At 72.5% G+C, this 40,644-nt stretch carries 34 protein-coding genes and 1 pseudogene (1 of these 35 cut by a window edge); 26 read left to right on the forward strand and 9 right to left on the reverse strand.

The genetic code is table 11. From position 1 onward, the window contains the following. From KVF89_RS02160 to KVF89_RS02195, 9 genes and pseudogenes are all read left to right on the forward strand, one after another. On the forward strand, positions 1-665 hold the 3' portion of the coding sequence (locus tag KVF89_RS02160; RefSeq protein WP_257422945.1) for an ABC transporter permease. The gene continues 247 nt to the left of window position 1, outside the view; 665 of the gene's 912 nt are visible here — the last part of the coding sequence; its start codon lies off the left edge, out of view; it ends in the stop codon at positions 663-665. 5 nt (positions 666-670) lie between these two features. Beyond that, positions 671-1,003, forward strand: a pseudogene (locus tag KVF89_RS30555) (ATP-binding cassette domain-containing protein); the annotation flags it as partial. Between the two features lie 44 nt (positions 1,004-1,047). Further along, a complete protein-coding gene (locus tag KVF89_RS02165; protein ID WP_372497839.1) occupies positions 1,048-1,647 on the forward strand; it encodes an oligopeptide/dipeptide ABC transporter ATP-binding protein in 600 nt (199 codons plus the stop codon). Continuing rightward, positions 1,644-2,708 (forward strand): ABC transporter ATP-binding protein, encoded by a 1,065-nt coding sequence (locus KVF89_RS02170; RefSeq protein WP_257422947.1) that lies wholly within the window; start codon positions 1,644-1,646, stop codon positions 2,706-2,708. Before KVF89_RS02165 ends, KVF89_RS02170 begins: the two co-directional genes overlap by 4 nt. Beyond that, entirely contained in the window at positions 2,705-4,243 is a 1,539-nt protein-coding gene (locus KVF89_RS02175; protein WP_257422948.1) for an aldehyde dehydrogenase, read from the forward strand. The genes KVF89_RS02170 and KVF89_RS02175 overlap by 4 nt, the downstream gene beginning before the upstream one ends. A gap of 95 nt (positions 4,244-4,338) precedes the next feature. Then, positions 4,339-5,511, forward strand: a complete 1,173-nt coding sequence (locus tag KVF89_RS02180; RefSeq protein ID WP_257422950.1) for an NAD(P)/FAD-dependent oxidoreductase — start codon at positions 4,339-4,341, stop codon at positions 5,509-5,511. A 69-nt stretch (positions 5,512-5,580) separates the two neighbouring features. Beyond that, positions 5,581-7,140 carry a N,N-dimethylformamidase beta subunit family domain-containing protein gene (locus tag KVF89_RS02185; RefSeq protein WP_257422951.1) on the forward strand — a complete coding sequence of 520 codons (1,560 nt, stop codon included), beginning with the start codon at positions 5,581-5,583 and terminating at the stop codon, positions 7,138-7,140. Next, a complete protein-coding gene (locus KVF89_RS02190; protein WP_257422953.1) occupies positions 7,133-7,888 on the forward strand; it encodes an aldolase/citrate lyase family protein in 756 nt (251 codons plus the stop codon). Before KVF89_RS02185 ends, KVF89_RS02190 begins: the two co-directional genes overlap by 8 nt. Further along, on the forward strand, positions 7,885-11,361 hold the full coding sequence (locus KVF89_RS02195) for an indolepyruvate ferredoxin oxidoreductase family protein (RefSeq protein ID WP_257422956.1): 3,477 nt from the start codon (positions 7,885-7,887) through the stop codon (positions 11,359-11,361). The genes KVF89_RS02190 and KVF89_RS02195 overlap by 4 nt, the downstream gene beginning before the upstream one ends. A gap of 43 nt (positions 11,362-11,404) precedes the next feature. Here the strand turns inward: KVF89_RS02195 and KVF89_RS02200 are convergent, their stop codons facing one another. Further along, a complete protein-coding gene (locus KVF89_RS02200) occupies positions 11,405-12,298 on the reverse strand; it encodes a cation diffusion facilitator family transporter (protein WP_257422958.1) in 894 nt (297 codons plus the stop codon). Beyond that, positions 12,298-12,675: an ArsR/SmtB family transcription factor gene (locus KVF89_RS02205; protein ID WP_257422960.1), complete on the reverse strand. Its 378-nt coding sequence runs from the start codon at positions 12,673-12,675 to the stop codon at positions 12,298-12,300. The genes KVF89_RS02200 and KVF89_RS02205 overlap by 1 nt, the downstream gene beginning before the upstream one ends. Positions 12,676-12,793: 118 nt before the next feature. On the opposite strand from KVF89_RS02205, the gene KVF89_RS02210 reads away from it, so the two are divergent. Then, the gene (locus KVF89_RS02210; RefSeq protein ID WP_257422961.1) at positions 12,794-14,371 is read left to right on the forward strand and encodes a PucR family transcriptional regulator; all 1,578 of its coding nucleotides are present in this window, start codon (positions 12,794-12,796) and stop codon (positions 14,369-14,371) included. Positions 14,372-14,386: 15 nt separating this feature from the next. Here KVF89_RS02210 and KVF89_RS02215 read toward each other — a convergent pair whose 3' ends face one another. The 4 genes from KVF89_RS02215 to KVF89_RS02230 form a co-directional block, all read right to left on the reverse strand. After that, the gene (locus KVF89_RS02215; RefSeq protein WP_257422963.1) at positions 14,387-15,631 is read right to left on the reverse strand and encodes an NAD(P)/FAD-dependent oxidoreductase; all 1,245 of its coding nucleotides are present in this window, start codon (positions 15,629-15,631) and stop codon (positions 14,387-14,389) included. A gap of 151 nt (positions 15,632-15,782) precedes the next feature. Beyond that, positions 15,783-16,364: a hypothetical protein gene (locus tag KVF89_RS02220; protein WP_257422964.1), complete on the reverse strand. Its 582-nt coding sequence runs from the start codon at positions 16,362-16,364 to the stop codon at positions 15,783-15,785. Positions 16,365-16,504: 140 nt separating this feature from the next. After that, positions 16,505-20,017: an indolepyruvate ferredoxin oxidoreductase family protein gene (locus KVF89_RS02225; protein ID WP_257422965.1), complete on the reverse strand. Its 3,513-nt coding sequence runs from the start codon at positions 20,015-20,017 to the stop codon at positions 16,505-16,507. After that, a complete protein-coding gene (locus tag KVF89_RS02230) occupies positions 20,014-21,105 on the reverse strand; it encodes a Glu/Leu/Phe/Val dehydrogenase dimerization domain-containing protein (RefSeq protein ID WP_257422967.1) in 1,092 nt (363 codons plus the stop codon). The genes KVF89_RS02225 and KVF89_RS02230 overlap by 4 nt, the downstream gene beginning before the upstream one ends. A 131-nt stretch (positions 21,106-21,236) precedes the next feature. On the opposite strand from KVF89_RS02230, the gene KVF89_RS02235 reads away from it, so the two are divergent. After that, positions 21,237-21,722: an Lrp/AsnC family transcriptional regulator gene (locus KVF89_RS02235; RefSeq protein WP_257422969.1), complete on the forward strand. Its 486-nt coding sequence runs from the start codon at positions 21,237-21,239 to the stop codon at positions 21,720-21,722. A gap of 78 nt (positions 21,723-21,800) precedes the next feature. On the opposite strand, the gene KVF89_RS02240 is transcribed toward KVF89_RS02235, so the two are convergent. From KVF89_RS02240 to KVF89_RS02250, 3 genes are read right to left on the reverse strand one after another with little or no spacing between them, the layout of a single operon-like run. Further along, positions 21,801-22,283 (reverse strand): nuclear transport factor 2 family protein, encoded by a 483-nt coding sequence (locus KVF89_RS02240; RefSeq protein WP_257422970.1) that lies wholly within the window; start codon positions 22,281-22,283, stop codon positions 21,801-21,803. Positions 22,284-22,292: 9 nt separating this feature from the next. Then, positions 22,293-23,336, reverse strand: a complete 1,044-nt coding sequence (locus tag KVF89_RS02245) for a TIGR03617 family F420-dependent LLM class oxidoreductase (RefSeq protein WP_257422973.1) — start codon at positions 23,334-23,336, stop codon at positions 22,293-22,295. Continuing rightward, positions 23,333-24,517 (reverse strand): acyl-CoA dehydrogenase family protein, encoded by a 1,185-nt coding sequence (locus KVF89_RS02250; RefSeq protein WP_257422975.1) that lies wholly within the window; start codon positions 24,515-24,517, stop codon positions 23,333-23,335. The genes KVF89_RS02245 and KVF89_RS02250 overlap by 4 nt, the downstream gene beginning before the upstream one ends. 129 nt (positions 24,518-24,646) lie before the next feature. On the opposite strand from KVF89_RS02250, the gene KVF89_RS02255 reads away from it, so the two are divergent. The 15 genes from KVF89_RS02255 (at position 24,647) to KVF89_RS02325 (ending at position 40,539) form a co-directional block, all read left to right on the forward strand. Continuing rightward, entirely contained in the window at positions 24,647-26,029 is a 1,383-nt protein-coding gene (locus KVF89_RS02255; RefSeq protein WP_257422977.1) for a hypothetical protein, read from the forward strand. Continuing rightward, positions 26,029-27,216, forward strand: a complete 1,188-nt coding sequence (locus KVF89_RS02260; RefSeq protein ID WP_257422978.1) for an acetyl-CoA acetyltransferase — start codon at positions 26,029-26,031, stop codon at positions 27,214-27,216. Before KVF89_RS02255 ends, KVF89_RS02260 begins: the two co-directional genes overlap by 1 nt. 90 nt (positions 27,217-27,306) lie before the next feature. Continuing rightward, on the forward strand, positions 27,307-27,912 hold the full coding sequence (locus KVF89_RS02265) for a TetR/AcrR family transcriptional regulator (RefSeq protein WP_257422980.1): 606 nt from the start codon (positions 27,307-27,309) through the stop codon (positions 27,910-27,912). Positions 27,913-28,005: 93 nt separating this feature from the next. After that, positions 28,006-29,100, forward strand: a complete 1,095-nt coding sequence (locus KVF89_RS02270; protein ID WP_257422981.1) for an acyl-CoA dehydrogenase family protein — start codon at positions 28,006-28,008, stop codon at positions 29,098-29,100. Beyond that, positions 29,100-30,011 (forward strand): hydroxymethylglutaryl-CoA lyase, encoded by a 912-nt coding sequence (locus KVF89_RS02275; protein WP_257422983.1) that lies wholly within the window; start codon positions 29,100-29,102, stop codon positions 30,009-30,011. The genes KVF89_RS02270 and KVF89_RS02275 overlap by 1 nt, the downstream gene beginning before the upstream one ends. Before the next feature lie 50 nt (positions 30,012-30,061). Next, positions 30,062-30,937: a MaoC family dehydratase gene (locus KVF89_RS02280; protein WP_257422985.1), complete on the forward strand. Its 876-nt coding sequence runs from the start codon at positions 30,062-30,064 to the stop codon at positions 30,935-30,937. Between the two features lie 131 nt (positions 30,938-31,068). Then, positions 31,069-32,241, forward strand: coding sequence for an ABC transporter substrate-binding protein (locus KVF89_RS02285; RefSeq protein WP_257422986.1), 1,173 nt, complete (start codon positions 31,069-31,071; stop codon positions 32,239-32,241). 28 nt (positions 32,242-32,269) lie between these two features. Continuing rightward, the gene (locus KVF89_RS02290) at positions 32,270-33,070 is read left to right on the forward strand and encodes an LLM class flavin-dependent oxidoreductase (RefSeq protein ID WP_257422988.1); all 801 of its coding nucleotides are present in this window, start codon (positions 32,270-32,272) and stop codon (positions 33,068-33,070) included. A 57-nt stretch (positions 33,071-33,127) separates the two neighbouring features. Next, positions 33,128-34,021 (forward strand): LLM class flavin-dependent oxidoreductase, encoded by an 894-nt coding sequence (locus KVF89_RS02295; protein ID WP_257422990.1) that lies wholly within the window; start codon positions 33,128-33,130, stop codon positions 34,019-34,021. Then, positions 34,018-35,223 carry an acyl-CoA dehydrogenase family protein gene (locus KVF89_RS02300; protein WP_257422992.1) on the forward strand — a complete coding sequence of 402 codons (1,206 nt, stop codon included), beginning with the start codon at positions 34,018-34,020 and terminating at the stop codon, positions 35,221-35,223. Before KVF89_RS02295 ends, KVF89_RS02300 begins: the two co-directional genes overlap by 4 nt. Continuing rightward, entirely contained in the window at positions 35,220-36,251 is a 1,032-nt protein-coding gene (locus KVF89_RS02305) for an acyl-CoA dehydrogenase family protein (RefSeq protein WP_257422994.1), read from the forward strand. The genes KVF89_RS02300 and KVF89_RS02305 overlap by 4 nt, the downstream gene beginning before the upstream one ends. Continuing rightward, positions 36,248-37,786, forward strand: coding sequence for an AMP-binding protein (locus KVF89_RS02310; RefSeq protein WP_257422996.1), 1,539 nt, complete (start codon positions 36,248-36,250; stop codon positions 37,784-37,786). Before KVF89_RS02305 ends, KVF89_RS02310 begins: the two co-directional genes overlap by 4 nt. A gap of 4 nt (positions 37,787-37,790) precedes the next feature. Then, the gene (locus KVF89_RS02315; RefSeq protein WP_257422997.1) at positions 37,791-38,186 is read left to right on the forward strand and encodes a Zn-ribbon domain-containing OB-fold protein; all 396 of its coding nucleotides are present in this window, start codon (positions 37,791-37,793) and stop codon (positions 38,184-38,186) included. Beyond that, positions 38,183-39,352: a thiolase C-terminal domain-containing protein gene (locus KVF89_RS02320; protein ID WP_257422999.1), complete on the forward strand. Its 1,170-nt coding sequence runs from the start codon at positions 38,183-38,185 to the stop codon at positions 39,350-39,352. Before KVF89_RS02315 ends, KVF89_RS02320 begins: the two co-directional genes overlap by 4 nt. A 26-nt stretch (positions 39,353-39,378) precedes the next feature. Continuing rightward, the gene (locus KVF89_RS02325; protein WP_257423000.1) at positions 39,379-40,539 is read left to right on the forward strand and encodes an ABC transporter substrate-binding protein; all 1,161 of its coding nucleotides are present in this window, start codon (positions 39,379-39,381) and stop codon (positions 40,537-40,539) included. Positions 40,540-40,644: the final 105 nt, after the last annotated feature.

Here is a 40,644-nt window from a genome sequence, read left to right on the forward strand (position 1 = left end):
TCTCCTTGTTGGTCGGTGTCCTGGCCGGTGTCATGACGGTCGTGCTCGGTGGGATCGCCGGGCTGGTCAGCGGGTACTTCGGAGGGTGGTTCGAGACCCTGCTGATGCGGACCACGGACTTCTTCCTGGTCATCCCGGTGTTGCCGGTGATGATCGTGGTCGCCGCGCTCTACGGCACCCGCCTGGTCAACACCATCGTGATCATCGGCCTGCTGTCGTGGCCGGGCACCGCGCGGGTGGTGCGGTCGCAGGCCAAGACCGTGCGCCAGCGGCTCTATGTGCGCCGGGCGCGGGCCATGGGTGCCAGTCACGGACGCACTCTGATCCAGCACGTGCTGCCGCAGGTGGTGCCGCTGCTGGGCGCGAGCACGGCACTGGCGATCGGCCACGCGATCTTCTTCGAGGCGGCGCTGCGCTTCCTCGGTCTCGCCGACCGCAGCACGACCTCGTGGGGCCAGATGATCGCCGACTCCTTCGAACGGGGTGCGATCACCGCCGAGGCGTGGTGGGTGCTCCTGCCCCCCGGCCTGGCCATCGGCCTGGTCCTGCTCAGCACGACCGTCATCGGACGGCAGCTCGAGCAGCGGACCAACCCGCGGCTGTCGGTCTCCCACCTCGGGTTGCGGTCGTTCCGCCGGCCCACGCCCGTCCAGGAGGCGCAGTGAACGACATGACGCCGTGTCTCGACGTGCGCGGGCTCGACGTGCTGCTGCGTTCCGAGGGCCGTGACCTCCACCTGGTGCGCGACGTGTCGTTCACGGTGCAGAACGGCGAACGATTCGGGCTGATCGGCGAGTCCGGTTGCGGGAAGACCACCACGTTGATGGCGCTGATGGGGCTGCTCTCCGACAACGCAACGGTGGGCGGCGAGGTGCGGATCGACGGTACCGAGATCCTCGGGGGCGGCGAGAAGCACGTCCGCCGGCATCGCTGGCGCGACATCGCGGTCGTCTTCCAGAGCGCCATGAACTCGCTGAACCCGGTCCTGACCGTCGGGCGACAGATCGCCGAGGCCGCCTCCCGGAGCACCACGGCGCCCCAGGCTCCCTGCGCGAGCGGGTGTCGCGGGTCCTCGAAGTCGTGGGGCTCCGTGCCGAGGTCGCTCAGCGCTACCCGCATGAACTGTCCGGCGGCATGCGGCAGCGGGTGGCGATCGCCATGGCCGTCGCCTGTGAGCCGCGGGTCCTGCTGGCCGATGAGCCCACGACCGCCCTCGACGTCATCGTCCAGGCGCAGGTGCTGACCGCGCTGGAGAGGGCGTGCGCCGAGACCGGAGCGGCACTGGTCCTCGTCTCCCACGACATGGGAGTCATCGGTGAGGTCTGCGACCGGGCTGCCGTGATGTACGGCGGGCAGGTCATCGAGACGGGCACGATCGGGGCCCTGCTGCACGACCCGGCGCATCCCTACACCCGCCTGCTCGTCGACGCGAGCCCGAAGCTCGCGGATCCGAGCCGCGAGCTGGTCTCGATCCCGGGGGCGCCGCCTCGTCCCGGCATCGACTTCCCCGGATGCAGCTTCGCGGAGCGGTGCCCGAGCAGGTTCGCCCCCTGCGCCGACGACCTCCCGGCGCTCGTGCGCCTGGGGTCCGGACATCACCAGGCCAGATGCCATCTCTACAACGACCCGGCCGAGGAGGACCAGTGAGCGAGGAGTCACCCGCCCTGGTGATCGACCACCTGGACGTGCGGTACGGAGCCCGGCGGGCCGTCGACGACGTCTCGATCACGGTGCGCGGTGGGGAGCTCGTGGCGGTGGTCGGTGAGTCCGGCTGCGGAAAGAGCTCGACCGCGATGGCAGCCGTGGGCCTCCTGAAGCCGGCGGCCGGCTCCGTCCGAGTGACCGGCACCGACCTCGTGAGTGCGCGGGGCCGCGGGCGACGCGAGCTGTTGCGGTCGATACAGCTGATCTGCCAGGACCCCTACGAGGCGCTCGACCCGCGGTTCACCGTCGAGGACGTCGTCGCGGAGCCATTGTTGGTGCACCGCGTCACCACGAGCGCTGCCAAGCGCCGTGCGCTGGTCGTCGGTGCACTGGAGCGGGCCGGCGTTCCCGCGGCGGAGGGCTACCTCGGCCGTTACCCCCACCAGCTCTCGGGAGGCCAGCTGCAACGCATCGCCATCGCCTCGGCGATCGTGCTCGAGCCCCGCGTGCTGATCGCGGACGAGCCGGTGTCGATGCTCGACGTGTCCCTACGCGCCGGGGTCCTCAAGCTGTTCGCGGACCTGCGGGACTCCGGAATCGCCATCCTGATGATCACTCACGACCTCGTGACCGCCGCGCAGTACGCCGACCGAGTGGTGGTCATGTACGCCGGCCGGGTCGTCGAGGAGGGCCGCCCCGACGTCGTCCTCTCCTCGCCACGGCACCCCTACACCCAGGCGCTGCTGGCTGCCGTCCCCGACCCGGAGCGGTCGCGGAGCTCCCCGCGCCCCGAGCTTCCCGGGGAGCCGCCGGACCTGGCGGCGTTGCCTCCCGGATGCCGGTTCCAACCGCGCTGCCCGGTGTCGCTGGACGAATGCGCCCTGGTCGACCCGGAACTGCACGCGCAGCCGAGCATCTCGCCGACCCACGCCATCCATCTCGTCGCGTGCGTCCGTGCGTTCCCCGGCGCCGACGACGTCCCTACCCGCGCCCCTGAGGCCGCGGCCGTCCAGAGCCGCGGCGCCCCGTCCGAGCTCTCCTCCCACGACGGACCTGCGTCGTGACGGCGCTTCCGGCGGCACCCCTCCCGCAGCGGCGCGCGCACGAGGGCGGGCCGCTGCCCCGCTACGAGCACTTCGTCGCCGGCTCGTGGATGCCGCCGGGGGGTGGTCGCTATCTGGAGAGCACCGACCCCACCTCCGCTCAGCCGTGGTACGAGTTCGCCCGAGGGGACGAGGACGACGCGCGACTCGCGGTCGGGGCAGCGTACGAGGCCTTCCACGACTCCAGCTGGCGCGACCTGCCGCAGAGCCGCCGCAGCTCCTTGCTGCGGCGGCTGGCCGGCTTGGTTCACGAGCATGTCGAGGATCTGGCGCTCACCGAGACGCTCGACAACGGCAAGCTGCTGTCGGAGATGCGCGGTCAGCTCGCCAGCCTTCCGGCGCATCTCCACTACTACGCCGGCCTCGCCGAGCAGCTGTGCGGGGAGACGGTGCCGGGCCCGCATCCGGCGATCCTGAACTACACCCTGCGCGAACCGCTCGGCGTCGTGGTGGCCATCACGCCGTGGAACTCCCCCCTGCTGCTGACCACGAGCAAGATCGGTCCCGCCCTGGCGGCCGGCAACACCGTCGTGGTCAAGCCCTCGGAGCACACGTCGGCCTCGGTGCTGCGGCTCGCGCCCCTGTTCGAGGAGGCGGGATTCCCGCCTGGTGTGTTCAACGTGGTCACCGGGCTCGGCCGCGAGGTGGGCCAGGCCCTCGTGGAGGACTCGCGGGTCGCGAAGGTCAGCTTCACCGGCAGTACGCACACCGGTTCGGAGCTGGCCGCGAGCTGCGGCGCCCGGTTCGTGCGGACCACACTGGAGCTGGGCGGCAAGTCACCGCATCTGGTGTTCCCTGGCGCCGACCTGGACCAGGCGGCGGTGGGCATCGTCGCCGGTGTGTTCGCTGCCGCCGGCCAGAGCTGTGTGGCCGGCAGCCGGGTCCTGGTCCCGCGGTCGCTGCACGACGAGCTGGCCGAGCGGGTCGTCGAGCGGGCGCGCAGCATCCGGATCGGCGACCCGCTCGAGCCGGCCACCCAGCTCGGCCAGCTCGCCACCGCGCAGCAGTTGGCGCGGGTCGAGGAGTATGTCGCTCTCGGGGTGGCCGAGGGTGCGCGCGTCCTCACCGGAGGGGACCGGCGCTCGATCGCCGGGCTGGCGGGCTACTTCATGGAGCCGACGGTGTTCGTCGGCGGGGACAATCGCATGCGGTTGTGCCAGGAGGAGATCTTCGGGCCCGTGGTCACGTTCATCTCCGTCGACTCCGAGGACGAGGCGATCGACCTGGCGAACCACACGCGGTACGGGCTGGCGGCGGGGGTGTGGACCGCCGACCTGTCCAGGGCCCACCGGGTGGCGGCGCGCCTCGACGCCGGCACGGTGTGGATCAACACCTACCGATGCACCTCGCCCATGTCGCCGCGCTCGGGGTTCAAGGACAGCGGGATCGGCATCGAGCACAGCGCGCACTCGATGGCGGAGTACACCCGGCTCAAGAGCGTCTGGGTCGAGACCCGCGAGGGGTTCGCCGACGACCCGTTCGTCCTGCGGACATGACTGGACGCGCCACGCAGCATATGAGTAATATCTTGGTATCGCCCATGTAGAACACCACTAGTACTCTACCTACCGACCACCCAAGGAGCAGCCTCGTGTCGTTGAACCAGAACCCAGATGTCGTCGTGGTGGGAGCGGGAGCGGTGGGCACGTCGTGCGCCTACCACCTCGCGGCAGCCGGGCTGAAGGTGCTCGTGGTCGAGCAGGACCGCGTCGCGGCCGGTTCCTCGACCTGTGCCACCGGCGCGATGTACTCCATCTCGGCCGACTTCAACGACGCCGACTACCTGCGCTGGGGCGTGCGGGGGCACCACTCGACGAAGGCCATCGTGCCGGTCCTCGAAGACCTCTCGGGAGTCAGGACCGGCTACCAGTGCCGCCCCGCCATGCGGCTGGCGGTCGACGACGAGGAGGAGCGTCAGGTCCGCGCGGACCTCGAGTGGCAGGCCGAGGTCATGAACACTCGCTGGCTGGACCCCGACGATGTCCGGGCGATCGAGCCGGCCATCACCCCTGAGGTCCGCGGCGCGGCATTCGAGCCCGAGGCGCTGCAGGTCCCGGCCGACCGGCTCTCGCATGCGTTCATGCGCTCTGCTGAGCGCTTCGGTGCGGCACTCTTCCCTTCGACGATCACCGGCCTCGAGCGCCGTGGCGACCGGGTGGTCGGGGTGACCCACAAGCAGGGAACGATCGCATGCGACAACGTCGTGCTCGCCATGGGCGCCTCGGCCGCGCTCGCCTCGAAGTGGCTCGGCTACGCGGTGCCCGTGCGTCCGCTGCGCGGCGAGCGACTGATGCTGCGCTGGCCGTCCCAGCCGCTGCAGGCCATCCTGTCCACCCCTCGCCGCGGCCATCTGATCAGCAGGCTCGACGGCTACCTCAGCGTCGGCAGCACGGGCGGCCGGGACTTCGACGACCGGGAGAACTGGATCGTCGGCCAGGACGAGGCGGTGGCGGATCCGCACCCCGAGCCGAGTCCGGAAGCTCGTGAAGAGCTCCTGCGGCGGGCCACCGAGGTGCTGCCCACGGTCAAGTACGCCACTGTCGGGCAGCACATCACCGGCATCCGGCCCCTGTCGCGCGACACCCGACCGCTCATCGGCGCGGTGCCCGGCATCGAGGGCGCCTACCTCGCCACCGGTCACACCCACCGAGGCATCCACCTCGCGGCCGCCACCGGCGAGCTGGTGCGCGACCTGCTCGTGCACGGCCGCTCGCTGCAGCCGAGCTGCGACCCGGCCCTGTTCGACCCGGCCCGCTTTCTCTGACCGGGCCGCGGCCGGTCGGCCGCGCACCGTACGGAGGATCCAGAGGCGCGAAGAAGGAGATCACAGGAGATGAAGTCCCCGGACAACATGCTGCGGGCGGCCGTCGAGGGCTACGTCAGTGGCGGACGGAGCTTCGTGGCCGGCGAGACCGTGAAGGTGCACTGCAGCTCGGAGCGACCGGCGTTCGACGTCCAGATCGCGCGTCGCGGAGCGAACCGGCACGTCGTGTGGGCGGCGAGCGGCCTCCCCGGGCGGCACCACGACGTGCCGGACGACGTCGGCGCCCGGGGTTGCGGCTGGCCGCCCTCGTTCGAGGTGGAGGTGTCACCTGACTGGGCCCCCGGCTACTACGAGGTGCGGTTCAACTGGCCCGACAAGTCGCTGGACGAGCTCGACCAGCCGGCGTTCTTCGTGGTCCGCAGTGCGGAGCCGGCTGGTTCCCGGCCGGCCACGCTGATGCTGATCACCGACACGACGTACAACGCCTACAACGACTGGAACCACAGCCTCAGCCTCTACACCGGTGGCGTGCGCGTCTCTTGGGAGCGACCGTTCGCACCGGGGTTCCTCAGCCGTCCACCGGACATCAAGCTCCGTGCCGCGACCGCGATGGGTGTCTACGACCCCGACTTCCGCGACCAGCGGGAGACGGTCGACGCGTACCGCCTCTCCGGCTGGTGCTACGGGTCGGGGTTCCACCAGTGGGAGCGGCCGTTCGTCTCCTGGGCCGAGCGGGAGGGGTTCGAGCTCGACTTCGCGGTGAGCTCGGACCTCGAGCTCCGGCCGGAGATCCTCGAGGGCCGTCGGCTGGTGGTCAGCGTCGGGCATGACGAGTACTGGTCGGCCGGGATGCGCGACTCGATCGAGCGCTACATCGCCGAGGGCGGCAATGCCGCCTTCCTGACCGGCAACGCGGTGTTCTGGCAGGTCCGTCTCGAGGACGGTGGGCGGGCGATGACCTGCTACAAGTACGCCGCGCCGAACGATGATCCGGAGCGGGGGACCCCGTTGCAGAGCGGGATGTGGTCTGACCACGTCGTCGGCCGCCCGGAGAACCACCTGACGGGGGTCAGCTTCACCCGGGGCGGCTACGTACGAGCCGGGCAGGCAACGCCCCGCGGTCCGGGGGGCTACCTCGTCTGGCGACCTGATCACTGGGTGTTCGAGGGCACCGACCTGAGGTACGGCGACCTGCTCGGTGCCAAGCACGGCGTGGTCGGCTACGAGGCCGACGGGTGTGAGCTCACCTACGGCGAGGACGGGCTGCCCGCCGCCACGCACGCGGACGGCACCCCGGACTCGTTCGAGGTGCTGGCGACCTCACCGGCTCGCCTGTGGGCCAAGGCCGACCTGCCGCCGACGACCGAGGGGGTCGACGGGGGGATGTCCGACCTGGGCTACACGCAGTGGCGGGTGCTCGGCATCGAGCCGGACCGCCTCGAGCGCGACCTCGATCCGGCCGCGGAGAGGCTGGGCCACGGCAACGCCGTGATGGGGGTCTACACCCGAGGAGGCACGGTGTTCACCAGCGGCTGCACCGACTGGGTACACGGCTTGGAGGGCCGGGATCCGCTGGTCACCCGGATCACCCACAACCTGCTCACGCGTCTCGGTGGCGACGGTGCGTAGCGCCCCGGACGGGCACCGCCAGCTGGGCCTCCTCACCTCGTCGGTGGACCCGGTGCTCGTCGACTCGGTCACCCAGGCCGGGATGGACTTCCTCTGGCTCGACGCCGAGTACACCGGCCTCACGCCGAACCAGGTCGGCGACGTGGTTCGCCGACTCGCCAACAGCGGGACTCGAACGATGGTGCGGGTGCCGAACCTCGACCCGGGGACCCTGCTCACCTTCGCCAACACGGGCGTCGACGAGCTCGTGCTGCCCAGGGTCCGCACGCTCGAGGACATCGAGCAGGCCCGTGCCTGGCTGACCTACCCGCCGGCCGGGATACGACCGCGCCAGGTCGTGCCGGCCACCGACTGGGGGACGTCGTACGACAGGCAGCCGGACGTCAGCATCATCGTGGAGACGATGGAGGCGGTGCGCTGCCTGGACCGGATCGCCCAGGCGGGCTGCGTCGCCACCTACTGGCTCGGGCCGAAGGACCTCAGCGACGACCACGAGCACGAAGGCGGTGCCCGCGGCGCCTTCGACGACGTGCTGAACGCGCTGCTGGACACGCTGCGTGACGCCGACCTCCAGTTCGGCTGGGGGGTGCCCGACCCATCCGACGTCGCCTCGGTCTGGCAGGCGGGGGCGAGTCGCTGTGCCCTGTACTGGGACGTCCACCTGGCCCGACACCTGACGCGCTCCACCGGCACCGGGATCGTGCGGAGCCCTGCGCCGGTCGCGGGCGTCGACCCGGTGACCCGGTGACGCTCGACGAACGACGTCGGCTCACGCTGAGCGATCGGTACGAGAAGGAGGCCGGCGAGGTCTATCTCTCCGGGCTCCAGGCGCTGGTCCGCATCCCGCTCGACCAGCATCGGCTCGACGCTGCCCAGGGGCGGAGCGTTCGCACGCTGATCTCGGGCTACGAGGGCTCCCCGCTCGCGGGCTACGACCTCGAGATCGCTCGGCGGTCCGCACTCCTGGAGGCGGCCGGTGTCGTCTTCCGGCCGTCGGTCAACGAGGAGCTCGCGGCCAACGCGGTGCAGGGATCGCAGCTCGCCTCCGCCTCTCCGGACAGGAGCGCCGACGGCGTCGTGGGAATCTGGTACGGCAAGGCGCCCGGGCTCGACAGGGCAACCGACGCACTGCGTCACGGGAACCTCGGTGGAGCCGACCCGCGCGGCGGCGTCCTGGTCCTGGTGGGCGACGACTCCATCGCGAAGTCGTCCACCGTGCCCAGTGCATCGGAGGTGGCCATGGCGGAGATCGGGCTGCCCGTCCTAGCACCCGCAGACCCACAGGACGTCCTGGACCTGGGCCTGCACGGCATCGCGCTGTCGAGGTTCTGCGGCCTCTGGACCGGGCTCAAGCTCGCCACCAACGTCGTGGACGGTGCGGCGTCCGCCCGAGTGTCACCCGGACGCGTTGTGCCGGTGACCCCCAGCAGGGAGATCGCCGGGGCGGAGTTCGCCCACGAGGTCTCTGCCCACTTCCTCCAGCCGCAGCTGGGCCGCCTCGAGCAGACCCTGATGAACGAGCGGGTGGAGCTTGCTCGTCGCTACGCGGCGGCGAACGGGCTGAACGTGATCTCCGGTGACGGAGACGCGCGGGTGGGCGTCATCGCTGGAGGGGCCACCTACCTCGACGTGTGTCAGGCGCTGACGCTCCTGGGACTCGACCCTGCGCGGCTCGAAGGAACCGGGGTGCGGCTGCTGAAGCTCGGCATGATCTCGCCACTCGAGCCCGGGATCATCGAGGAGTTCTGCCGCGACCTCGACGAGGTGGTCGTCGTGGAGGAGAAGCGGTCCTTCATCGAGGCGGCCGTCAAGGACCAGCTCTACGGCTCGGTCGGCGCTCCGTCCGTCAGCGGCCGCCGCACCCCCGACGGGCGGGAGCTCTTCCGGTCCTACGGCGACCTGCCTCCCGACCTCATCGCCGAGCGCCTTGGCCCTCGGCTTCCCGGCGGTCCCGGCCGCCTGTCGGTGGCCGGCGAGCCCACCCGTCGGCTGCTCCCGATGGTCAGCCGCACGCCGTACTTCTGCTCGGGGTGCCCGCACAACCGCTCGACCGAGGTTCCGGACGGCTCGCTCGTCGGGGCCGGTATCGGCTGCTCGGCCCTGGCGGCCCTGATGCCGGCGGAACGTGTGGGCAACGTCATCGGCTTCACCCAGATGGGCGGCGAGGGCGGCTCCTGGATCGGGATGGCGCCCTTCGTCAAGCAGCAGCACCTGATCCAGAACGTCGGCGACGGGACCTTCCACCACTCCGCGAGTCTGGCGGTCCGCGCAGCGGTCGCCTCCGGGGTCCGAATGACCTACAAGATCCTCTACAACGACGCGGTCGCCATGACCGGCGGGCAGGAGGCGGTCGGCAAGATGACGGTCTCCGCACTGGTCCGCTCACTGGCGGCCGAGGGAGTGTCGCGGACGGTCATCACGACGGACGCACCGAAGAAGTACCGCAGGGTTCGGCTGCCGCGCGGCGTGACCGTCGCACACAGGGACCGGCTGACCGCCGTACAGGAGGAGCTTGCCCAGGTCGACGGCGTCACGGTGATCGTGCACGACCAGGAGTGCGCCACCGAGCTGCGGCGCAAGCGCAAGCGGAACCTGGCCCCTGACAGTGAGCTGCGGGTGATGATCAACGAGCGGGTGTGCGAAGGGTGCGGCGACTGCGGGGTCAAGTCGAACTGCCTGTCGGTGCAGCCGGTCGACACCGAGTTCGGTCGGAAGACCCGCATCCACCAGGCCTCCTGCAACGGCGACGTCTCCTGCCTCGACGGCGACTGTCCGTCGTTCATCGCGATCAAGCCCGGCAAGCGCAGCACAGCACGCGCTCGTCGGGGGGCGGATGTCCCGGTCGACGCTCTGCCGGACCCTCGGCTGCGGGTGCCGGTCGACCGCTTCAATCTGCGCATCACCGGCGTGGGCGGCACCGGTGTCGTCACCATCGCGCAGGTGATCGCCACTGCCGCGTCCATCGAGGGCAGGTATGTGCGCAGCCTCGACCAGCTGGGCATGGCCCAGAAGGGCGGTGCGGTCGTCTCCGATGTTCGGATGGGACTCACCGCCTTCCAGGGCGCCAACAAGGTCGACCCCGGCGAGTGCGACCTCTACCTCGGGTGCGACCTGCTGGTCGCGGCGAGCGACGCCAACCTGGCTGTGCTTTCGCCGGAGCGGTCGATCGCGGTCGTGTCGACGTCCAATGTGCCCACCGGCCAGATGGTGACGGACCCGTCGGTGACGTACCCGGAGGTCGGCTCCACGGTCGAGCGGGTGCTGGGCGGCTCGCGGCGCGAGCACGCCGTGACCGTCGATGCTCGCGAGGCGGTGCTGGCGCTGCTCGGTGACGACCAGTACGCCAACGTGTTCCTGGTGGGTGCTGCCGTGCAGGCAGGTGCGCTCCCGATCGCCCCGGCGATCCTCGAGGAGGCGCTGGCGTTGAACGACGTCGCCGTCGACCGCAACCTGCAGGCGTTCCGATGGGGACGGTGGTACGTCGCCGACCCGAACGTCGTGCGCCGCGCGATGGCGTCCGCTGGACCTCGTCCAGTTGACGGTCAGGCAGCCGTGCCGTCGACCGACCCCGATGAGGACGACGTGGCGCGCCTGGTCGCCGCGCGCGTCGGCGACCTCACCGCCTACCAGGATGAGGACTACGCCGCGCGCTACGCCCGCGAGGTCGGCATCGTCGCCCGTGCCGAGCGGGAGGCGCTCGGATCGATCGGCGGGCTCTCGTACTCGTACGCCCGCCACCTCTACAAGCTGATGGCCTACAAGGACGAGTACGAGGTGGCGCGACTCTCGCTCGACCCGGCGGTCGACCAGGCGGTCCGCGACGCCTTCGGCGAGGACGCGAGGTACTGGTACCGCCTCCACCCGCCGATCCTCCGGGCCCTCGGGATGAAGCGGAAGATCGCGGTGGGCCCGTGGTTCCGGGTGGTCTTCCGGGGCCTGTATGCCTTGCGGTGGCTGCGGGGGACGGCCTTCGACCCGTTCGGCCGCGGTGAGGTACGCGCGGTCGAACGCGCGTTGGCCGGCGAGTACCGCGACCTGGTGGAGCGGTCCGTGGAGCGACTCGAGCCGGCCACGGCGAAGACGGTCCAGGCCCTGGTGGACCTCCCGGACGCCGTCCGCGGCTACGAGCAGATCAAGCTGGACAGCATCCGGGGCTTCCGGGCCGCCGCGGCCGCCCTCGAGCGACAGCTGTCCGAACAGGCCGACCAGGTGGGGCGGTGACCACGACCGGCGACAGTGCGGCCGGCGACGCCGCGGCCCGGCGTCACCACGAGAGCTCGTTGCAGGCGGTGGCGTCCGACTCGACCTGGAGCGTGGCGTGGTCGACGCCGTACTTCTCCCGCAGGGTCGCCTGCGCGGCGACGAGGACGTCGCGGGACGCGCCGGGCGCGGCGACCAGATGGGCGGTGGCGACGTTCATGCCGGAGGTGAGCGCCCACAGGTGCAGGTCATGGACCTCCGCGACGCCGTCGACGGCGACGAGGGTCGCCTCGACCTCGGCGGGATCCATCCCGGCGGGCGCGTGCTGGCCGAGCACGCTGAGGACCTCGCGGCCGAGCATCAGGGCACGGACGACCACGAAGGCCGCGATGGCCAGGGCGATGCCGGTGTCCCACCAGGCGCTGCCGGTGAGGGCGATCATGAGGCCGGCGGCGATCACACCGACCGAGCCGACGGTGTCGGCGACGACCTCCAGGTAGGCGCCCTTGACATTGATGCTCTCGCCGGCGCCGCCGCGCAGGAGGCCGAGGGCCACCAGGTTGATGAGGAGGCCGATGGCGCCGACCAGCATCACCGCGCCCGACTCGAGCTCGACCGTCTCGCCGATGCGCTTGATGCCCTCGATGGCGACATAGGCGCCGGCGCCGAGCATGAGCAGGACGGTCAGGCCGGAGGCGAAGACCTCAGCCCGGTAGGAGCCGAAGGTCTTGCGTCCGGTGCGGTCGGTCATCGTGGCGATGCGGGTCGCGGCGAGCGCGGCGCCCAGGGCGACGACGTCCGCCGCCATGTGTCCGGCATCCGAGAGGAGGGCCAGGGATCCCGACCAGAGGCCGACGGCGAGCTCGACGCCGAAGAACGAGCCGACGAGACCGAAGGCGAGCGCCAGGCGCCAGCGGTGGCGCCCGCCCGCGTGCCCGTGACCGTGTCCGGCGCCCATCAGCCGGCCATCCTCGTGTTGGGGCACAGGACGACCGCGTCGCCCGTGGCCGACAGCAGCGTCTCGGCCGCGGCGAACACCCCGACCACCGCGGCGGGCTGGGTGAGCGTGAAGACGGATGCGCGCCCGACCGGTCGCGATGTCACCAGACCGCAGTCGCGCAGGCAGGCGAGGTGCTTGGAGACCGTCGACTGGGCCAGACCCAGGTGCGAGGTCAGCTCGGCCACGTTGTGCTCGCCCAGCAGCAGGTGGCGCAGGATCGCCACCCGGGACGGGTCGCCCATCGCCCGGAACAGACAGGCCGCCGCGACCGCCGCGGCCTGTTCGTCGACCTCGACGTCCTCGAGAGAGGGGTTCGTCCCGGAATTCATCGCCATGCGACGATGATAGCGACAGTTGGTCGGGGTAGGTCAAGTCCGGGCAGTGAGGGTGCCCGCACCGGCCCGCCATCGACCCGTGGCGGCGGCGGGTCCGCGTCTCGGGCACACTCGCTCCATGATGACCGCCGAGCAGATCGGGGCAGCCCTGACGCCGAGCTTCCTGACCACGGTCGTGGTCGGCGAGGCGCGGCAGGTGAGCGGCCTGGAGCTGGTCGAGGCCGGGACGCGGGAGGCCGTGCTCCCCGGTGACCTGACCGTGGCCGTCGGCGTGCGGGACGAGGCGGACCTGCTGGTCGTCGTCGACGCCGTCCGCGCCTGTGCCGGTCTCGTCGCCCGGCGCGCGCTGGCCGTCTCCCCGGCGGTGGCCGCGGCCTGTCGGGAGCGCGGACTGACGCTGCTGGCGCTCGCCGACGACACGGCGCTGTCGGCGGCCGTGACGGTGCTGCGCGACGTCGTCGCCCAGACGGGCCGCGACGCCGACGGATGGTCGTCCGGCAGCGTGTACACCGACCTGTTCGCGCTCGCCGACGTCCTCGCCGCGCTGCTCGACGCGCCGGTCACCATCGAGGACGCCCGGTCCCGGGTGCTGGCGTACTCGAGCGGCCAGCACGGCATCGACGACGCGCGGACCTCCACGATCATCGGCCGACAGGTCCCGCGCGAGGTTCGCGACCACTTCCGGTCGCTGGGGGTGTTCCGGCGGATCGCCCACTCCGACGAGCCGGTGTTCGTGCCCGCGGGCGGCGCGGAGGTGAAGCCACGGCTGGTGATCCCGGTCCGTGCCGGCGGCGAGTGGCTCGGCTCGGTGTGGGCGGTCGTGGCCGCCGAGCCCGCGGCGGACGCCGTAGCCCGCGCCCGGACGGCGGCGGAGGTGCTCGCCCTCCACTTCCTGCGTCTGCGGACGCGCGGGGAGCTGCACCGGCGTCTCGAGAGCGAGCAGGTGCGCGCGGTCCTCCGCGGCGAGGCGGCGACCCTGCCAGGAGGGAGTGACGGTCCCTGGCGAGCCGTCGCGCTGGCCGGGCCCCGCAGCGACCTGGAGCCGGAGGAGCGGGTCACGGTCTGGACGGCACTCGCCCAGCGCCACGGATGGCGCGCGCCGCTCCTGTGTGACGTGGACGGCGTCGTCTGTGCCGTGGTGCGGGACCGACCTGCCGCCGGACCCGGCAGCTGGACCTGGCTGCGCGACCTGGTGGAGGCCGAGGCGCGGGCCGACCCGACCCTGGCGGCGGCAGCGGGCGGCGCGGTCGACACCACCGAACGACTCGTCGTCTCGGCCGCGCAGGCCGTCGAGGTGGCCGGGCTGCGCCGTACCGCCGGACGACCGGTGCCCGCCGTCTCCACTGTCGACGAGGCGTGGCCGGCGCTCGTGCTCGCCCGTGCGGTGCGCGGCGCCGGAGCCGCCGCGCCGGTCTCGCCGATCGCGGCGCTCGTCGAGCAGGACCGCGAGCACGACAGCGAGCTCGTCGCGACGCTCTGCGCCGTGATCGACCACTGGGGAGAGCCGCAGCGCGCGGCGCGCGCGCTCGGCGTGCACCCCAACACCGTCCGGAACCGGTTGGCCCGGCTGACCCGGGCGGTGCCCGTCGATCTCGAGGAACCGGTGACCCGGTTGGCGCTGCGGCTCGAGGCCCTCCACCCGGACCTCATCGATCCCGCCGGTCCCGCCGGTCCCGTCGATCGCGGCGCCGGCTGAGCCCTGGGTAGGGAATCAGCGCAGCGGGTCGACGGCGCGCAGCGCCTCGGGCGTGCGCCCGGTGACGATCTGCTCGGCGAGCAGCTTCCCGGTGACGGGACCGAGCGTGATCCCCCACATGCCGTGGCCGCCCGCGACGAACACCCGGGGGTCGCGGGTCGCGCCGATCAGCGGCAGGCCGTCGGCCGTGCAGGGGCGGGCGCCGACCCACTCGTCCTTGCGCTCCTCGAGATGCGCGCCGACGAGGAGGCCGTCCGCCGCCCGCACCAGGGCCTGGATCCGGCGAGGATCCAGTGGCGCGTCGACGTCGCGGAACTCCATCATCCCGGCGATGCGCAGGCGCCCGTCGAGCGGCGTACAGGCCAGCCGCTGGGCCGGGAGGTAGACCGGTCCGCGCGGCAGCTGGTCGACCTCGACCGTGAAGCTGTAGCCCCGACCGGCCTGGACGATGCTGCGGACGCCGAAGGGACGGGCCAGCCGGCCGAGCCGGGCGCCGGTCGCGACCACCACGGCGTCGTACGTGCCATCGCCCACCCGCACGTCGGTGGCGCCGGAGGCGAGCGCCGTGACGTCGTGCCCGCCTCGGATCTCGCCACCCCGGCCGCGGACCGCGTCGGCGAGCGCGTGCACGTAGGCGGCCGGGTCGATGAACCGCTCACCGGTGAACCGGACGGCGGCATTGATCTCGCCGGAGAGCATCGGCTCCTCGCGTCGCGCCGCGGCACCGTCCAGCACGTCGAAGTCGACCTGCTGGCCGCAGTCGCGGATGTGGCGGATCTCCTCCAGGAGCAGCTCCCGCTCGGCCGGGGTGCGGTACGCCGCGAGGAACGGCTCGGCGGGCCGGGTGCTCGCCTCGACGCCCCCGGCCTCCAGCTCCGCGAACGCGGCGAGCGCCTGGTTGTTGAGCGGGATCAGGGCGCGCATCGCCCGCTGCCAGCGCGCGGGCGTGCAGTTGCGGGTGAACCGTGCCAGGAAGCGCAGCAGCCGCAGGTCGGCGGTCGGCGGCACATAGACGGGGGACGACGGGCTGAGGACCGCGCGGACGCCGAACTTCAGCACCGCCGGCTCCGGCAGGGGCACCGCGATGCTCGGGGTCAGCCAGCCGGCGTTGCCCCAGCTCGACCCGGCGGCCACGCCGTCACGGTCGAGCACCGTCACCTCGACACCCTGCTCCTGCAGGTGCCAGGCCGTCGCCAGGCCGACCATGCCGGCACCCACGACCGCGACCCGGCGCGGCGTCCGATTCCCTGAGCTGCTCATGCCGGACAGCCTGCCGGGGCCGGGCCACCCCGGCGCTGTCGTCTTCCCACAGCGGGCGGTCGCGGCGCTGGCCCCGGAGCACAGCGACGGATCAGGCCACCCGGCCGGGAGGGGCGGGGTGGCCTGACGTGGTGAGCATGCCGCGCACCGCTCAGCGCAGGAGGGGAAGCCTGCGGACGATCTCCGTGCGGGCCCAGAGCCGGCCGACGCCCCAGGTGTCTCCGGCGAGGGTGAGGGCGAGGACCAGCAGGGTCACCGCGCCGAGGAGGTGCTCGTCGAGGACCGGGTTGTTGGCGAGCGGCCAGGAGGCGACCCACATCAGCAGGTAGAGCGCGGCGCCGGTGATCGCGGCGAGGCGGATGCCGGCGCCGAGGGTCAGGGCGAGACCGATGCCGAGCAGGCCGAGCATGAAGAGCCAGTCCGCCCAGGCCGCGCCCGCGATCGAGGTGAAGGTCCCGTGGAACGGGTTGTCCGGCGAGACGCCGAAGTTGAGGAAGCCGAAGGTCGGGCTGCCTCCGTTGATCCAGGCGTCCGGGCCGAAGCGGTCGACGGCGCCGGTCTCGGCGTTGGTCCCCGTGGCATAGCCGAGGGCCAGCAGCTTGTCGAGGAAGGCCCACAGGAAGGTGAGGCCGAAGCCGACGCGCAGCACGGCGAGGGCGCGGCGCGCCGCGGAGTGCGTGACGACGTCCTGTTCGAGGAGGACGGCATCGTGGGTGGTCGAGGTGGCGGACATCGGATCCTCCTGGCTGGACGGTTGGTCGATGCCTTCAGGATCGTCCCGCCGTCCGGCGGCCGCCATGGTCGAAAGTCCCGGGAGGGCAGGGCCGCTGTTCCTGTCCCTGCCCTCCCGGGCGCGTTCGGTGCGCGCGGGGCTCAGCTCACCGTCGCCGGCGGGGTGACGCCGAGCTCGCGCAGGGCGGCGACGTACTGCTCGACGTTGCGCAGCTTGACGCTCTCGTAGCCGCGGACCAGGTCGGGGAGCTCGGCGAGCCGCACCGCGCGGTCGTACGACGCGAGGTCGAGCGTCGCGGCGAGGTCGGTGACCATCGTGCGGTAGTGGTCGCGGAGGTCGCGCTCCACCCGGCGCAGGTGGGCGTAGCCGAACACGTCGGCACGGGTGCCGCGCAGCGACTTCATCCGGGCCAGGGCACGCAGGGTGCCGTGCGACCGCGGCCCGAAGGAGAGCTTCTTCGTGCGGCCCATCGCCCGCAGCACGGGCGGGTGCAGCTTGAACGAGACGGTGCCGCCGGGGAAGGCGTCGCCCGTCGAGGCGAGGAACGCCGGGTCGGTGAGGAGCCGGGCGACCTCGTACTCGTCCTTGTACGCCGTCAGCTTGAACAGGTGCCGCGCGACGGCCTCGCTGAACCTGGTCTCGGTCGTGACGGCGCGCTCGGCTGCCGCGACCTCCGCGACGATGGCGACATAGGAGTCCGCCAGCCGCTCGTCCTGGTAGCCGACGAGGTCGGTGGCGCGCCGGGCGACCAGGCGCAGCACCTCGCCCTCGAGGCCGGAGCCGGCGACCGAGGCGGGCACCGGGATCTCGGGGACCGGTGTCGGCGGGGCGGCGACCGTGCCGGCGGCACCGAAGGCGGCGGGGTCGGTCACCGCGACCCGGCCCCAGCGGAACGCGGCGACGTTGGCCGCGACCGCGGTGCCGTTGATCTCGATGGCCTCCTCGATCGCGGCGGCGGGCAACCGGAGCGCGCCGGTCTGGTACGCCGCACCGACGAGCAGGAAGTTCGCGGCGACCGTGTTGCCGAAGATCCGGTCCGCGGCCTCGAGCGCGTCGAAGTCGAAGAGCTCCACGCTGGCGGTGCGGACCCGCTCCAGCAGGCCGGCCTCGTCGGGGTGCTGGACCCTCGGGTCGTGGACCATCGCGCCGGTCGCGGTGCGGCTGGTCGAGACGACGGCCCGGGTCGCGGCGGCGCTGCCGTAGGCCAGGTTGCGGTCCTCGGCCAGGGTGAGCAGGTCGAAGCCGAGGAAGCAGTCGGCGGACCCCGGCGTCAGCCGGTTGGCCGGCTCGAGGTCGCCGTCGGCGAACCGCAGGTGGCCGGTGACCGGCCCCGCCTTCTGGCTCAGCCCGGTCTGGTCGAGCGACTCGACGGCGTACCCGGCCCGGAGGGCGGCGGTCGCGAGCACCTGGTTGACGGTCACGATGCCGGTGCCGCCGATGCCGGTCATGAAGACGTTCTGGGTCGTGGTCGCCCGGTCCTCCGCCGAGCTGGCCGCCACGGTCGGCGGAGTCGGGTAGCCCTTGCGGGCGGGCTTGCCCGCCGTGCGTGCGCGACGGCGCGAGCCCTTGGCCGGGGCCGTCTCCACGGTCACGAACGACGGGCAGTCGCCGTCGAGGCAGCTGTAGTCGGTGTTGCACGACGTCTGCTCGATCCGGGTCTTGCGGCCGTACTCCGTGTCGACCGGCTGCACCGAGAGGCAGTTGCTCTTCACGCCGCAGTCGCCGCAGCCCTCGCAGACGGCCTCGTTGATCACCACGCGCTGCGTGCGTGCGGGGAGGCCACCGCGCTTGCGCTGGCGGCGCGCGTCGGCGGCGCAGTGCTGGTCGTAGATCAGCACGGTCACGCCGGGGACCTCGCGCAGCATCCGCTGCGCCTCGTCGAGGCGGTCGCGGTCCCAGAGCAGGGTGCCGGGGGCGAGGTCGCGCCGGCGGTGCCGGCTCGGGTCCTCGGCGCACACGACGATCTTGGCGGCGCCCTCGGTGTGCAGCTTGTGGGTCAGCTGCGGGACCGACAGCGCGCCCTCGGCGTCCTGGGCACCGGTCATGGCGACGACGTCGTTGTAGAGCACCTTGTAGGTGATGTTGACGCCGGCGGCGATGCACGCCTGCACGGCGAGCTGCGCGGAGTGGAAGAAGGTGCCGTCGCCGACGTTCTGGAAGATGTGGCCGGCATCGGTGAACCAGGTCTGGCCGATCCACTGGGCACCCTCGCCCCCCATCTGGGTGACGCCGGTGACGGTGTCCTCGGGCCGGTCGGAGATGGTCACCATGGCGTGGCAGCCGATGCCGCCGCCGCCCATGGAGCCCTCGGGGAGCACGGTGGAGCGGTTGTGCGGGCATCCCGAGCAGAAGTACGCCGACCGGTTGACCGGCAGCAGCGGCAGCGAGGTGCGGGGGCGCTGCGGCGGTGTCACGGTCACCCAGTCCTCCAGGGCGTGACGCAGCGGAGCGAGCAGACGCCCCGCAGTGAGCTCACCGTCGGCCGGGACGAGCCGCCGGCCGGTCGCGTCCAGCTTGCCGAGGATGCGCGGTGCGTGGTCGGAGCCGTAGAGGAGGTCGCGGATCTGCATCTCCATGAAGGAGGTCTTGTCCTCCACGACGAGGATCTCGTCCAGCCCGTCGGCGAACCGCCGGACAGCCGCCGGCTCGACCGGGCTCATCATCCCCATCCGCATCAGCCGGATGCCTGCCGCCACCAGGGCGTCGTCGGTGACGCCGAGGTCGGTGAGCGCCTGGCGCAGGGAGTCGAAGCAGCTGCCCGACGCCACCAGCCCGAGCCGCGCCCCCGGCGCGTCCACCTCGATGACATTGAGGCCGTTGCGGGCGGAGTAGTCATGGACCAGTGCGGTGCGCGGGCCCACCAGCTCGGCCTCGGCGCCCACGATCATCGGCGGCCGCAGCACGATCGGGCTCTGCGTGTAGGCGTAGGGATGACCGTCCCAGTCGATGGCGGGCGCGACCGGGGTGACGTCGATGTCGGCACCGTCGACCACCCAGGCGCCGTCGGCGACGTCGGCGACGATCTTGAGGGCGACGACGCAGCCCGAGGTGCGCGACATCTCGATCGCGTGGAGTCCGAGGGTGACGATCTCGGTGGCGTTGCGGGGGAACAGTACGGGGATCCCGAGCGCCGCCAGGGACCGCTCGCTCACCGCCGGCACGGTGGAGGACTTCGAGGCCGGGTCGTCGCCGACCAGGAGCACGGCGCCGCCGCGCCGGTTGACGCCGTACATGTTGGCGTGGCGCAGGGCGTCGGTCGCCCGGTCGACGCCGGGGCCCTTGCCGTACCAGAAGCCGGTCACGCCGTCGTGGGTGCTGGTGCCCAGCGGCAGCTCGATCTGGCTGCCCCACACCGAGGTGGCGGCGAGCTCCTCGTTGAGGCCGGGGACGAAGCGGATGTCGTTCTCGTCGAGCACGTCCTGCATGTCCGCGAGCATCCGGTCCAGTCCGCCGAGGGGGCTGCCCTGGTAGCCGGACACGAACGACGCGGTGCGCAGGCCGCGGCGGCGGTCGAGGGCACGGTGCTCGACGAGGAGGCGGGCGATGGCCTGCACACCCGTGAGCAGGGTCGGCGGTGCGTCGACGCGGAAGCGGTCGTCGAGGTCGTACGGCGCCGCCGGCTCGCCGGCGGGGCGGTGGAGAAGCTCGGTCATGCGCGGACTCCCTCGGTCGGTCGGGACGGCGCGGCGGCGAGGCGCTCCGCGACGATCTCGGCAGCCACCTCGCTCGGCAGCCGGCCGCTCTCGTCGGAGCGGCGCAGGATGTCACGCACGGTGTCGGCGATGCGCGCGACGTCGCCGCGGACCTCGTCCGCGGTGCGCTCCCAGATCTCGCCGCCGACCTGGATCAGGCCGCCCGCGTTGGCCACGTAGTCGGGCACCCAGGTGATGTCGCGCCGCCGGAGCAGCGCCGCGACCGAGGAGTCGAGGAGCTGGTTGTTGGCGGCGCCGCACACGATGCTCGCGCGGATCGCGTCCACCGAGCCGGGCGTGAGGGTGGCACCCAGCGCACACGGGGCGTAGACGTCGACCGGCGCGTCGAGCACGGCGTGCCGGACCGTGACCCGGGGGTGCCGCTCGAGCACGCGGGCCAGCGCGTCGCCCGATGCGTCGGACACGGTGACCTCGGCCCCCTCCTCCAGGAGCAGGCCGACCAGGTGGGCGCCGACCTTGCCGACGCCCTCGACGCCGACCCGCCTGCCGCGCAGCCCGTCCGGCCCCCATCGATGCTCGGCCGCCGCGCGCAGCGCGCTGAAGACGCCGTACGCCGTCGAGGGGCCGCTGTCGCCCGAGCCGCCGTTGCTGCCCACGACGTACCGGGTCGCCGTCGCGACGATGTCGAGGTCCTGGGCGGTCGTGCCCACGTCGCCGGCGGTGAGATAGCGCCCCGAGAGGGAGTCGACGAACCGGCCGTAGGCCGCGAGCAGCGCGGGGGTCTTGACGGTCGCCGGGTCGCCGATGATGACGGCCTTGCCGCCACCCAGGGCGAGGCCGGCGGCGGCCGCCTTGTGGGTCATGCCCTGCGAGAGTCGCAGCACGTCGGTGAGTGCCTCGGCCTCGGTGGCGTAGGGGTAGAACCGGGTGCCACCCAGCGCCGGGCCCAGCCGGGTGTCATGGATCGCGATGATCGCGCGCAGTCCGGTGGCCCGGTCGCGGCAGAAGACGACCTGCTCGTGTCCGGCGGTGCCGAGCTCGTCGGTGCGCTCGAAGACGAGGTCGGCGGGGGCAGCGGTGAGGGTCATGCGCACGAGCCTGGGGCATCGTGGGCCCGGTCACAACTCCTGTCGCCGGGATTGGCGTCGATCCGCAATCCGATCGCCGCATGCAGGGCCGTCTGCGCAACATGGTCTCCGTGCGGAGTAGATTCTGTTGCGTGACCGATGCGAAGCAGCGGAGGAGCGGGACGACCGACCACCAGCCGGCGGTCCTCGACGCGACCGACCGCGCGATCCTCGACCTCCTGCGCGAGAACGCGCGGCGGCCGCTGCGCGAGATCGCGACCGCCGTCGGCCTGACCGTCGCGCCCGTCCAGCGACGGATCGCGCGGCTGGAGAAGGTGGGGGTGATCGAGCGCTACACCGTGCAGATCAACCACGGCCGGATCGCCACGGGCATCGAGGCGATGACCGAGCTGCACTTCGCCGACGACCTCGACCTCGCCCAGATCATGGAGTTCGTCGCCCAGATCCCCGAGGTCGAGGAGGTGCTCACCCTCGCCGGGGATCCCGACGCGCTGGTCCGGATCCGGGTCAACGGCGTCGAGGACCTGCGTCGCGTGGTCAGCTCGCTGCGCTCGGGCGGTGCCGTGGCCAGCACGAAGACCCTCGTCGTCCTGGAGCAGTGGACCCGGTTCGGCTGAGGCCGGCCGACCTTGTAACTACCTGTTAGGTACGGTTTGGAACGATCAAGTCGTGGAGAACCGTGCTGTAACACTTAGTTACAAGGGCCGCTTGCCGCCACGTTCGTAGCGCTGGAACCGCTCGGGGAGCTGCTCGGACCCGGTGGTCTTGGTGCCCGCGACCCGGACCTTGCGGGCCTTGATCCGCCAGCGGTCGCCCTCGTCGACGAGCTCGTCCTCGTAGCAGCCCCACACGTGGAGGTGGAGGTCCTGCTCCGCGTTGTCGTGGAAGGCGTAGACGTAGGCGATGGTCCGAGCGGTCCCGTCGCCGACCTCGAGGAAGCTCACGGTCGAGACGTGGTGGCTGGTCGCGGTGTAGCGGCCGGTGGCGGCCTCGAACAGGCCGCGCAGGTCGGCGCGCCCGGTCGTGACGTTGCCGTGTCCGTAGTCGAAGGTGGCGTCCTCGCTGAACAGGTCGGCCAGCAGGTCGATGTCGCACCGGTCCACGCCGCGGCTGTAGGCGTGCAGCGTGTCACTGATCTCGGCGCGGGCGACGAGGTCGTCGGCGGTCAGTCGGCTCATCGGGTCACCTCACGCGCCGGCGGCGCTGGTCGCGGGGACGGGGTCGTCGGCGAAGGCGGCCAGGATGGCGCGCAGCCGGTCGGGGTCGCCGGTCGGCCAGCCGAAGTACGACGAGACCCGGTCGATGCGGCCGCCGAACCGCTCCTTGCACAGGCGCGGCATGTCCTCAGGCGTGCCGACCAGGGCGATCTCGTGGAAGAGCCGCTCGTCGATCAGGTCGCCCATCTCGGCCCACTTGTTCTCGCGGGACAGGGTCCGCAGCTCGGGCTGGAGGTTCTCGTAGCCGACGCTCTCCAGGACCTTCGCGTAGGCCGGGGTCGAGGCGTAGAACGCGATCTGCTCGCGGGTGCGCCGCGTCACGTCGGCGATCTCCTCCTCGGTGTCGCCCATCACCAGGAAGAGCGGAACGTAGAGCTCAAGGGCGTCGCGGCCGCGGCCGGAGGTGGCGAGGCCACGGTCGACGGCGGGCAGCGTCACCTGGTCGAGGTACGCCGTGGTGGTCATGCCGTGCAGCAGCAGGCCGTCACACAGCTCCCCGCCGAGCTCGGTCATCTTGGCGCCCACGGCGGCGACCATCGTCGGGATCCGGTGCGTGTGGTGGTGCGGCGTGAACACCGGCGTCATCAGCGTGTGCTGGTAGTGCTCGCCGCGGTAGTCGAGGCGGGTGCCGTCGCGCCAGGAGGTGAAGATGGCGTCGAGGGCCAGCAGGAAGTCCCGCATCCGGTCGACCGGCGAGCTCCACTCCATCGAGAAGCGGCGCTCGACGTGGGCCTGGACCTGGCTGCCGAGACCGAGCACGAAGCGCCCGTCGGACATGGCGGCGAGGTCCCAGGAGAGGTAGGCGACCGACATCGGGTTGCGGGCGAAGGCGACCGCGATCGCCGTACCGACGGAGAGGCGCTCGGTGGTGAGCAGCGCCGCCTGGGACTGGAGGAAGGCATCGGTGACGCTCTCGCTCGCCCAGACGCCGTCGAAGCCCTGCGCCTCGGCGTCCGCCGCGATCGGTCCGCAGCCGGCGGCGGAGGATCCGATCATGCCCATGTCGATCTTCATCGTGCGTCCTTCGGTAGGTGGAGGACCCGTTCGCCGACGGCGTTCTTGAGGATCTCGTCGGTGCCTCCGCCGACGCGGAGGCCGGGCAGGCCGAGGGTGAGCTCGGACCAGGCGTAGGTGCCCCACGCCCCGCTGTCGGCGACGTGCCCGGCACCGAGGACGTCGGCGGCGACGTCGCTCATCTGGCGCAGCAGGTCCGTCGTGAGCAGCTTGGTCATGGCCAGCTCGGGGCCGGGCGTCCCGCCTCCGTCGAGGTAGCGGGCGGTGGTGAGCTGCGCGGCCCAGGCCCGCACCACGACGTCGGCGAGCTGGTCGCGGGTGCGGTCGTCGACCGGCTGCTGCACGTGGCGCGCGAGGTCGACGAGCCGGTCGACGAGGGCGTCGTCGACCCCGACCTCCCGGCCGATGGCGGAGCGCTCGTTGAGGAGCGAGGTCACGACGACGCTCCAGCCGCCGTCGATCTCGCCGACCCGCGCCGTGTCGGGGACGTGGACGTCGGTGAGGAACACCTCGTCGAACGACGCCCCGCCGGTCAGCTGGCGGATCGGGCGGATCTCGATGCCCGGCGCCCGGAGATCGACGAGGAAGGTGGTCAGGCCGGCGTGCTTCGGCAGAGTGGGGTCGGTGCGGGCGATGCAGAGACCGAGGTCGCTGTAGTGGGCGCCCGAGCTCCACACCTTCTGGCCGTTGAGTCGCCACCCGTCGCCGTCGCGCTCGGCCCGCGTCGAGAGTCCGGCCAGGTCGGACCCGGCGCCGGGCTCGCTGTAGAGCTGGCAGGCGATGATCTCGGCGGTCCGCAGCCGGCGGAGCAGACCGGTGCGCTGCTCCTCGGTGCCGTGCTCGAGGAGCGTGGGGCACAGCGTGGAGGCGCTGAAGCGGAGATAGGCGTCATCGGGGAGCTCGTGCTCCGCCTCGACCTCGCGCACGAGGTCCGTGTGCCGGGTCGACAGGCCCGCGCCGCCGTACGCCGCGGGGCCCTCGACCCACGCGAGCCCGTGGGCGTCGAGATGGGCGCGGTAGCGCCGCAGCTCGGCGATCTCCTCGGCCTCGCCCTCGGAGCGCTCGGCCACGACCGAGACCCGGTCGTCGCCCTCGCCCCATGCGTTCCCGGCGTCGGCCCGACGCGGGGCGAACGCGCCGATCACCTCGGTGACGCGCTGCCGGAAATCCTGCTCACTCACGGTCGACATCGTCCTCCGATCGGGGCTCCTGGCCCGACGCACGGTTGCGTCGGTGGGGCGGCGCACCTAAGATATCAAAGCAAGTGCTTGATTGAAAGTGTCTCCGGAGACGGGGCAGAAGGAGGTGCCGTGGTCGGCATCGAGTCATATGCGGTCTACCTGCCCGTGCCGCGCCTGGACCGGGCCGACGTGGCCCGGGTCGTCGGCGGCCGGGGCAAGGGCGTGCGCCCCGTGGCGTCGTACGACGAGGACGCCACCACCATGGGTGTGGCGGCGGCCCGGGCCGCCCTGCGCGGGACCGCCGGCAGCGAGAGCCTCTGGTTCGCGACGACCCGCCCCGCCTACCTGGAGAAGTCGAACGCGGCCACCGTCGCGGCCGCCTCCGGCCTGGCCGCGGAGGTCGCGGCCTACGACCTGTCCGGCGCGCTGCGCGGCGGTGCGGGCGCATTGCGCGCCGGCCTGTCCGCGGGTGCGTCCGTGGTCGTCGCGAGCGACGTCCGCTACGGCCTGCCCGGTTCGGCGGACGAGGCCGAGGGCGCCGACGCCGCGGCCGCGCTCGTCGTCGGCCCCGACCCGGTCGCCGAGCTGGTCGGCACCGCGTCGCTGACGAGCGAGTTCCTCGACCGCTGGCGGATCCCCGGCGAGGTCCGCACCCGGACCTGGGAGGAGCGCTTCGGGGTCGAGGAGTACGTCCCGCTCGTCGAACGGGTCGTCGACGACGTCCTCGGTCGCTGCGAGCTCAAGCGCGAGCAGATCGACCACGTCGTCATCAGCACCCCCCACGCGCGGGCCCGCGCCACGGCCCGCCGCGGCTTCGAGACCGCGCAGCTGGCTGCCTCCGACGCGGCGGGCCTCGGCTACGCCGGTGCCGCCGACCTCGCCGTCGGCCTGGCGCTGGCACTCGACGCCGCCTCGCCCGGTGACGTGGTCCTGGCGGTGTCGGCCACCGACGGCGCCGACGCCTTCGTCTTCCGGGTGACCGAGAAGCACGCGGCGGGCGCCCGCAGCGGCCTCGCCGACGCCCCTCCCGGACAGCCCGTCTCCTACGGCGACTTCCTCAACTGGCGAGGCCTGCTGCCGCGCGAGCCGGCCCGGCGTCCCGACGTCAAGCCGCCGGTCCCGCCGGCCGCGCGGCGTACCGCCGCCTGGAAGTTCGGCTTCGTGGCCGCTCAGTGCGGGTCGTGCGGCTATCGCAACCTCCCGCCGCGCCGGGTGTGCCTGCGCTGCTCGGCGACCGAGGGTTTCGAGCCGGTCTCGATGGTCGACGTCCCGGGCCGGATCGCGACGTTCACCGACGACTGGCTCTCCGAGTCCGTCCAGCTGCCGGCCCGCGTGGTCGCGGTCGACTTTGACGGAGGTGGTCGCTTCGAGTGCGAGATGACCGACGCCGTCGGTCGTGAGCTCGCGATCGGTGACCGGGTGAGCCCGACCTTCCGGCTGGCCAGCGTGGCCGGCAACGGGGTCAGGAACTACGTGTGGAAGGTGCGTCCGCACCTCGAGGAGGAGGACTGATGGGATCTCACGCCCTGGCGACGCCGGTCGCCGTGGTCGGCATGGCCTGCACCAACTTCGGTGAGCTCTGGGACCGCAACGTCGACGACCTGCTCGTCGAGGCGACCCACGGTGCCCTCGACTCCGCCGGCGGGCTCGGGGTGGGCGACGTCGACGCCTTCTGGCTCGGCTCGATGATCTCCGGCGTCTCCGGCCTGACCCTCACCCGCCCGCTGAACATCTCCCACAAGCCCGTCACCCGGGTCGAGAACATGTGCGCGACGGGGTCCGAGGCCTTCCGCAACGCCTGCTACGCGGTCTCGTCCGGCGCGTACGACGTCGTGATGGCGGTCGGCGGCGAGAAGCTCAAGGACGCGGGCTACTCCGGCCTCGAGATGCCGAGCGTGCCCAACGACGGTACGCCGCCGGTGCTCAGCGCACCCGCGATGTATTCGATGATCGTGCCCGCCTACGCCCGCCGCTACGGCGTGTCCGAGGAGCAGATCAAGGAGGCGATGACGCACATCGCCTGGAAGAACCACAGCAACGGGGCCCGGAACCCGCGCGCGCAGTTCCGCAAGGAGGTGCCGAAGGAGACCATCGCCGCGGCGCCCACCCTCGCCGGGCGGCTCAGCGTCTTCGACTGCTCCGGCGTCGCCGACGGCGCGGCCGCGGCCGTGATCGTCCGCGCCGAGGACGCGCTGAAGTACACCGACAAGCCGCTCTACGTGCACGCGCTGGCGCTCGACGCCGGCTCCGGCACGGGCCGCAACGACAGCGACTACGACTACTCCGACCTCGCCGAGGCGGCGGCGTCGGCGCGCACGGCGTACGCGCAGGCGGGGATCACCGACCCCGCCACCGAGATCTCGCTGGCCGAGGTGCATGACTGCTTCACGCCGACCGAGCTGGTCCTCATGGAGGAGCTCGGCTTCTCCGAGCGCGGCAAGGCGTGGCGCGACGTCCTCGACGGTCGCTATGACCGCGACGGCGCGCTGCCGGTCAACATCGACGGCGGCCTGAAGAGCTTCGGGCACCCGATCGGCGCCAGCGGGCTGCGGATGATCTACGAGATGTGGCTGCAGTTCCGCGGCGAGGCGGGGGACCGCCAGGTCGCGGACCCCCGGTTCGGACTGGTCCAGAACCAGGGCGGCAGCCCCGGCGACCTCGTCAGCGCCGTCACCATCGTCTCCGGCCGTCGACCCTGACATGCACCGTCCGTGCGTACGCCGCCCGGCGTGGATCCCTTCCGTTAAGGTGTCCGAGCACATGGACCGGTTGCAGAAAGGCAGCGCAGCGTGAGTACTACCCGTCGCCGCTCGACCGGCTCCCCGACGGGCGTCGCCCGCAAGGAGCTGATCCTGCGTGCCGCGGCCAAGGTGTTCTCGGAGAAGGGCTTCTCCGCGGCCACCGTCCGTGACATCGCCGACGACGCCGACATGCTGTCGGGGAGCCTCTACTACTACTTCGACTCCAAGGAGGCGATGGTCGAGGAGGTGCTCGTCGAGTACCTCGACTCGATGGTCCGGGGGTACGACGTGGCGGTCTCCGAGGCGGACGGCCCGGTCGTCGCGCTCGAGCAGCTCGTCGCCTGTGCCCTGCGGGGCCTGGTCGAGAACCGGCAGCACGTCACGATCCTGCAGAACGACTGGCACTACGTCGGTCCGATGAAGGGCATCGTCGAGCGCCAGCACCAGATCGAGAAGGTGTGGTTGGAGACGATCCAGCGCGGCATCGACGCGGGCGAGATCCGTGACGACATCGATGCCCGGATGATCTACCGCACGATCATGGGCGCGATCCAGGCGGTCATCCGCTGGTTCAACCCCCGCGGCCGGGTCGGCATCGACCGGGTCATCGAGGTGCAGACCGCGATCCTGCTCGACGGGATCCGGACGGCCTGACGGAGGCCGGACGAGAGCGCGCCGCCCGCGGCGCCCTCTCTTGTCAGCAGAGCATAGCAAGCGCTTGCTCGACATCGAGCGGGAGGAGACGTCATGGCAGGTCTGGTTCTCAGTGCCGAGCTGTCGCCGGTGTTCGCGCGGTTCATGGACCAGCGCAGCCCGGTGGAGGTGAGCCGCCTCGGTGGGGCCGGGCTTCCCGAGCTGTGGGCCGGCCTGGTCGGCGAGGTCGGCGCCGCCGGCCTTCTCGTCGAGGACGAGTACGGCGGTCAGGGGGCCACGCTCACCGAGCTGGCCGCCGCGGTCGCCGAGACCTCGCGCTGCGGCTGGTCCGGCCCGCTGGTCGCGGCGTCCGGCGTCGCCGCCACCCTGCTGCGCCTGGTCGATCCCACGGATGCCACCGGCCTGCGCCGGGCGCTCGCCGAGGACGGGCGGGTCGTCGTACCCGCGCTGCACGAGGACGGTGCCGGCGCGGTCCTCGACGCGGCCGCCCGGCTCGACGGAGACGGCGCCACGCTCACGATCAGCGGGCGCAAGACGTTCGTGGACAGCGGCACCCATGCCGACGCCTTCCTGGTCACGGCCGCCGGTGCCGATGGCGCCGTCGAGGTGGTGCTCGTGGACGCCACGGCGCCGGGAGTGCTCGTGACCGCCATGGAGGCGGTCGACCCCGGGCGCGGCCTGGCCCTCCTCGATCTCGACGGGGCGCGGGCCACCGTGGTGACATCGGGACCGGAGACGGCCGCGGCGGTGCGCGATGCCTGGCTGGTCGGAGCCCTCCTCACGGCCGTGGACGCCCTCGCCGCCGCCGACCGCGCGTTCCGGCTCGCCCGGGACTACGCGGTCGACCGCCAGCAGTTCGGCCGGTCGGTCGCCTCCTTCCAGAGCGTCAAGCACAAGCTCGTCGACATGTACGCCGAGCTCGAGACGGCGACCAGCGCCGTGCTGGTCGCGGTGGCCGCCGCGGCCGAGCAGGCGGACGACTGGCGCTTCGCCGCGTCCGCGGCCAAGGTCCGGGCCGGCGACGCGGCGATGCTCGTGCTGCGTGAGGCGGTCCAGGTCCACGGCGGCATCGGCTTCACCTGGGAGCACGAGATCTCCCACCACTTCCGCCGCGTCACCGCCGCGCGCGCCCTCTACGGCACGCCGACCGCCCACCGGGCGCTGGTGGCGGCGGAGCGGGGCTTCTGATGGGCGACGTCCCCTCCCGGGTCGTGCTGCGCGAGGTCGGCCCCCGCGACGGCCTGCAGAACGAGCCGCCCGTTGCCACGGCCGGCAAGGTCGAGCTCGTCGACGCGCTCGGGACGACGGGCCTGAGCGAGATCGAGACCGTCTCCTACGTGCACCCGCGGGCGATCCCCCAGATGGCCGACGCCGCCGAGGTGTGGTCGGCGGTTCGGCGCCGCGACGACGTGCGCTACTCGGCGCTGGTGCCCAACCTGGTCGGCGCCCGCCGGGCGCTCGACGCCGGCTTCCGCGACATCGAGGTCGTCGTCTCGGCGTCGACCACCCACAACCTGCGCAACATCAACCGCACGCCGGAGGAGTCCCTCGACGGCATCGCGGAGGTGATCGACCTGGCCCACGGCGCGGGAGCGCAGTGCCAGGTGATCGTGGCGACCGCGTTCGGCTGCCCCTACGAGGGGGAGGTCGCGGAGGACGTCGTGGCGTCGTACGCCGCCCGGGCGCGTCGCGACGGCGCCGACAGCATCTGCTTCGGTGACACCACCGGCATGGGCTCCCCGCCGCGGGTGCGCCGGCTCGTCGGCCGCTTCCGCGAGCTCGACGCGGACGCCCCGCTGACCCTGCACCTGCACGACACGCGGGGGACCGGCATGGCCAATCTCGTCGCGGGCCTGGAGATGGGGGTGTGGCGGTTCGACGCCAGCGTCGGCGGCCTCGGCGGCTGCCCGTACGCCCCGGGGGCGAGCGGCAACATCGCCACCGAGGAGGCGGTCTACCTGCTCGAGGAGCTCGGCATCGAGACCGGTGTCGACCTGGAGCGCCTCCTCGACGTCGCCGAGCTCGCGCAGCGCCTGGTCGGCCGCGAGCTGCCGTCCCGCCTGCTCAAGGCCGGGCCTCGCACCCGCCTGTCCGTCTGACCCGGCGCCGGCCGGCCACCCATCCACCCGCACGCCCTCAGGAGGAAGCCATGCCCCTCGACCCGACCCGCGTCGGCATGGTCACCGGACCCCACCCGGTGACCTGGACCGACAAGGACTCGCTGCTCTACGCCCTCGCCGTCGGCGCCGGCCAGGACGACCCGCTCGCCGAGCTCGGCTTCACGACGGAGAACAGCGAAGGCGTCACCCAGCAGGTGATCCCGACCTTCGCGGTGGTCCTCGGGCTGGCCCACGGCCTGCCGGACGTGGGCGACTTCGACCCGACCCGGGCGGTGCACGCCGAGCAGGAGTTCGAGGTGGACGGGCCGCTCCCGGCGGCCGGTGAGGCGCAGGTCGTCACGACCGTGACCGAGATCTGGGACAAGGACCCGCACGCGGTCATGTGGACCGAGTCGGAGATGGTCGACGCCGCGACCGGCCGGCGGCTGATGCGCAGCCGGCTGGGCGCCTTCTTCGGCGGCGCCGGCGGCTTCGGCGGCGAGCGTGGCCCCAGTCCCACCTGGACCGCGCCGGACCGGGCGGCGGACCTGGAGATCGACTTCGCCAGCCGGCCCGACCAGGCGCTCCTGTACCGCCTGACCGGGGACCGCAACCCGCTGCACGCCGACCCGGTGTTCGCCGCCCGGGGCGGCTTCGAGCGCCCGATCCTGCACGGCATGTGCACCTACGGCTGTGCCGCGCGACTGCTGATCAACCATCTCGCCGGCGGTGACGCCGGCGCGCTGCGGTCCATGGCGGGCCGCTTCACCCGGCCGGTCCTGCCGGGCGACGCGCTGCGCCTGGTGGTGTGGCGCGACGGCGACGAGGGTCTGTTCCAGGTGCTGACCCCCGCCGGGGACGTCGTCATCGACCGCGGCAGGTTCGAGCTGACCCGTTCGGAGGTGCCTCAGGGCGCCCGCGGCTGAGCCTCACTGCGAAATACGTCGGAAATGCGACCTCGGGCCATTGCGTGACCGGCATCACTGTGCTTAAGATCAAGCACTTGCTTCACATTAATCAAGCATTTGCTTGACCCTCCCGCAAGAAAGGGACGCTCGTGTCTCGACTCATCACCCCCCGCCGCCGGTTCCGTACCGTTGCTGCGGCCATCACCACGGCGGCACTGGTCGCCCTCTCGGGATGCAGCTCCTCCGACGAGGGAGGCGACACCGAGTACCTCGTCGGCTTCCCCGCCCTCACCTCCGGCCCGGCCGCCTTCGCCGGCGTGCCGATCACCGAGGGTGCGAAGCTCGCCGTCGAGGAGATCAACGACAGCGACTTCCTCGGCGACGGGAAGACGATCAACCTCAAGATCGACGACATCAAGGGCGACCCGGCCCAGGCCATCGCGCTGTACAAGCAGTACGCCGCGGACGGCGCGTCCGGCGTCCTGTGCTGCGGCCTCTCCTCCGAGGCCGGTGCCCTCGCGCCGATGATCAAGCAGAGCAAGGTCCCCGCGATCGTCACCTCGGCGATCCTCGCCGGACTCGCCGAGCCGCCGTACGTCTACCGGCCGGTCGTGCTGCCCGCGGAGTCGGAGGGCATCTACGACCAGTTCGTCGACACCGTCGTCCCGGCCGAGGGCATCAAGACCGCCGTGCTCGTGGTCACCTCCGACAACGACGGCATGGTCGGTGACGCCGAGATCTGGAAGGCGGCGCTGGAGCGCAACGGCGTGGACGTGGTGAAGACCATCAACACGTCGTCGACCGACACCAACTACACCCAGGCCGCCACCGAGATCCAGTCGCTGGACCCCGACACCGTCGTCGCCAGCATGCTCGGCACCCCCGCCGCGCTCCTCGCCAAGTCGCTGCGCGAGCGCGACTACGACAAGCGGATCCTGACCAGCTACGGCGTCGACAGCGTCGAGCTCTTCAAGTCCTCTGGCGGCGGCCTCGCCGGTGCGCTGTTCGCTGTGCCCTTCCAGGCCGGCTTCACCGACAACGAGCTCGCCACGAAGTTCACCGAGGCCTACCAGGCCGAGTACGGCAAGGAGCCCGACATGTACGGCGCTCAGGGCTACACCGCCATGTGGCTGCTCGCCGAGGCCATCAAGGAGGCCGGCGACAAGGACCCGGCCAAGGTGGCCAAGGCGCTCGAGGGGATCACCTCGCAGGACAGCGTCTACGGCGAGCTCGTCTACAAGGACGGCCAGGCCAGCCTGAACGCGCCGGGCTCCTATCTGGAGTGGAGCGCCGAAGGCACGCTCACCGAGTGGGCCGGCTGACGATCGCCGCGTGAGGGAGAGGATGTCGATGGACCTCGGAATCGCCTGCAGCTTCCGGACGACCGGAGGAGAGGCGCTCGGCACCGCGATCGCGCGGGCCGGCGTGGCCGCCGAGCAGGCGGGGCTCGCCTCCTGGTGGGCCGGTGGCGACCGCGAGGCCGCCACCGACCGGGCGCACGACCCGAACCTGGGCCTGCAGCGCCTCGCCCGGGCGACGAGCGGGATCCGACTCGGGCTGTCCGGCGACCTCCTCTCCCTCCACAGCGCGGCGGTCCGTGCCAAGCAGATCGCCAGCATCGACTGGTTCGGCGGCGGGCGGCTGGAGCTGGGGCTCGACCTCGGCACTCCGCCCGCTGCCCTGGCGGACCCGTTCCGCGACGTCGACGACCACGTCGGCCGATCCCTCGACAACCTCGGCGCCATGCGTGCCCTGTGGACCGAGCGCCGCGCGTCGTACGCCGGCGAGCACGTCTCCTTCACCGGCGCCATCGCGCTCCCCAAGCCGGTGGGCGCGAGGGTGCCGGCCACCCACCTGCGTGCCACCTCGGCCGACGTCCTGGACCGGTACGTCGCCGCCCACGGCGCCCCCGCCGGATGGCTCGCCTGGCAGGCCGGTCGCGACGACCTGACCGCCTCGGTCGAGGTCCTCGGCAAGGTGCTCGGCGACGCCGCCGACGGCGTACGACGCACCTGGTGCGTCCCGGTCGCCGACCTGCCCGTGGCCCGCGAGGCGATCGCCTCGCTGCCGGTCCGCGTCGACGAGCTGGTCGCCGACCTGGACCACCTGCCGACCGACGAGGAGATCGCCGCCATCGCGGCGTTCGCCTGAGTCGCGGCACCCATCGACACACCCATCCAGCCACGCACGACCACGAGAGGAGCCTCGGTGGAGATCGGTCTGGTCGACCTGTTCGACGGCAGCGCCGAGCGGGACCCCGCCTTCATGGCACAGTTCGGGAGGACGGCCGAGGAGCTGGGGTTCACCGGCATCTGGCTGCCGGAGCACATCGTGTTCTTCGACGAGTACACCTCGGAGTACCCGTACCCCGAGGCGCCGTCCGCGACCGACCCCGAGAAGGTCGAGCGGCACAACAAGACCGTGGACGGCAAGGCGCGCGTCGAGGCCGCCGCCGACCAGGGGCTGCTCGACGTGCTCCAGGCCGCGGCGGAGGTGTGCGCCGCCACGACCCGGCTGCGGATCGGCAGCTCGGTCATGCTGCTCCCGCTGCGCAACCCGCGCCTGCTGGCCCGCGACCTGATGACGGTCGCCGCCCTCACCGACGGCCGGGTCGACCTCGGCGTCGGCGTCGGCTGGTCGGCCGAGGAGTTCGCCGCCTGCCAGACCGAGTTCAAGACCCGCGGCCGCCGCTGTGGCGAGGGGATCGCCGAGCTCACCCGGCTCTGGGAGGACCCCGACGGCATCTACCCGGAGGACCGCGCACCGATGCCGCGGATGCTGGTCGGCGGGCACTCGCCGGCCGCGCTCCGCCGCGCCGCCGCCGTCGCGACCGGCTGGTACCCCTGGAACCTGACCCCCTCGCAGTTCACCGAGCACCACGCGACGTACTGCGCCCAGCTCGAGGAGGCCGGCCGCGACCGGTCGGAGCAGCACGTGATCGCCGGGCTCCGCTTCACGGGCGAGATGGACGCCCTGCCGGCCGTGGTCGAGCGCTACCTCGAGCTCGGGGCCGACGGCGTCAACCTGTCCCTGCGGATGGGGACGGACGACTACGCCGAGACCATGCAGGCCGTCTCCGACGCCCTGGGACTCGCGGCATGAACCACCCCGTCACCGAGGCCGACGTGGAGGAGTTCCGCGCCGAGGTCCGCGCCTGGCTCGCCGAGAACGTCCCGGCCGAGCCGTTGCCCCCGTGGACCGAGCGGGAGGGCTTCGACCTGCACCGCGCCTGGGAGGGCCGGCTCTTCGAGGGCGGGTACGCCGCCGTCGACTGGCCAGCCGAGTACGGCGGCCGCGACGCCGGGTTGCGCCGGTCGATGGCGTTCGCCGAGGAGTACTACCGGGCCGGCGCTCCGGAGCGGATCAACATGGGCGGGCTCTACCTGCTCGGCCCGGTGCTGATGCAGTACGGCACGCCCGAGCAGTGCGCCCGCTGGATCCCCGACCTGCTGGCCTGTCGCACCATCTGGTGCCAGGGCTTCAGCGAGCCCGGCTCCGGCTCCGACCTCGCCTCGCTGCGGACCCGGGCCGAGCGCGACGGCGACCACTTCGTCGTCAACGGCCAGAAGATCTGGACCTCGATGGGCGGCTTCGCCGACTGGATCTTCGCGCTGGTGCGCACCGATCCGGAGGCGGGCCGCAAGCGCAAGCACGACGGCATCACCTTCTTGTGCATCGACCTGCGCTCGCCGGGTGTCGAGGTGCGGCCGCTGGCGATGGTCGACGGCACCCGCGGCTTCGCGGAGGTCTTCTTCACCGACGTCCGGGTCCCGGTCGAGAACGTCGTCGGCGAGATCGACCGCGGCTGGGCCGTGGCGATGTCGACGCTCGGCTTCGAGCGGGGTGCGGTGTTCGGGGACCACGCCAAGTTCTCCAACGACGTCGCCGACCTGGCGGCGCTCGTCGACGCACGCGACCTCGGCGAGGACACGCACGCGCTCGACGAGCTGGGCCGGGTCCTGGTGCAGACCGAGGTCTACCGCGCCAACGTCTACCGCCTGGCCGCCCGCGCGGAGGCGGGTGGCGAGCTCGACAGCACCGCCAGCATCAACAAGGTCTTCTGGACCCAGATGCAGCACGACATCTTCGACACCGGCATCCGGCTGCTCGCCGAGGACGGGGCCGCCGTCGGCGACCCGGGCTCGCTGCCGGACGCCGACCCCGCCACGCTGCGCGCGTGGTCCCAGTGGCACCACCGCTACTGGTACGCCCGGGCCGCCATGATCTTCGGCGGCACCAACGAGATCCAGCGCAACATCATCAGCGAGCGGGTGCTGGGCCTGCCGATGGAGCCGCGACGATGACCCTCCACGACACCCTCGACCAGGACCGGCGCGAGCTGGTCGAGCTCACCGACGACCTGCTCGGCAGGCACTGCGACCTCGACTTCCTGCGCGCCCGGATCGACGACGGCACCGCCCACACCCCCGGACTCTGGAGCCGTCTGGCCGAGACCGGCCTGGTCTCCGCGCTCGTCGCGGAGGAGCAGGGCGGCGCCGGGCTGTCGCCGGCCCACCTCTCGGGTGTGCTGCACAGCCTCGGCCGGCACGCGGTCCCCGAGCCCTACCTGGAGACGGCGGTGCTCGCCGCGACCGTGCTCGGCGCCCTGCCCGGCCCGGTCGCGGACACCTGGCTGCCGCGGATCGCCGCGGGCGACGCGATCGTCGTGGTCCGCCTCGGCGAGCTCACGCCGCTCGTGCCGTACGCCGCCGACGCCGACCTGCTCCTCGACCTCGCCGACGACGGTGCCGTGCGCGCCTTCACCGCCGACGAGCTCGAGGTCACCCCTGTCGCCGCGCTCGACCCGTTGCGTCCCCTGGCCCGGGTCGTCCTCGCGGGGGCGGGCACCGAGGTCGGTGACGACAGCGCCGTCGTCGCCCGTACCCGGACCCTCGCCCTCGCCGGCGCGGCCTGCCTGCTCGCGGGCGCCTCCCAGCGGCTGCTCGACCTCACCGTCGAGTACGTCGCCGTCCGCGAGCAGTTCGGCCGCCCGGTCGGCTCCTTCCAGGCGGTCAAGCACAAGGCGGCCGACCTCGCCGTCATGGTCGACATGGCCACGGCGGCGGCGCTCTCGGCCTTCGACGCCGTCGACGAGCCGGACGGCCCGCGCCGCGCGGCCGCGGCCAAGGCGTACGCCGGCGATGCCGCCGCCCGGGCCAACGTCGACGCGCTGCAGCTGCACGGTGGGATCGGCTTCACCTGGGAGTACCACCTGCACATCTGGCTCAAGCGGGCGATGGGCCTCGCCGCGTCGTACGGCACGACGACGGCGCTGCGCCGCGACCTCGCCCGCGAACTGCTGGCGCGGGTCGCGGGGGAGCGGCGCGGATGAGCGAGCTGGGCTTCTGGCGTCTGGCCGCCACCGCCCCGGGGGCGTGTGCCGTGGTCGAGCCCGACGGCACCGCCGTCACCCGCGGGGAGCTGCTGGCCCGGGCCAATGCGACGGCGCGGCTGCTGCGTGACCTGGGCCTCGAGGGCGGCGACCGCGTCGTCGGTGTCGTCGCCAACGAGTCGTGGGCGATCGCCCTGGTGCTCGCCTGCCAGCAGGTCGGCGCCTACTACGTCCCGGTCAACACGGCGCTGACCACGACCGAGGTCGGCTACATCGTCGAGGACGCGGCCCCGGTGGCCGTGCTCTGCTCGCTCGCGTACGCCGACACGGTGCGCTCGGCGGCGGACGCGAGCGACCTCCCGGCCGAGCGCCGCCTCGCCTTCGGCGCGGCCGCGGGCTTCCGCGACCTCACCACCGAGGTCGCCGGCGTGCCCACCGGACCCCTGGAGGACCGGTCACCGGGCTCCTACCTCGGCTACACCTCCGGCACGACGGGTCGTCCCAAGGGCGTGCTGCGCCGGCTGCCCGAGGGCGACCCGGACGACGTGTTCGCGGCCGGCGCCGCCTGGCAGCTCGGCATGTTCGGCATCACCCCGCTCGACGACGGGGTGCACCTGGTGACCTCGCCGCTGAGCCACACCGCGGTCAGCGGGCTCGCGGTCACGTCCCTCCACTACGGGCACGCTGTCGTGCTGACGGGCCGCTTCGACGCGGAGCAGGTGCTGCGGCTGATCCAGGAGCACCGGGTCACCACGACCCACATGGTGCCGACCCAGCTGCACCGGCTGCTGCGCCTGCCCGAGGAGACCCGGGCGGCGTACGACGTCGGCAGCATGCGCAACCTCGTGCACGGAGCCGGGCCCTGCCCCGAGTCGGTGAAGCGCGCGGTCATCGCGTGGTTCGGCCCCGTCGTGTGGGAGTACTACGGCGCGACCGAGGCCGCCGGCACCGCCATCTCCAGCGCCGAATGGCTCGAGCGTCCCGGCAGCGTGGGACGTCCCCAGCCCGGCGCCGAGGTCCGGGTCCTCGGCGACGACGGTGAGCAGGTCCCGACCGGCACCGCGGGTGCGGTCTACCTCCGGATGGGCGCGAACGCGTTCGAGTACCGCGGCGACGACGCCAAGACCCAGGCCGGTCGCGTCGGCGACTTCGTCACCGTCGGCGACGTCGGCCACCTCGACGAGGCCGGCTACCTCTTCCTGCTCGGCCGCTCGGCCGAGGTCATCGTCAGCGGCGGGGTCAACATCTACCCCGCCGAGGTCGAGGCCGCGCTGCTCGAGCACCCCGACATCCAGGACGCCGGCGTCGTGGGACTGCCCGACCCCGAGTGGGGCGAGCTCTCGTGCGCCGTCATCCAGGCCGTGCCCGGCTCCGCACTCTTCGGCGCCGACGTCGCCGACCTGCTCGGGCCCTTCCTCCACGACCGGCTCGCGCGCTACAAGGTGCCGCGCCAGTACCAGGTCGTCGCCGAGCTGCCCCGCGGCGCCAACGGCAAGCTCCGCAAGCACCTGCTGCCCGATCTCGTTCAGGAGTGACCTCGTGAAGCCCGTCCCCCTCGCCACCCCGGACACCCAGGAGTGGCTCGACCGGATCGATGCCGGCGAGCTGACCGTGCCCCGCTGCACGGCCTGCGCATCGTCCTTCCTCTACCCGCGCAGCAGCTGCCCCCGCTGCGGCGCGCGCTCGGTGGAGCTGGTGCCGGCCGCCGGCACCGGGGTCCTGCTGTCGTTCGTCGTCAACCACCGTGCCCCGGCCGGCTTCGAGGCGCCGTACGCGCTGGGCGTCGTCCGGCTGGCGGAGGGACCGCACCTGACCGGCGTCGTCCGCACCGACCGCCCGGACCTGCTGGAGGTCGACGCCGCCGTGCGGGTCGGCTTCGAGGAGCGCGGCGAGCGCCGCGTCGTCTGCTTCGACCTCGAGGAGGCCGGACGATGAGCGTCCGTGGGACCGACCTGCGCGGAGCGATCGCGATCGTCGGTGCGGCCGAGAGCACCGACCTGGGGAAGATCCCCGACAAGTCCGCCCTGGAGCTGCACGTCGACGCCGCGCTCAACGCGCTGGCCGACTGCGGCCTCGCCCCGGCCGACATCGACGGCGTCGCCTCGGCCGGCGAGCTTCCCAATGACATCGCCGACTACCTGGGCATCGTGCCGGAGTACCTCGACGGCACCAACGTCGGCGGCTCGTCGTACATGCTGCACGTGCGGCACGCGATGGCCGCCATCAGCGCCGGCCTGTGCGAGACCGTGCTCGTCACCCACGGCGAGTCCGGACGCTCGCGCATCGGCATGACGCCGTGGGCGCCCGCCCCGCAGTCGTTCATGGCGCAGCTGGAGATCCCGCACGGCCCGGTCGGCGCCCCCTCGCTGTTCCCGATGGGCGTGCGGCGCTACATGGCGGAGTACGGCATGACGCGCGAGCAGCTCGCGCTGGTGCCGGTCGTGCAGCGGCAGTGGGCGGCGATGAACCCGCGCGCCAAGCTGCGCGACCCGATCACCGTCGAGGACGTGTTCGCCTCGCCCGTGATCGCCGACCCCGTGCACCTGCTGCACTGTTGCCTGGTCACCGACGGCGGCGGCGCGCTCGTGCTCACCTCGGCCGAGCGGGCCCGCTCGCTCGACCTGCCGAACCCGCCCGTCTACGTCCTCGGCGCCGGCGAGTCCAGCGAGTCGTCGGTGGTCTCCGGCCTGGAGAGCCTGACCTCGTCGCGCGCCATCCGCCTCGGTGGCGAGCGCGCCCTCGCGCAGTCCGGGGTCGCCCACGCCGACGTCGACCACCTGATGGTCTACGACGCCTTCGCGCATGTCCCGATCTACGGCCTCGAGGACCTCGGGTTCGTCGGCCGCGGCGAGGCGCCGGCCTTCATCGAGGACGGCCACACCGCCCCCGGTGGCAGCCTGCCGATGAACACCAACGGCGGCGGCCTGTCCTACACCCACACCGGGATGTACGGCATGTTCGCGATCCAGGAGTCCGTGCGCCAGGTCCGCGGCACCGCCCCGGCACAGGTCGACGGCGTCGACATCAGCGTCTGCACCGGTGTGGGCGGCATGTTCATGAGCTCCGGCACCCTCGTGCTCGGCAGCGCGGCCACCCTCTGAGATCCACCCCGACAGGAGATCCACCCATGCGCAGAGCCGTCCGCACCGCCGGCGCCCTCACCGTCCTCGCCGTCGCCGGCACCGTCCTCGCCGGATGCTCCTCCTCGGACGAGGAGGGCGGCGCCACGACGTACCTCGTCGGCGCACCGATCGTGCAGTCCGGTCCGGGCGCGTTCGCCGGCAAGCCGGTGGCGCAGGGGATCGAGCTCGCCGTCGCGGAGATCAACGACAGCGACTTCCTCGGCGACGGCTCGGAGATCGAGCTCGAGATCGTCGACACCGCCGGTGACCCGGGCAAGGCGATCGCCGCCTACCGGCAGCTCGAGGCCGACGACGCCTCGGCCGTGCTCTGCTGCACCCTGGGCGGCGAGGCCGGCGCGCTCTCGCCGCTGCTGCGGGAGAGCACCGTGCCCGGCGTCGTGACCGTCTCCATCCTCGACGACCTGGCTGACCCGCCGTACCTGTTCCGGCCGTTCGAGGTGCCCTCGGCGCCCGGCGGCATGTACGACCAGTTCCTCGACACCGTGCTCCCGGCGGGGGACTTCGCGGACGCCGTCATGGTCGTCAACGACGACAACGACGCGATGGTGCAGGACGCGGCGGTGTACGAGGCCGGCCTGGAGCGCAACGGGGTGGGCCTCGCCAAGACGATCCGCGTCGGCACCGCCGAGACGTCCTTCACGGGCGTCGCCACCGAGATAGCCAGCATCGACCCGGACGTCGTGGTCGCCAGCACCATCGGCTCCTCGACCGCCAACCTCGCGAAGGCGCTGCGCAGCCGTGGCTACGACAAGCCGATCGTCTCCAACGTCGGTGCCGACAGCCGGGCTGCCTACGACGCGTCCGGCGGCGACCTGGCCGGCACGATCTTCCCGACCCCCTTCAGCGCCGCGTTCACCGTCAACGACGAGGGCGCGGAGTTCGCCGCCGCCTACGAGGAGGAGTACGGCGAGGCGCCCGACATGTTCGCCGCCCAGGGCTACACCGCCATGTGGCTGGTCGCGACCGCCATCCGCGACGCCGGCAGCGGCGACCCGGCGGAGGTCGCCGAGGCGCTCGCCGCCGTCGAGGAGCAGGTGTCGGTCTACGGCACCCTGAGCTACACCGACGGCCAGGCCGAGGCCGAGGAGCCCGGTCAGTACCTCGTCTGGGGCGCGGACGGCTCGCTCACCCCCTGGCCCGCCTGACCGCCGACCCGGCTCAAACTGAATCTGAGATCACGCCGACCCGGCTCAAACTGAATCCCGGACAACGCCGACCCGGCGCAGATTGAACTCAAGCGGAGTTCAATC

The sequence above is a fragment of the Nocardioides carbamazepini genome (assembly GCF_024614185.1).
Taxonomy (GTDB): Bacteria; Actinomycetota; Actinomycetes; order Propionibacteriales; family Nocardioidaceae; genus Nocardioides; species Nocardioides carbamazepini.

Coding starts and splice junctions, on each gene's coding strand:
- KVF89_RS02310 (WP_257422996.1), top strand. CDS start 36,248: ATGAGCGAGCTGGGCTTCTGGCGTCTGGCCGCCACCGCCCCGGGGGCG.
- KVF89_RS02305 (WP_257422994.1), top strand. CDS start 35,220: ATGACCCTCCACGACACCCTCGACCAGGACCGGCGCGAGCTGGTCGAG.
- KVF89_RS02290 (WP_257422988.1), top strand. CDS start 32,270: ATGGACCTCGGAATCGCCTGCAGCTTCCGGACGACCGGAGGAGAGGCG.
- KVF89_RS02205 (WP_257422960.1), bottom strand. CDS start 12,675: ATGGCGATGAATTCCGGGACGAACCCCTCTCTCGAGGACGTCGAGGTC.
- KVF89_RS02240 (WP_257422970.1), bottom strand. CDS start 22,283: ATGAGCCGACTGACCGCCGACGACCTCGTCGCCCGCGCCGAGATCAGT.
- KVF89_RS02185 (WP_257422951.1), top strand. CDS start 5,581: ATGAAGTCCCCGGACAACATGCTGCGGGCGGCCGTCGAGGGCTACGTC.
- KVF89_RS02260 (WP_257422978.1), top strand. CDS start 26,029: ATGGGATCTCACGCCCTGGCGACGCCGGTCGCCGTGGTCGGCATGGCC.
- KVF89_RS02320 (WP_257422999.1), top strand. CDS start 38,183: ATGAGCGTCCGTGGGACCGACCTGCGCGGAGCGATCGCGATCGTCGGT.
- KVF89_RS02275 (WP_257422983.1), top strand. CDS start 29,100: ATGGGCGACGTCCCCTCCCGGGTCGTGCTGCGCGAGGTCGGCCCCCGC.
- KVF89_RS02325 (WP_257423000.1), top strand. CDS start 39,379: ATGCGCAGAGCCGTCCGCACCGCCGGCGCCCTCACCGTCCTCGCCGTC.
- KVF89_RS02215 (WP_257422963.1), bottom strand. CDS start 15,631: ATGAGCAGCTCAGGGAATCGGACGCCGCGCCGGGTCGCGGTCGTGGGT.
- KVF89_RS02225 (WP_257422965.1), bottom strand. CDS start 20,017: ATGACCGAGCTTCTCCACCGCCCCGCCGGCGAGCCGGCGGCGCCGTAC.
- KVF89_RS02245 (WP_257422973.1), bottom strand. CDS start 23,336: ATGAAGATCGACATGGGCATGATCGGATCCTCCGCCGCCGGCTGCGGA.
- KVF89_RS02200 (WP_257422958.1), bottom strand. CDS start 12,298: ATGGGCGCCGGACACGGTCACGGGCACGCGGGCGGGCGCCACCGCTGG.
- KVF89_RS02210 (WP_257422961.1), top strand. CDS start 12,794: ATGATGACCGCCGAGCAGATCGGGGCAGCCCTGACGCCGAGCTTCCTG.
- KVF89_RS02270 (WP_257422981.1), top strand. CDS start 28,006: ATGGCAGGTCTGGTTCTCAGTGCCGAGCTGTCGCCGGTGTTCGCGCGG.
- KVF89_RS02220 (WP_257422964.1), bottom strand. CDS start 16,364: ATGTCCGCCACCTCGACCACCCACGATGCCGTCCTCCTCGAACAGGAC.
- KVF89_RS02280 (WP_257422985.1), top strand. CDS start 30,062: ATGCCCCTCGACCCGACCCGCGTCGGCATGGTCACCGGACCCCACCCG.
- KVF89_RS02230 (WP_257422967.1), bottom strand. CDS start 21,105: ATGACCCTCACCGCTGCCCCCGCCGACCTCGTCTTCGAGCGCACCGAC.
- KVF89_RS02300 (WP_257422992.1), top strand. CDS start 34,018: ATGAACCACCCCGTCACCGAGGCCGACGTGGAGGAGTTCCGCGCCGAG.